Raw genomic sequence first — 56895 nt, forward strand, 5'->3', positions numbered from 1 at the left:
CGCCCACGTGGACTGCCCGGGTCACGCCGACCACGTGGGCGTAGTGTCTCTTCTCTGTCTGGTACTCCACGTGGGCGATGCAGATGGTGATGCCCCTCTCCTTCTCCTCAGGGGCATTGTCGATGGACTCGAAGCTCCTGGGCTCAACCTCGAGTCCACGGGAGTTCAGACACTTGGTGATGGCCGCGGTGAGCATGGTCTTGCCGTGGTCCACGTGACCTATTGTTCCCACGTTCATGTGGGGTTTTACCCTTTCGAATTTCTTCTTTGCCATTGCCTCCTCCTTCTTTCAGTCAGCAGTTGACAAGTTGCAGGACATCGTTTACTTGCAAATAGCAACACATCGTTAACTCTTAGAGCCCTGTTTTGTAGCAGGACATCGTTAACTGTCCTTTGACAACTGAATAGTTGTAGTCACAAGATTTCTCTTCCCCTTTTGAGAACTCAATCTCCAAACACTTTGGATGGAGGTTGAGCAAATGAATAATGAGGAAGAGATTCGCCAGGAAGCTATTTGCCGTTATCTTCAAGGAGAACCACCTGCTCCCATATGCGAGGAACTCAATCGATCGAAACCTTGGCTATTTAAATGGCTCAATCGCTACTACTCAGGAGGCGACACCTGGTATAGGGGGGAAATCTAGGGCTCCCAAGAAAGTTGCCAACAAAACCGATGAGAAGCTTGAACAGCTTGTGGTTGCTGTGAGAAAGAAGCTCGAGCAGACCAAATATGCTCAGATTGGAACTTTAGCTATCGCTTGGGAACTCAAGAAACTGGGGTTAGAAGAAATTCCCAAACCTTGGACAGTAAACCGCATTCTTTCCCGGCACAACTTGACCAAGAAGAAGGAATCCTATGAAAGAAGTGGAAAACCCTATCCCGAAGAGGTTTCTATCTTCCAGGTGAACTACAGGAGGCGGATCTTTTAGGACCCCGGTACCTTACAGGTGGCACTCGCTTCTATTCCCTCAATGTGATGGATGTGGGAAGTCACAGGGTTGCTTTGAATCCTTGCTTGAATAAAAATGACTTCGCCCTAGCAGAAGGTCTCATCTCCTCCTGGAAAAGACTTGGAATTCCCAAAACTCTAAAGCTCGATAATCAACAGGCATTTCGGGGTTCCAACCGGTATCCCAGAAGCTTCGGTTTGATAATAAGGCTTTGCCTTTCTTTAGACGTCGAGGTGATCTTCATTCCCTTCTCTGAACCCTGGCGCAATCCCTTCATCGAGAAGTTTCAAGACACTTGGAGAAAGACTTTCTTTAGGAGTCAGCATTTCCATTCCTAAAGAAACACCGAAGAAAGGGAAAATTCACTTTATCCGCTTCATAAGAAGGGATCTAATGCTCAATGTATTGTCCGAGAAATTTCGGCTAAGACCAAGTCTTCTCCATCAATATGTGACTGCAACTATCTATGTCAAGGAGCAAAAATTGAGGAATCTACTGGGAAGATGATCTCGTTCAAGAATTTAATTATCATCTTCCTTAAGTAAACGATGTTATGCTACATACATTCTCTAAGATTGAGTAAACGATGTTATGCTATTTAACAAGTAGTTATTAGTTCGTAGTTGGGAGCTAATATTTTCATTGTTCCCAAACTACCAACTCCCCACTCCCAACTAATAAACTGTATATAAGGGTAGCGGTGGCAGGATTCGAACCATGCTCCGTCGCTTTCGCTCCTTGGTCGGAAAACCTCACGGTTTCCCGCCAATACCACCCTTCCATACGATAGATTCTGGGGGAAATCCTTCCCCCAGAAAATATATCCCCCTTGGTCGCAGGTTCTCAGATCGTTGGTAATATTCTCCCTCGATTTGAGAAACATTCAATGCTAATTCTGTAGCGGTGGCAGGATTCGAACCTGCGACTCCACGGGTATGAGCCGTGTGCTCTAACCACTGAGCTACACCGCCATGCTTCCGATGACTTTTACTGTAGTCAAACTCTTTCTTAATCAAAAGTCAAGATTTGAAGCTTGCACAAGAGCCGAGGACGGGATTTGAACCCGTGACCTCGTGCTTACCACGCACGTGCTCTACCTACTGAGCTACCTCGGCATTTTACTCATATTTTGTTGTTCGCTGTCGGTTGTTCGCTTTTAAATATCTTCTACCAACAACTAACCTACCAACAACCAATTAGCGGTGGGGAGACTTTTGACTCATCCCTCTTCACTAATTTTTACGGTGGGGGGGAGAGGATTCGAACCTCTGAAGGCTGCGCCGGCAGATTTACAGTCTGCTCCCTTTGTCCACTCGGGAACCCCCCCTACCCCTTGAAAATTCTTTTTAAAAGACAAGAGAATCCCCTTTTTGCAGTAATGATAGTACTTTAAATTGTATCCCATGTCAATCTCAACAAAACCAAAAACGGTGAGGTAGAGTGGATAATTATATCAAAAAGTCGAGGAGTAAAATGCTTTTGAATAGTCCATTTGAACTATAAAAAATGAGTCATATGGAGCATATACAAGGATGACAAAAAGAGGTATAAAAGTGCTATGGTTAAAATAATCCGATTCCCGATTGTTATGAAAGGTTCTTTCGCTATTCCAAAGCTTTGGTGGGATGTATGTGTTAAGAAAATGCCTTCTCATCTTCTCAATTCTAATCATTGTTCTAATTCTTCTCCTTGCGAGTACAAATGGAAGTTCCTTAGCCACTACACCTTCAGAAAATCTATTCGAGAGCATACGAGAAGCCATCAATCAGAAGATCCAGGGATTAAAGGGTAGAGAAGTTCCTGAAATTGCATTATACCCCGAAGCAAGGCGCTTACTTTACCGGGAGAATATCGATACTGAAAAACAAGAAAAAAACACTTTTATAGCATATTATGCCAGAGAAGAAATAGGGAAGGTTTCCCAATTTTACTCCTCCGAGATGAAAAAGTTAGGTTGGAAGGAGATAGAATCGGGAACCATTGACGCTGCGGGAGAAATAGGTTATCTCCTAACATTTGCAAAGGACAATCGGAGTTGTGGGATTACCCTTATAGGCAAAGGGGATACACAAGCCACCCTCATTCAAATTGCCTTATGGGAGAAGTACAAAGGAGCCCCAGCGGGAACACCCATAAGTCTATTATTGCCATTGACCGGTTTTTTCAAGGCTTTCTCCAGTCTCCCACCTTTGGTTCGCTGGTCGATAATTCTTGCAATCGTAGTCTTGTTGATAATTCTCGCGGTCACTTCTCGGATTTTTAATATAGTTAATGTAATCAGGTGTTTTTTTCTCTACTCAATCTTAGCGGGACTATTCACCAGCGCTTATCTCCTTTTCGCTCGAACCGCTGGGAAAATCGCCCGGTTCCCATCCCCATACACCTCCCCATTGATAACCGCAATTTTCATTATCATTGTTGTGTGCTGTTTCCAACCAGTTAAAAATAGAGTGCAAAAACTAATCGATAAAATCGTCTACAGGCACGAGCTTCGATACAGGGATTTCCTCCAACAATTCAGCCAAACTTTAAGTTCTCTGATGAGTCTGGAGGATCTTTCAACGAAAATCGTCCAAAAAATAAGAGAGGGCATGGAGCTTCAAAGCGCCACTTTGCTTCTCTACGATATCCAAAATATTAGCCGAGTTCGCTCGCTTGGGGAAAAAGAAGAAAGGACCAGAACATCTCTACAGCAATTTAAGCAATCGGGAAAGAGAAATACTTCGCCTCATCGCCCAGGGAATGAGCAACAAAGAAATTGCCAAGGAGCTTTTCATCAGCGATAAAACGGTCAAGAACCATCTGAGGAATATCTTCAGCAAACTGCACATCAACGACAGGACAACCGCAGCCGTGATCGCCATACGTGAAGGCTTGGCAGAATAATTATCCTTCCTCTAACCTCCCCACGAGGATAGACTCCCGTATAGCCTAGACATAATTCACGCTTAATAATTCGAGATCACTCTATTTATGTCTAGGGCACACTCCCGCGTGCCTAGTCCATTTGGGCTATCAAAAATGAGTCAATTGTGCTATTTACCTGGGAAGATGCTCGCCTAACATATTAATTAGAAAAGCTTGTGAGCTTTAAGAGGGACCCTGGGAGTGAGGATTTGCCCCTCCCTTGCTCTCGGGGTCCTAAAAATGAACAATTTCTGATAATCACTAAATACTTATTTGGTCAGGAGGCTTCCATGAGCGAAGGCGAACTTGCTAGCATTGTTAAGGTGTCACATATGACTATCAATAGGTTGATGAAAGAACTCCGGGCTTTGAATTTAGTCACTATGGAGCGGATAGGAAATGCAAATGTATGGGCAGTAAATAGGGAAAGTTATGCTTATCAGGTACTTTCTGAAATAGTAAAAAAGATTGCTGAGACTCCTCTCGAACATCTAAAGAAGACCATACTTAAAAATATTCCCAAGACGCTAGTAAAGGAAGTTATCCTCTTTGGATCCATTGCATCGGGAGGAGAGGAGATAAGCAGTGATATCGACTTATTTATTTTAGTGAAATCCAAACAAGATAAAACCAAACTAGAGCCTTTTATCGACAAACTTTCTAACCAATGTCTCATACTTTACGGTAACAGATTAGCGCCGTATATCCTAACCGAACTTGAATTGAAAAAGAAGGAGAATTTACCTCTAATATCGGAGGTCAGAAAGGGCATTCAAATCTATTCATCAAAAGGGGCATCTGTTGGCAAAGCTAAAGACGAGACGCATTGAGAGAAGTTTATACGTAAACTATCTTAAGAGAGCCGAAGAATGCCTAACCGCCTCAAAAGCGCCCTCTTTTAGCTGCGATTCTTTGGAGCCGGCGACCCGATTCGAACGGGTGACCTGCTGATTACAAATCAGCTGCTCTCCCACTGAGCTACGCCGGCAATTATTCTAAGTTTAGCATAAAGGCAAATCTTTGACCAAGTAAAGCCTTTTACCAAGTAAAGCGTTACTTGGTAATTCCGCTAACTCCCTAGTTCAATTCTTAACTTACTTTCTTAAGACTCCACTTGCCTCGCTCTTGCTTCTCAAAGCGAGGATTCTTGCGGTAACCATCAGAACACAGAACTCCCCAAACCAAATGGTTCAAGGCTTTCCCATCCTTGCTAGGATAATCAGATTTAAGAGCCTCTACAAGCTCTTTTGCTGTGACCGGATGAGCCGCTTCCTGCATGATTTTCTGAATCTTATCGCCATGCTTTCCCTCTTCTGAAAGCGGGCTTTCTTCTTCTTAGTCTGTTTGGTCGCCATCTTTGCACCTATACCAAGATTCTATATGTAGTAGATCATCCACATTCTAACACAATACGTGGTGCCTTTCAAATACCAGTATCAGTTTATTACGAACACATGTTCGTTTCAATGATAAAATTGCTTTATTGGTTGCCAAAAATGAAAGCAAAGAAGCGAGGTCAGAGGAGAAATCCTCTCTTTGCTATTAAAATGGCCTGCTGCTACTTGACTTATCTTAAGGCAAACCCTAAAACTAGACGGTTGGTCAATTTGGTGCAACCTAGAGCAATTTATCCACGGGCGAGAACTTAGAATGGGCTTCCTTTAGGTTTCTTCCCACCATGTAAACATAAATCATTGTGCTCTCTAAATTCCGATGACCCAATAAGCTCTGTAGTGAAAATAAGTCTCTGGCCACGATTAAGTGGATGTTTCTCTCTTTGAGCCTTTCTCCATCCTTAGTGATGAATAAAGCTTCCTTATTTACCACCTGCAAAAGAGCTTTAACTTGATGGTCTTCAAGCACATAGGGAAACTGTAAGGGCAGTCTCGGTTTTCTCATGTAATCGATGGGATTTCTTTTGATGATGTTTAAGAGAAAATAATCTTTTATCTTTGTTGAATCTACCTCTTCTATTGGGGTATCCTTTGAGTCAATGCCTTGACTCGAAGTTTGTTTCAGGAATTCTTGGAAGGAAGAGATAACATAGTAACTTTACATTATTTTGCGTCTTAAATGTAGTTCTACTTTCCGCTTCACACGCTGTAGGGCATTATCGATGGATTTTACGTGTCTATCGAGTTCCTCAGCGATTTCCTGATAGGATTTCCCATCAATATATAATCTCAAGACTTCCGCTTCGAGGCCACTTAATATCTCACCGAAGCTAGAACGGATACTTTTGAGTTCTTCGCCGCTGATCACCAATTCCACGGGGTCGGTTACTTCGGAGCCAGAGAGGGTTTCCACCAAAGTTCGATCCGATTCATCCTCGTAATACATGGGCTTATTTAGAGAGATGTATGAATTCAATGGGATGTGCTTCTGTCTTGTGGCCGTTTTAATGGCCGTAATCATTTGGCGGGTGATACAAAGTTCAGCGAAGGCTCTAAAGGAGGACTGCTTATCGGGACGGAAATCTCTTATGGCTTTGTATAATCCAATCATGCCTTCTTGAATTAAATCTTCTTTGTCTGCGCCTATGAGGAAATAGGACCTTGCCTTTATCCGAACGAAGTTTTTGTATTTATCGAGTAGAAATTCGAGTGCCGAATCATTTCCCTCTCTAGCAGATATAACGAGTTCATAATCATCTAAGCCCTGAAAAACCGAAGAATCACGCTTATGATGTCCCGGATGGGCTTGCAATTACATCGCCTCCAAGGAAGGTTAATCCAAACAGATGTGGGACCCCCTTTCCATGAATTTGCAAAAAAGAAATCTAAACCGATTATATATTAGGTGCTTAACAGCGTCAAGGAAACCTGGTCTTCCGCTAACTAGCCACTCTCAAATAGATTCCTGGAGAGTTGACGCGTCTACTAGTCTACTAATTTATATACCCAATTGCTTCACAAAGATGTCATTTATGGCTCATTCTTTGTCTTCTGGCCTCGTACATCAAAAGAGCCCCGGCTACGGCGACATTGAGGGAGGAAATTTTCCCATACATTGGAATACTCACAAAACGGGATTTCTTCCCTCAACGACTTCGCTCATATATATCGATCACTCTCTGAAAGCTGAACTTCCATTTATATCCCTTGGGCGTGTCCACGTCGCGTACCTCTATGCCCATTCCATTTAACCTCTCTCGAATGTTATCCGCGGTCTTCCAATCCTTTCTCTCTCGAGCTCGCTTTCGCACATCCAAAATTGTGTTGAGGATTTTGGTGAAATCCTCCTTCAATCCTGCCCTGGTTTCTTTCGTATCGGGCCCTTGGGATAGTTCGAAGTAGAGATCAAGGAGGTCGTTTAGCATCATCTCCGGGAGCAACTTAAGCAACTCTTGAATCCTGGGAAGTTTAATATTCGATTCCTGGACGATGGATAAACCAAATTCCAATCCCAATACCTCTCCGAGCTCGATGAAGATTTTTCTGATTTCGATCAGCAAATCCCTTGCTTCGACGCTGGGATTGGCTTTGAAATTCTGCAGCAAGATATGGGCGTCTTTTGCCAGTTCGAATAAGATAGCCAACGCCGCGGCGGTGTTAGAATCGTCGTCCATTGCCTCCTCGAATTTTGCCCTGGTCTCGGAAACAATTCGAGATACATCTTCGCCGGTCTTTATTTGCGATGTCGATGAGACCGAGCACATCTCAAGGGCATCGTCGATATCCCCGAGGAGATTCTCTAACCTCTCAAAGGCCTCGGTGGACTCGGAAAGCCGATCGAAGGTAAAATCGATTGGGCTCCTATAATGGTGCTCAAGAAAAAGCAGACGTAGTGCATTGGGATTGTATTTCCTTTCCAAAATTTCCCTTACCAGTATCACATTGCCCAAGGACTTGGCCATCTTCTCCTTTTCGATGCTTAAAAATCCATTATGCAACCAATGTCTCACAAAGGGTTTTGTACCCGCATAGGCTTCGGATTGAGCGATTTCATTCTCGTGGTGAGGGAAGATTAAATCCTGACCTCCCGCGTGGATATCGAAGCCCATGCCCAGATATTTGAGGGACATGGCTGAGCACTCGATGTGCCAACCGGGTCTCCCATCTCCCCACGGACTGGGCCAGGAAGGTTCACCGGGCTTAGCCTTTTTCCAGAGAGCGAAATCCATGGGATGACGTTTGCGTGGATCGATTTCAACCCGTTCCCCAGCTCTCATCTCCTCCAGAGTGCGGTGAGAAAGCTTCCCGTAATCTTCAAATTTGGTGACTTCAAAGAAGACATCTCCATCAACGACATAGGCGTATCCCTTTTGTATGAGCTTTTCGATCATCTCCAGCATCTCCGGTATATGCTCGGTGGCTTTGGGTTGAACATCTATCGGCTCCACACCCAGACTCTCCATGTCATCGAGATAAGCCCGTGTATACTTCCTTGATATCTCCTCGGCGGTGGTATTCTCCTCCCGGGCCTTGTTGATGATTTTATCATCAATATCGGTGATATTCTGGACGTAAATGACCTCGTATCCCTTATGCCTCAAATACCTTCTTATCACATCGAAGGCTACATAGCAGCGCGCATTTCCGATGTGGATGTAGTTATAAACCGTGGGTCCGCAGACGTACATCCCAATTTTGCCCTCTTCACGAGGGACAAGCTCTTCCTTTTTACCGGTCAAGGTATTATAAACCCTCAGGCTCATCCTTCCTTGCCTCTTCGATTTTGTGTTCTAGTCTATCCAGACGACGGTGAATGGCATTAAACATCTCCGCCACGGGATCTGGGAGCCTTTCATGGTGTAGATCGATGGTGGGAACCTTCTTCCCCTCCCGAACGACTATGCGACCGGGAACGCCTACCACGGTGCAGTTTGGAGGGACTGGATGGATCACCACAGCTCCCGCTCCCACAATAGAATTATCTCCCACATTTACGGCACCCAGAACGGTTGCACCGGCGGCGATGACCACGTTATCACCTATGGTGGGGTGACGCTTCCCTCTTTCCTTTCCGGTTCCCCCCAAAGTTACACCTTGATAAAGGGTGACATTATCTCCAATCTCGGTGGTCTCTCCTATGACCACTCCCATGCCATGGTCTATGAAAAATCCTCGCCCAATCTGCGCCCCGGGGTGAATTTCAATGGCCGTTAAAAAACGACTTATGTGGGAGAGTAGGCGAGCGAGCAATCTTAGTCTCCTCCTATGTAACCAATGGGCTATGCGGTGAAAACAAATGGCATGAAACCCCGGATAAGCCAGGATAACCTCAAGGGCGCTCGTGGCGGCGGGGTCTCTATCAAGAGCCGCCTGAACATCCCCTTTTAAAGCATCAAACATCGTACACCCCCGCACTTAAATTTGTTCCACCAGGGCCACGGCATAAGCGGCGATTCCTTCCCTGCGCCCGGTAAAGCCCAAACCTTCGGTGGTGGTGGCTTTGACGTTTACCCGATCCCTCTCTATATCCAAAGTATGAGCGATCTTTCCCTTCATCTCATCGCGAAAGGGAGCAATTTTTGGCTCCTCGAGGGCCACGACCACATCTAAATTAACCACTTTGTACCTTCGTTCGGTCAAGATTTTTTTGACCTCAGAGAGCAGAGTGAGGCTGGAGATATCCCTATACCTCTCCTCCGTATCCGGGAAATGTAGTCCCATATCTCCCTCGGAGATGGCTCCCAAGATGGCATCGATGATTGCATGGATAACAACATCGGCATCGGAATATCCTTCGAGTCCCAAGGGAAAGGGGATGTGCACCCCTCCCAAAACTAAGGGGCGGTTAGAGGTAAATTTATGAGCATCAAAGCCAATACCAACCCTCACTTTTGAAGGGGAAAGGGATGAGTCTAGAGTCAAGATCGATTTCTCCCTCCAGACTTCTCCCTTATCCCTCACCCCTCACTTTCATTTTGTCTTTTCCTCAGGATAGCTTCGGCTATCAGTAAATCTTCGGGGGTTGTTATTTTAATATTTTCGTAAGAACCCATGATCATTCTAATGCGGTACCCCATTCTCTCGAGGAGAATTGCATCATCAGTACCGTAAAAATTATCGGACTTCGCCTGTTTGTGGGCTTCGAATAGCGACTTTAATTTAAAAACCTGAGGAGTTTGAGCACACCAAAGTTTCGCTCGGGGACGAGTTCGGGCTATCCTTTCATCCTGCACCTCTTTGATGGTATCCGTAGCGGGGACTCCGACCACCACACCATCCCAACCCTTTAACGCGGAAATTGCCTTCTCTATGATTTGAGGGGTTACAAGGGGGCGCGCTCCATCATGGATCATCACCGTTGTGGTTCCTTTAGGCAGGGCTTGAAGACCATTGTACACGGAGTCCTGTCTTTTGGGTCCCCCAGCAACCACCTCTAATACCTTGGAGAGACCGTATTTTTCTATGATTTCGTCCCGACAAAATTCTATGTCCTCGGGATTTGCCACCACTATGACCTGATGTATGGGGGTACAATCTTCAAAGACCTGGAGGGTATGGGCTAAAATTGGCTTGCCACCCAGGAGAATATATTGTTTACCACCCCCAAGTCCCATCCTCTCCCCCCTCCCCGCAGCGGCGATCACGGCAACATTTATGACCTTAAGCACTGGTGGCCTCCACATCTTTGAGCTTGGTGAAGATCATCCTCCCCGCCGGAGTTTGAAGGACACTCGTCACCAAAACCTCGACATCCTCGCCAACGAACTTCTTCCCTCCATCCACTACGACCATGGTTCCATCATCCAGGTACCCAACGCCCTGTCCGGCTTCCTTCCCTTCCCTTAAAATACGCACGCTCATTTCTTCACCCGGTAAGACCACTGGTTTAAGGGCATTTGCAAGTTCATTGATGTTAAGGACCCTTACCCCTTGTAATTCAGCGACTTTATTTAAATTGTAATCGTTGGTGAGGATTACACCATCCAATTCCTTGGCAAGACGAACCAACCTGGCATCGACATCTAAAAGTTCTGGGTAGTCCTGCTCCAAAATGTGGATTTCCACTCTTGGCTCCCGCTGAAGTGCACCTAAAATATCAAGTCCCCTACGTCCCCGATTTCTCTTGAGGCTATCTTCAGAATCAGCAATCTTCTGTAGCTCCTTCAATATGAAGCGAGGCACATTTAGCCGCCCCTCAATGAAACCGGTCCCACAAATATCGGCAATCCGTCCATCGATGATGACGCTGGTATCCAAGATCTTTTCTTCGGGGAAATATGTTGCCTTTGGTATCTTAACCTGGGAAAAGATCCGAAGCGCTCCTCGAAAATCCTCCTTTTTGCGGAGTGAGAGGCGTATCCCCAAATAGCCCAAGACGACGAAGACCAGAACGGTTAAGAAGATGTGCAATAATTTCAGTTCCGATGGGAGATACTTCAAAGGCCATGAAATTAGGGTTGCCAGAACCAGCCCAACTATTAAACCTAATGCACCGATTATCAGATCCAAACTGGGAATCTTCTGGACATTGGCTTCAATCCAATTTATCGCTTTAACCAGCCATCTGCCAGCGATTCCACCCAAAACATATCCGATCCCAGAACCAATTATTATGTATGATATGATTCCGATGAGCTCGGGGATGGGTACCTTGATCACATTCACCAACTGATAACCAGCAATAGCTCCTGTGATGATGAAAAGGATACGAATGATGCGAATGAGCATCGTCAACAACTCCTATCTTTTGTGAACTTGAATGAGCGATCAAATTGTCCTCCTTGAAAAACCTTCCAATTTGCCCTCTGTGCAAATCTTAGCACAGGTAGAAGGAGAGGGTCAAAATCTCCAAAACCTTGGTTTCCTTGACAAGCAAATTACATAAAAATTATAATGTGGATGATTTTTAAGCGCCATAAGGGGGAGAGAAGAATAATGCCACCACAAACTTCCTGTAAGAAATTTCAACGCACCGTCTCCGAGTATCTGGTAAGACACAAAAGCATTCTTGATGTAATGTCCAAATTCCAAGAAGCCAGTGCTCATGTAAACAGAGCTATGGCCAAAGCGGTCACCAACTGTGGGTGTTTAAAGATCAAAGCTGAAAAACAACCCGTCCCCCCAAATGTCAACTTCTCCGAAGTTTCAAAATATGTAAAAACACATATAGAAGGGAACTTGTGTCCCAATTGCCGTGAGGTAGTGGAGGCGGAGTTGGGAAACGCCATGTTCTACATCGCAGCTTTTTGTACCCTTCTCGATCTCGACCTGGAAAAGATCCTCTCAAAGGAAAACGATCGAATCTCAACGTTGGGTGTGTACAGCTTGACTTGATTTCCCAAAAAGCCTCTTTAACCCCAACCTTATCACCAGAATTAGTGCCTCCAGGATGACCTTCCTTGAAAGTTTGGATTTTCCTTTCTGTCTGTCTACATAGGTTATGGGTATTTCCTCGATTGCAAACCTCTTCTCATAACCTCTATTGAGAAGCTCAATTAAAAAAGCGTATCCATCTAAGGTAATCGTATCCAATTCCAGACTTTTCAGAATCTCTCGGCGATATCCTCTAAAGCCACTGGTGCAGTCCTTGAAAGGAAGTCTTAAGAGAAAGCGAGCGAATCTATTTCCCCACGTACTCAGCAATCTTCGAAAGAATCCCCAATCGGCTACGATCTTCCCACCATCCACATAGCGAGAGCCAATGACCATGGAGCAATTCTTCATTCTCCGAAGTAGCCTGGGAATATCTTTCGGGTCATGTGAAAAGTCAGCATCCATGGAAAAAATATATTTGAACTCCCGTTTCAGACCATAATTAAATCCATCCTTGCAGGCGACTCCATATCCCCTTTCCCCTCTCCGGCGAAGGACTTGCACCTGTGGAAATTTCTCGGACAAGACAAAGGCGATTTCGCCCGTACCATCGGGGGAATCGTCGTCCACAAATAAGATATTGAAATCTTCATCAACCGCAATTATCGCCTTAACCAGCTTTTCTATATTTTCGCACTCGTTATAAGTGGGTATTACTATCAGTACCTCGGACAAGACCATCTTACCTCAGCTTTTTTAGAGCCTCGCGGTTAGCCTCTATGGTTCTTTGGATGTCTTCATCCGTATGAGCCGTGGAGATGAAGCAGGCTTCGAACTGAGAGGGTGCAAGATAGATGCCAGACTTAAGCATCTCTCGGAAATAGCGGGCATATTTTTCAGTATCCGAACTGGCAGCGGTCTCGAAGTTTAAAACCTCTTTATCCGTGAAGAACATGCACAAAAGCGATCCAACCCTCGTGAAATGGGCTTTTATCCCCAATTCCCTGGCATTTTCCCGCAAGCCCTCGGAGAGCATGGCTCCCTTCCTCTCCAAGTCCTGATAAATCTGGCCATCGGAAAGTATTTTGAGCGTCATAAGTCCAGCGGTCATGGCTATGGGATTCCCGGAAAGGGTACCAGCCTGATATACCGAGCCCACGGGAGCCACACATTCCATGATTTCTCGCCTTCCACCAAAGGCACCCACCGGGAAGCCTCCCCCGATTATCTTGCCCAGACAGGTCAAATCAGGGATGACACTGTAAAGCTCTTGAGCACCGCCATAGGAAACCCTAAAGCCCGTGATTACCTCGTCAAAAATGAGAATTATCCCATATTCCCGAGTAATTTTCCTCAAACCCTCCAAGAAACCGGGTTGAGGAAGAACCACGCCCATATTACCGGCTATGGGCTCCACTATTATGCAAGCGATCTCCTCATGCTGCTCCCTGACGATCCTCCCAACGCTTTCTAAGTCATTGTAGGATAGAACTATCGTATCCAAAGCCACCTTGGAGGTAACCCCAGGTGTACCTGGGATGGCAAGGGTGGCGACACCTGAACCAGCTTTTACCAAAAGATGGTCAACATGTCCATGGTAACAGCCTTCGAACTTGATGACCTTTTCTCGCCCCGTGTACCCCCGGGCGAGTCTTATGGCACTCATGGTCGCTTCGGTTCCCGAATTTACCATTCGAACCCGCTCGATGGAGGGAACGGCTTCTATGATTTGCTTGGCCAGTTCCACCTCGAGTTCGGTGCACGCACCAAAGCTGGTTCCATTCTCCAAAATATCTTTCACCGCCGAGATTACCTTGGGATGAGCGTGACCAAGGATGAGGGGACCCCAAGAGCAGACATAATCGATGTACTCATTTCCATCCACATCGTAGATTTTCGATCCTTTGCCCTTGGTTATGAAGAGAGGCTCCATGCCCACAGCCTTAAAGGCTCTAACGGGACTGTTTACTCCACCCGGAATATATTCTTTAGCTCGGGAAAATAACTCATGTGATTTAGACATGTCCATGTTCTTTTACTCCCGTTTTCCGCCAATCTTTTGACTCGCAGCCGAAGGCTGGTAAATGCAATAGGGTTCCTCCTGCAGATAATCACCGGTTAAAGCATAAGCCCTGGCCCTGCATCCACCACAAATCCTCTTATACTCGCAAATTCCACACTTCCCTTCGAGCTTCCGAAAATCCCTTAAATTCCTGAAGATTTGAGATTCAAACCAGATTTCTTTAAAGGGTCTTTCCCGAACATTTCCACAATCAAGTTCCAGGTAACCGCAGGGCTGAACTTTACCCAGGTGAGAAATGAAACAGAAGGAGATTCCACCCAGGCAACCTCTGGTCATGGCCTCAAGACCTTGGGTCTCGAAGCTTACCTTTTCTTTTTCCTTCCGAGCCCTCTGCCGAATGATGCGGTAGTAGTGAGGAGCACAGGTGGCTTTGAGATGTAGTGGTACCTTCTTCTGTCTTTCGTAGAGCCAGTTGAGCACCCTTTCATAATCCTTGGGAGGAATCTCCTCTTCCGCCAATTCCCTTCCCCTGCCCGTGGGAACCAGTAAAAAAATATGAAGTGCTACGGCACCCAACTTCACGGCAAGATTCAAGATATTCTCAAGATCATTCAGATTACGTTTGGTGATCGTGGGAGCGATTTGAAAATCCACTTCCGCTTCCTTAAGATGCTCTATCCCCTCCAGGGCAGCTTCGAAGGATCCAGGCACTCGGCGAAACTCATCGTGTATTTCAGGAGTGGAACTCTCCAAGCTTATTGCGACCCTTTGAATGCCGGACTCCCTTATTCTTCTGGCGATATCCTTCGTGATCAGGGTACCGTTTGTACCCATCACCATGCGTAAACCCTTCTGCACACCATGGCAAACAATGTCAAAAATGTCCTCCCTGAGTAGCGGCTCTCCGCCGGTCAAAATGATAATTGGTTGACTGAATTCACATATCTCATCGATGAACCGGAGGGCTTCCTGAGTGGAAAATTCATTGGGAAGGGGTTTGTCCACAGCCGAAGCTCGGCAATGAACACACTTTAAGTTACAGGCACCTGTTACCTCCCAGGCGATCATCCTCAGTGGCTGCGCAGCAGTATTTATTTTAGCCACCTGGCTACATCCTTCGCATGGTAAGTCAAAATTATATCGGCGCCGGCTCTCTTGATCCCTGTGAGTATCTCCATGACAATCCTCTTCTCGTCCACCCAACCCTTCATGGCAGCGGCTTTGACCATGGAATACTCCCCACTTACATTATAAGCCGCCACTGGATAATTGAACTCCTGTTTGACTCTATAGATTATATCCAAATACGCGAGGGCGGGTTTAACCATCACGATATCAGCACCTTCTTCGATATCCAGCATGACCTCGCGAAGCGCTTCCAAGGCATTGGGTGGATCCATCTGGTAGGATCTTCGATCACCAAATTGAGGAGCGGACTCCACCGCCTCTCGGAAGGGACCATAAAAACTCGATGCATATTTCGCAGCATAGGACATAATGGGTACATTTTCGTAGCCATTTTCATCCAATGTATTTCTAATGGCGGATACGCGTCCGTCCATCATATCCGAGGGGGCAACCATATCCGCACCCGCTTCCACATGGGATAAAGCGGTCTTGGCTAGCAACTCTAAAGTTAAATCATTCACGATTTCCCCATCTTTTACCATTCCACAGTGTCCATGGCTTGTATATTCGCAAAGACAAACATCGGTTATGACCAGAAGATCTGATGTAACTTCTTTGATGGCTCGCACCGACTGCTGGATAATTCCATCTTCAGCATAAGCTTCGGAAGCTACTTCATCCTTCTTCTTGGGTATCCCAAAAAGGATAATGCCGGGGGTGCCCAGCTCTTCTATTTCTCTAACCTCGTCTTTCAATCTATCGATGGACCAGTGGAAATTTCCGGGCATACTTAAAATTTCTCTTTTAATTCCCTTGCCGTGAACGACGAAAAGGGGGTAGATGAGATCATCGACGCTTATCTTAGTCTCCCTGATGAGGCGCCTGAAGTTCTCAAACCTCCTTAAGCGTCTGGGACGATAAGTTGGGAAATACATCTTTTACCTCAACTCCCTGACTACTCAAATTCCTCCCCGCCCTTCGCTTCCTCTTTTGCTTGGGATTTCTCCTCCGCTAAGGGTCTGGGAGCAAAATGATCGACGAGTCTTCTGAAATCTTTCCAGGCTAAAAATAAAACACAGACTAAGACCACGGGATAAAGAATGGAGATAATCCAATTTGCCCACTGCAGGATTTGGATGTACAGCGGTTGTTGCATCATTAAAATTCCACCTCCTCTTGTTTAAGCTCACAGCCCGACAATTCCCTCTTCAATGCTTCGGTGGTTAAATGATTGAACGATTTGAACCACATTTTACAAGAGCTGGAAAAATACATCAAGCAATTGAATCTCAAATTCAAGTTTAGGAGGAATCAGCAAATTCATAAAGGGTGTTTGGCTTTTGGGAGGGTATTTCAAGAGTATTATCCGAACTAAAGTTCGTTATCCATTAGACGAAATGCTCACTTCGGAGCGCTTCAAAATATTTCTTTGCAGCAATAGTCCATAACTGTGGGTCGCATCCATATTTTTGAATACGATCTGCGTCCACTACCAATATCTCTGGATATGTGTCTAGATAACTCATAACCCGTAAACTTACCTCCTCAACATGTGGCAAATCAAATTTTCTGGCTCCTTTATGAATAACTGCGTTTTCACCTGGCCAAATTGTTTCAGCACAATTCTGGACTCACCTTTGGGAAATAACTCTTATTCAACTTGTGGAGATGGCGGGATTCGAACCCGCGACCTCTTCCGTGCGAAGGAAGCGCTCTCCCCCTGAGCTACATCCCCCTGGCACCTTCGCGCCTTCCTACCTGTACGGGTGAGGACACTCGTGACGCTATTTTACCAGATGTTGTAAGCCTATCAAACTCTCATATAAAATTATATGTTTTATCGGACCCTTTGGCAAAACCATTCTGTAATTCAAGGAAACTAAAGTTTTTACCCCTTTTTACTGATAATCTATACAAATAGTGAAGATAATTCACTAATGGTGAATACAGAAAGTAGGTTCAAGAGCAATGCTAATCCGACTGTTCACACTCCTCAGAAAAGATCGTGGCGCTACCGCAGTAGAGTATGGAATAATGGTCGCCTTAATTGCCGTCGTAATCATCGCCACCGTAGCCCTTCTGAGAAATCAACTTGTGGCGGTGTTTGATAGAGTCGTTGCAGCACTATCCGGCGTATAATGCAAAGAAAAATTCGACCCAAAACTTGAGACTCCGCCCACCTCACCTGGGCGGAGTCTCACTCCCCAAAATGTTTGAAAAGGAAGTGAGCCAAATGATAAGATGGAAAATTCTAGAAGAAAAGGGTACAAGTTCCGTTGAATTTGCATTGATACTTCCAATTCTCATACTCATTCTTTTCAGCATTCTGGAATTTGGAATAGCTTACAATAACTACCTTGCGATCACCCACGCGGCGAGGGAGGGAGCGAGACTCGCCGCCGTTGGAAAATATAGCGAAGAAGTGGTAAGGGAAAGGGCGTATCTCGTGAATCCCACATCCATAACCATCAACTACCCCAACGGAAACAGACACGGTGAACCAGTGGAAGTCGTGGTCAGGTACGATTTCCCACTGGATATACCCTTGTGGGGATAGGAGACGATTCCCCTGATGAGTAAGGCACAAATGCGCATTGAGCTCTAGGGAAGTGGAAGGTGGAAGTTAAAGGATGAAGCACATATTCAATTTGAATGAAAAAGGAGCAGTAACCATATTGGTGGCCTCTACCTTAGCTGCGCTCATCACGGTTGCTGCCCTCGTTGTGGACCTGGGGCTCTTATATCAAGAGCGGAGGCAGCTTCAAACGGCCGTCGATGCGGCAGCTCTAGCAGCAGCCATTGACTTGGCGGAGGGAAAAGATGCAGAACAAGCCGAGGTTTCAGCGGAAAGGTACATCATTGAAAACACCAATGTATTTCCGGAGCAAATAACCATCGATTATCCTGAAGCCAATCGGGTCAGGGTGATCTGTACCACCTCTAGAGACCTCTTGTTGGCAAAGGTTTTTGGGGTTAAAAATGCCCTCGTTAAAGCCACGGCGACAGCCGCCTATGATGTTGCCTCCAGTGTCAGCAACCTGGTTCCAATCATCGTTCCCATGCAATCGGTGACCACCCACATCGGACCGGAAAATGAAGTTCAATTTGAATTGGGAGAGGACAGACCGGTGGAATCATTCTCCAAAACCGCCACTATGGACAAAAATACCATAAAATACACCATTTCTTACATCAACACCACCCATAAATTGGTGGATATCACCATCGAGGATCCCATTCCAAAGGGCGCTACTTATGTAAAAGGCAGTGTTTGTTAGCGGATGTGGTTGTTCCTGCTGCAGCAGTTGCACATGTTCCCAATGCGGGGGCTGCGACTGTGAATGTGGATGCTGTGATCGTTGTAAATGCCGTTGCTGCTATCACAAAGGCACAAATACCATCGCTTGGATATTCCGGGATGTTCCCCCCGGCGAGCAAAGAACCGTCAGTTTTATGGCGACAACTAGTAGCTCCTCCGCGGTGATGAATAATACCGCTTACCTTACCATCAGTGCCTCAAGTGAAACCAAGACAGCTTCCACCGCCGGATCGGCTCAAAAGGGATACTTCTGGCTCTGCGATTTCGATGCCGGGAGCGGTGGAACTCCCGATTTCGATGATTGGATTCGCCATGGTTACCCGGAGGAGGTATCCATCGGATTCGTCGCCAATGGTGAGGGAGTTAGGGCCGCCCTAAAGGATGCCTTGGGCTGGAGAAAAGAATACGATCCAAGCGTCGTCTTACCCCTTTATGACCATACCAAAGGCGGTGGAAGCCCGGGTGAGTACCACATCGTGGGATTCGCTGAATTCGTGGTCACCGATTTCGATTTCAAAGGAAATCCCAAGACCATCACCGGTTATTTCACCAACGGTACGGTGACGACCGGTGCGGGTGGTGAAGAAAAACCGCCTTACGACTTCGGAATTTGCGTCGTTTGGTTGGTTGACTAATGGCAAAGGAGGGAGGGGGAACAACTCACGGAAGGCAAATTCAAGGATTCCTTTACGGCGGAATTATCCTTGAGGATTCCCCATAACATGGTGGCCATATCCATTCCCGTGGGCGAAGTGGTCGGCGTCTCGGACAAAATAAATCCAGGTGATCGCGTAACCGTCATAGCCACTTTCACACCCGGACCAGGAGGTTCCGATGTGACCCGCATCCTTTTGCAGAATGTAGAGGTCCTCGCGACCTCAGCGGAGATTCAGAGAACTTCTAAAAAACCGGAGATAGGCAATGCCTCAAGTCTGGGGAAGAAAACAATCACCCTTGCAGTTCCCCCCGCCAATGCCGAAAAACTGGTCTTCGCCGAGGAAAAAGGTCATGTTTGGATAGCACTAATGCCCACTAGCTGGGACGGACCAATGATGCTCAGCCTGTGGAAACACCGGGGCAGACGATGGAATCTATCTTTAGGTAGAGAGGATGTTCTTAATGATTGCCTTAATCCTGGCCGACCCGGATAAAGATTTCGATAGGGAAATTCGATGGGCCTTGAAGGGTAATAAAGATATTTCCGTACGAGCCTTTGCCACCAAACTCAATCAAATCGAGGCTCTCGTGAAGGAGCACGCTCCCTGTGTGCTGTTGATCGGTCCAGGATGGAAAGGAAAACCCATCGCTGATCTGGCTAAAGATATAAGAGAGAAAACCAACACAACCGTCATTCTCTCGGTCAACGGCTCTAAACCATACAACCAAAAGAAAGCCGCATCTGCCCACATGCAGGGGATCGATTTTCTCACCTTTCCAACTCGAACCGATGAGCTAATCTCCACCATCCAGCGGGCTTATGAAATCCTCAGAGAAACAATTGCTTCCACTGGGAATAAGGGCAAGATTCTCACTATCTTTAGCACCAAGGGTGGCGTGGGCAAAACGGTCATCGCTACAAATCTCGCGGTCTCACTCGCCAGGGATCATGGAACCAGCGTAGTTCTACTCGATCTCGATCTTCAATTTGGTGACATTGGAGTGATGCTTAAACTCAATCCGGAACACACAATCTACGACGCCGCTTGCATGGGTGAGAATCTGGATATCGAGGTATTGAGCGGCTTTCTTGCCTCCCACGATTCCGGAGTTAGAGCACTTCTCGCTCCACTCCAACCCGAATTGGCGGATTTGGTAGACTTAAGGGACCTTCAGACGAGAGTCCAGCAAAAGCTGCAGGAGTTAATCTCTCAGGAAAAAACGACTCTCACCCCTGAAGAAAAGATTCAGCTCGTTGAGAGCATTACCCACGATGTCTTGGGCTATGGTCCCTTGGAAGAATTCCTGGACGACCCAGAGGTCACCGAGATCATGGTCAACGGTCCGGATACCATCTATATCATCGATGAGGCTCACTTAAGACGGATAATCGATAAGATCGTGGCACAGGTGGGAAGAAGGATCGATGAGAGTGCAAACCGTCAATGATCTCATAAACTTTGGTACTATGACCAGGAGAATCGCTCTGTTCTTGGAAGCCTGCGTTAAGTGGTCTCCGGAGGAACAGGATCGGGGAAGACCACGACTCTGAATGTCCTCTCTTCCTTCATCCCTCCGGATGAGCGGATTATTACCATAGAGGATGCGGCAGAGCTCCAACTTCACCAAGAACATGTCATTCGATTGGAATCCCGTCCCCAAAATATCGAAGGAAAAGGGGGAAGTAACCATAAGGGATTTGGTGAGAAATGCCTTGAGAATGAGACCGGATAGAATCGTGGTCGGCGAGGTGAGGGGAGGAGAGGCCCTGGATATGCTGCAAGCCATGAATACCGGTCACGATGGTTCATTGTCCACGGTTCACGCCAACTCGCCCAGGGATGTTTTATCCCGTCTGGAGACCATGGTCTTGATGTCCGTAATGGATCTGCCAGTGCGAGCCGTAAGGGAGCAAATCTCCTCCGCCATCGATTTGATCATCCACCAGGCGCGACTGCGGGATGGAACTAGAAGGATCACCCATATCACCGAGGTTCAGGGGATGGAGGGAGACATAATCACCCTAGAGGATTTATTCCTGTTTGATTTTTCCATGGGCGTCGATGAGAATGGTAGATTTAAGGGAACCATAAAATCCACGGGAATCAGACCGAAATTCATGCAAAAGTTGCAGAATCTTGGGATCACCCTACCCGTGGACGTCTTCCAATTTGAACTCTTTAGTCGAAAGTAGGAGGTTTTGAAGATGCCTTTGGGTACCTTGCAGGGATTAACCACATTATTACTCATATCATTCATGGCATTCTTCCTGGCTTTCCTTTCCCTGCTTGGGATATTCTTCCCACAGACTTCCCTATTGGAGCAGCAATTGAAACCCTTTGAGGAAGCATGGCAAAGGTCTCGTGGGAAGGAGGAACAGAAAAAAGAGCAAACCAAATTCATCTTAAGCAGAATTCCAAGGATAATCGCTCCCCTGACCGCCAAAAGAGGTTCGCTCAAGGACTTACAACTCTTGCTCGATCAGGCGGGGCTTCCCCTTCGGGCGTCGGAGTTCATGTTCTTCCACTTTTTGACCGTCCTCATTTTGGGAAGTCTGGATACACCTTAAGCAAGAGTGTAATCGTTATGTCCCTCATGGTATCCATTGCGGCAATCGCCCCCATCCTCATAATCCAGTACTTGAAAACCAAGAGGGAGGGATTATTCCACGAACAACTCCCGGATACCTTGTCGCTGATAGCCGGGGCGCTTAAAGCGGGCTATAGCTTCCTGCAGGCCGTGGACATGGTTGTGCAGGAAACGAAGCCTCCCCTGTCCACGGAGTTTAAACGGGTGCTAACCGAGGCGAGGTTGGGTCTCCCCTTGGAGGAAGCCTAAATAACATGGCCGAAAGGGTTCAAAGCATCAATTTTGACTGGACCATCATGGCCGTTAAAATCCAGCGAGAAGTTGGGGGAAATCTGGCCGAAGTCTTGGAGATTTTGGCCAATACCATGAGAGAAAGGGATAGGGTAGCCAGGCAGATACGGGTGCTAACCGCGGAGGGAAAGCTTTTGATAGATGCAGGGCTAATGTCCCAGGACGAGTTGAAGGAAGCCCTTTTATGTCAACAAGAGCAACCCGAGAAGCGCCTAGGGGAAATTTTGATCTCCATGGGAATGAAGAAAGACTTGCTCGATCAATTCATAAAAGAACAAATAGAAGATGCCCTCTTTGAAATCTTCGATTGGAAAGAAGGCTCCTATTATTTCGAGACTAACAATGTCCCCGAGGAGGAAGATATCGGGATATATATGAGCGTCGAGGATATCATAGCCGAAGCCACCAAGCGCCAAGAAGAGTGGCAAAAGATAAAAGAGGTGCTTCCCTCCCTTGACACAATGGTACAAATGTCTGAAGCTCCCGTTAAATCGAAAGAGGACATCATCATAAAGCCCGAAGAGTGGAAAATCCTGTACCTACTGGATAAGAAGAGGAGTGTCAAAGATTTTAAAGGATAAATCTCATTTGACATCCCTTTCACTCTGCAGGATTCTGGTCAGAATGATCTCAAATGGACTGCTTGAAATCGTGGCTCCCGAGGCAAAGGGGCAAGCAATGGAATCTTCGGGGGCAAATAAAGCCAAAAAGTATCAATCCACCGAGCCAATAACCGGCAAGTACATTAAAAATTACAGAGGGGAATCTAGGCAAAATATACCTCTTGAGTGGGCAAGCTACTACGCTAGACTGAACGAGATCGCCCATCAATTGACGGCAAAACACTATGGTAAAAAGAATTAAAGGTTACTTTTTGACGCAGGACCAGGCATAGTCCTCAGCGGGAATGAGCCTTAATTCCTGCAACTTCCTGAGCATAGCAATTTCGCTCACCCCGAAGAGATGAGCCAAAAATTTATAATCGTTACCCCAGTTATGAGCCTCCCTTATGACCATGAATGAGGGCATACAAAGCTCAGCGGCGAAAATATCGGCTTCACGGTGAAAATAATCTCTCTTGCTATTCTTCATTGAACAGACTTCCCCACCGTGAAGTTGATGATGGGCAATCTCGTGAGCGATGGTGAAATTTTTACGGCTTTGGGGCATTAATTTATTGAGAACGATGTAATAATCGCCTTTAATGTTCAGAAGAGCTCCGAAGAACCAGGTAGGAAGGGATAACTCTATTATTTCTATGCCCAGAGAGCGTGCGATGTTGTATAGGTCCACGGGTGGATTCCTAAAACTAAATTTCTTCACCAAATCTTCCGCTCGCTGCCTCAAATACCAATGGGCATAGATAATCAATGGTGATCACCTTTCCATCTATTCCTTCCCCTCCGCTCGTCTCTTCGCCTTTATTATGTCGATTACGTGAAGGAGGAGCTCTCTTTCCTCCTCTGAATATTTGGGATCGGACATGAGCATGGCTTCAATATCGTAACTTTGGGAAGGCTGGGGTGTGAAAGTCTCGCCAAGCAAGAAGGAGACTGGCACACCGTAAAAATCCGCGATTCTTTTTAAACGCGAAGCACAAATCCTTCTCCTGCCACTTTCGTACATTGCTAGGATCGATTCTTTGAACTCGCCGCTGGTTAATTTCTCCACATCTTTGCGGCTTAATCTTTTGCTCTCTCGAACATTCCTCAAGCGAAGACCAATTTCATTGTCGTAATACATTTGATGCTCCTCACTATTTGTACAGTTTCTGCTCTATTTTTATCGAGAAATGTCTCTTTGAACTTTAAATTTTTTAGCATACTTTACAAATAGTAAAACCTCTCCTACCCGTGAGATAAGAGAGATCCACTAATATCCTGCTCGCAGTCAAACCGCAAGCAAAATCGGGATGCGAGTTACGAGTTACGAGTGAATTTTTTTAAGTATCGCTTTTATCAATCCTTCAATGGTGTACTCTTCGGCTATTACATCGACCTTTAGACCAAGGTCCTGGGTGGTACTCGCGGTGATCGGTCCAATGCAAGCCACCATCACCTTTTGAAGCATACTTTTAAGGTCGATGCCTTCAAGAAGGCGAACGAAATTTTTGACCGTGGAAGAGCTGGTGAAAGTGATAATATCAATTTCACCTCGAGATAGTATCTGTTTAACTCCACTTACGTGGGAGTCATCGATGACCGTCCGGTACGCCGTTACTACATCCACGCTTGCTCCCAGCTCCCTCAGTCCTTGGGAGAGGATTTCCCGTGCTTTTTCGGCTCGGGGAATGAGGATGCTGGTCCCTTCCACCTCTCCCCCCTTGAACCCTTCTATAATCGATTCGGCGCAATATTCTCGGGGAATATAATCGGTGGTGAGACCCCACCTCTTTAGCTCTCGACCAGTTGCTGGACCGATGGCGGCGATTTTTATCCCTTTAAGTTCCCGCACATCTTTCCCCTTGTGATAGAATCTCTCCATAAAAAAGGAGACTCCATTCACGCTGGTGAAGATGATCCAGTTGTACCTCCGAAGGTCGGCTATAGCATCGTCCAAAGCTTTAAAATCCTCCGGTGGCAAAATTTTAATGGTCGGAAATTCTACGACTTCGGCTCCAAGCTCCTCTAATGCCTGGATAAAATCACCGGCTTGAGCTCTGGACCTGGTGACCAAAATCTTCTTTCCAGAAAGGGGTTTATTCTCAAGATATACCTTCCCCGCCATGTGGCATTCTCACTTCCCAGCAAAACTTTTGTGTTTTCCCAAGTTGTGTAACAAATTTAAAATGCAAAGATCAAAAATCAAAATCACAGATCAAAATCCAAAAATTTTAGAACTTTTTGAATTTTACTTTGTCATTTTGCATTTTGCGTTTTAATTTGCCTTCTCGCTCAGGTGGCGGATTTCTTTCAGAATTTGATCTGCCCCTCGCTCAAGCAATCTTGCGGCCAAAAGAATCCCAAGATCTTGGGCCCGAGAGGGATCACCAATGATGTTATCTTTAACCAACTTGCTGCCATCCAAGCTGGCAACAAGGGCAGTGAGCCTTAATTCACCATTCTGCACTTTCCCTAGGGCAGCGATGGGGACCTGACAACCTCCTCCCAGTCTCCTCATCAGCGCCCTTTCGGCCGAAATTGAAATCCAAGTTTCATGGTGATTGAGCTGCCTTGCAAGCTCAATCATCTCGTGATCATCGATTCTCGCCTCGATGCCAATGGCTCCTTGCCCCACCGCGGAGAGACAAATCTCCGTGGGAATCCTCTCGGTTACCCTCTCTGACCAACCCATGCGATCGATACCGGCTGCGGCCACGATTATCGCGTCGAACTGACCAGATTCTAGTTTCTTAAGTCTGGTATCGAGATTACCTCTAATGTCAACGAGCTTAAGATCAGGTCTGAAATGGAGAAGTTGGGCTTTACGCCTAAGACTGCTGGTAGCGATGACCGCCTCCCTGGGTAAATCCCGTAAGGGTATGTTGTCTCGTGAGATGAGTACATCTCGAGGATCATCACGCTGAAGTACAGCTGCGATAGTGAGTCCCAAGGGGATATCCGTGGGAACATCCTTCATGGAGTGGACGGCTAAATCTATCTCACCGCGCTCAAGGGCAAGTTCAATCTCTTTGACGAAAAGACCCTTCCCCCCTATCTTTGCCAAAGGCGAATCCAGAATCTTATCTCCTCTGGTCTTTATCCTTTTAATACAAATTTCACGAGATACCAGGTCTTTAAGATTTTGAGCAACTAAATTTGTTTGCAAGAGCGCCAGTTGGCTTCCTCTGCTACCGATAACAATTTTTGAACGCTTACCCATGTAATCCTTTCCGCCCCTCGCCCTTCGTCCCTCGTCCCTCGCCCTTCGTCCCTCGTCCCTCACCCTTCGACCTTCCCCTCTCCATTGCCTCAAGATCGAAAAGATGACGGAGGGATTCTATATACAGATATCCATCTTTGCGCCGAGAGCACTCCTTGATGCGGACGATGGGTTCATGGAGAAGCTTATTGATGATCACCCCGGTGAGTGCATTGATTATATTTTTCTCCCTCTCGGATAGCTCTCCCAACTTATTCAAAGCCTTCTCCGTCTCCCCCTCTCTTATCAATTCAGCCCTCTTCCTTAAAGCGGCTATGGTTGGAACAACCTCAAGGGAACTGAGCCAGGCCATGAATTCTTCTACTTCCCTATCGATGATTAACTCAGCCTTCCTGGCCTCCCTAGCTCGCTCGGCTAGATTGGCGTCGGCCACGGATTGGAGATCATCTATGTCGAAGAGAAACACGTTGTAAATCTTGTTGACTTCAGGATCGATATCCCTGGGGACGGCTATATCGATCAAAAAGATGGGTTTAAATCTCCTTCTGCGCATCGCCTCGGCCACGGTTTTCTTCTTAACGATGTAATGAGGGGCTCCGGTGGAACTTATCACTATATCCGTATCCACCATGTAATCGGGAAACTCATCGAATTTTACCGCCTTTCCGTGAAATCGGTTTGCTAATTCCACCGCTCGCTCATAGGTGCGGTTGGAAACGAGTACGGATGTCACCCCATTGGCCACGAGGTGCTTCGCCGTAAGCTCACTCATCTCACCAGCACCTATTATCATCACGGTGCGACCAGCCAAATCCTCAAAGACTTTTTTAGCCAATTCTACAGCCACATAGCTTACGGAAACAGCACTCTCTCCGATCCCGGTCTCCGTTCGCACTCTTTTGCCAACCTTAAAGGCGTGTCTGAAGAGCCTGTTGAAAATGACGCTGGTGGCGTGGGCTTCGAAAGCGTGAGCGTATGCCCCTTTGACCTGACCCAAGATTTGGGCTTCTCCCACAACCATGGAATCCAAGCTGGTAACCACCTCAAAAAGGTGGTGAATGACATCAATTGAGTGACGAAAGTACAGATGATTGCGGAACTTTTTTGGATCCAAATTGTGATACTGACTCAGGAATTTTATCAGATCCTCTTTCCCTCTATCGGGATCGTCGGAGACCGCATAGATCTCCGTTCGATTGCAGGTGGAAAGGATTACCCCTTCGCTGATATGGTCGTATTTTAGCAAGCATTGGAGGGATTCCTCCAGTTTGGATTCCGGAAATGTCAATTTTTCCCTGATCTCTACGGGAGCAGTCTTGTGAGAGAGTCCCATCACGATAATATGCATCACTTAACCCGCTCCTTAAGTATCGCCAAATCAAATCCCTTTTATAATTTTACCCCGCTTGCTGGGCTTGGGCCAGCACCTGTGGCTCTAACCGCTCTAACCTCTAAACCCATGAAGGTAACTGACGTAGGGAACTATGGCAAACCTTATGGACATCACGCATAAAAATCCAATGATCGCCAATATAGCCGCTCTCTTGCCCATCCAGCCCGCCGCGGCTCTGAGTAACAGATAAAAAGCATAAATCGACCAAGAAACCGCGGAAGCGACAACGATGGGATCCCAAATTGTACCCCACACCTGGCGAGCCTGGATTGCCCCGGTGGCCACGCAAAGAGTGAAGAAGAGAAAACCAGCGAGTACAGCTCGATAGCCCACATCATCCAAAACTTCTAAAGAGGGCAGACGCCGGAATAGAATATTCGGTCTCCTCCCCTTCATCTGCCATTCCTGCAAGAGATAGAGCAGTCCGCACCCGGCGGCGACGGTGAAGGCAGCGGAAGCGATGAAAATGAGCATGAAATGTACATCCACCAAGGAACTTCGCAATATTGAAAGGCGAGGTCCAGGCGGCTGATAATGACTCCAGGCTTTAACCAAAAACACGCAATTGATGGCGGTAATGAATATCCCCAAAACCTTGGACTTGGAGAAATATTCCACGAAAAGATAGGCCATGATCACGAGCCAGGCCACGGCGGAGAGGGACTCATAAGCCGTTGCTCCGGGAAGATGACCCGAAGCCAATCCTCGAAAAATCAAAGATGCCGTGTGCACCACCCATCCACCGATGGTCATTCCAGTAGCCAGACTACCGGCTATATGTCTTCTAGAAGCGAAGAAGTTAGCATACATTGCAAAAGCCAGAGCATATATAGCGAGAGCGAGCCAAAAAAGAAAAACGCTGATCCTCTCCATGCCAACCTCCTACTTCTTTTTCTCAGCAACCTCCCGAAGAAGTTTCAACTCCCTGGAGAGATGGGCTAATCTTCTTTCGATGGTTAAAACGTAAAGGAAAAGGACGATCCAAACGGCAAAATAGGCTGCGATCAAATAGCGCATTTCTCATCAACCCCCAAGCTCACTTTTGATGTCCTCGATTTCATCCTTTATCTTCTCCAGACGATACCTCTCCTGCAAGAGACAGAAATAAAACAGGGTGAAAGCGACTAGGCACACGATCAATGCGGTGATCATGGGGGGCTCTAGCTCAATGCTGGTGGGCTTGATGACCAACGGATGGATTGTTCGCCACCATCTAATGGACATGAAAGATATGGGAACGCTGATGAAAGCGGCGATTCCATATACGGCTGCGAATCTCGCCCGACGCATTTCCTCCTCAACGGATCTTCTGAGCAGCAAATATCCCGCATAAAGTAACCACATGATGAGTGAAGTGGTAAGACGAGGTTCCCAAGTCCACCAAACCCCCCAAGCGGGCTTGGCCCATATTGGACCGGTGATGAGGACTAAAGCATCTATAACCAATCCAACCTCAGCGGAGCAGAGAGCTATGGTATCCCACCTCCTGTCCCTCCTCCAAAGGAATACGATGCTGCAAAGGAAGACCACGAGGAAAGCAAGATAAGGGATCCAGGCCGTGGATACGTGGAAATAAAATATCTTCTGGAGGATGCCCATCTTCCTTTCAATGGGTGCATAAATGAAAACCATATAAATGGCCAAAAGAATGGCAATGAAGGTAACTCCAGAGAGAATTTGAGCTTTTCTTTCCATGTTCACTCCTCTAAAACGTATTCAAAGGTCAAGAATCCCACAAGCAAAAAAATGATATCATAAATTGCCAGCATTCTCAGCCAGATGAGAATATCAATCGAGAACTTTGAAGCGGTCATGATTAAACCCGTTAATTTCACGGCGGCGATTAAAATCGGAATTATCACCGGGAAAAAGAGTATGGGCAACATGAGGTCCCTTGCCTTAGTATTGATGGAAATTGCCGAAAGCAAGGTGCCCACGGATGTGATCCCCACATTGCTCAAGATTATCACTAGAATCAGCAGCCAAAGGTTGGCTAAGGGAATCATTTTTATGAAGAATACAAAGAATATGGGAAGAGCCAACATTTGAACGACGAAAATAAAGACCAGGCTGGAGAGAACCTTACCGAAATAAATCACCGCTCTATCCGTGGGGCAAAGCATCAAACCATCCAGGCATCCTTCATCCTTCTCGTGGACGAAGATTCTGTTAAGCCCCAGCATAGCGGCGAATAGAAAGGCCGCCCACAAAATGCCCGCCGCGATCTCCATTCCCTCAAAAATCTCTCCAAAAGCAAAGTGAAAGATGACCATGATAAGGATGACGAAGACGAGCATGGAATTGAGCATCTCTTTCGTTCTAATCTCTGCAGCGATATCCTTTCTGACGATGGTTAGAATCTGTCGAATATAGTTCATTCGCTCACATACCTGGTGTAGATTTCCCTTAAATTTGCGATGTCAAGAGCACGTTTCTCCCCCTGAAAAACCATCCTTCCTTCACTCAAGATAAGGATTGAGGTGGCATGCTCCAGACCCTTTTCCAAATTATGGGTGGCCATTATGAAAGTACGGTCTTCTCTCTTCAAATCCTCCAAGAGGTCATCGAGGATATCGGTGGCATGAGGATCGAGACCGCTGTGGGGCTCATCGAGAAGGAGGATGGACGGATTGTGGAGCAGAACCCTGGCGATGGAGAGTCTCTGTTGCATCCCTCTAGAGAATGTTCGAACGACATCGAACTTTCGATGTCCCAACTCGACCTTCTCCAAAAGTTGAGAAATCCTCGCCTCCAAACCCCTAATGTCAAACATCCTACCGTAGAAAAGCAAATTTTCGTAGGCGGTTAAATCACCGTAAAGGAGTGGATTGTGCGAAATCAAACCCATTCTTTCCCGAATGGCTATCGAATCCCTCCGGAGATCAAAACCATCTATCTTAACCGAACCCGAGGAGGGTAAAACAAGGGTGGCTAAAATTTTGATCAGCGTCGTCTTTCCCGCTCCATTTGGACCGATGATCGTCAGAAATTCGCCCTTCTCCAATTCGAAGTTTATGTCCTGTAATACCTTCCTCCGACCGAAAATTTTTGAAAGACCTTCAGCCCTTATTAGCGGAGAATCTTGCATCTCTCTCTCCTAGAATTAAGGTATATTATTAACAAGATGGGTTAACACTACTCCCTTAAATGTATGTGTAAACCAAACTCGTTAACAGTCCAACTAAGGTTTTTGGACGGGCCAGAAGGCCAGGGCAGTGCCAATAAAAAGAAGAATACATCCAATCCAGAGCCAGGATACCAAGGGATTTATCATTACGTGCAGAAGGACTGAATGATCTCTACCAATCCTCTCCAAGGCTACAAAGATGTCTCTGAGCAAATTATCTTCGATGGCAACCCTTGCGATTGAAGTTTCCTCAATATAGTGGTAGACGATTCGAGGGGTGAGGACACCTTTTCTCTTTCCGCCTTCGTAAAGAGTCAGTCGCGCCCCCACGGTTTCCTTGTCCACTTCCCTCTCAAATGATATCTCCTCGTAACTTAACTTTATGTCTTTCACCTCGAAGGTTTCATTTTTTGCCAGCGACGTTTTAGTATCTATCTTATAAAAAGTGGTACCGATGAGCCCCACTACCATTATAACGATGGCCAGATGGGCGATTAATCCTCCGTATCTAGCCCTATTGGTGGAAACGAGATACCAAAGGGATACCAGAAGCCCTTTCTTCGTTTGCCTTCGCCGAGCCCTGACCTCTCGAATGAAGGTTTGTACCACTCCCACCGCGGCGAAAGCACAAATGAAAAAGGCGACACTCCCCTCCAAAGACCTGTCCCATGACAGATAGATGGCTATGGCGACGATCGCGCCAAGGATAATGGGGTAAAAGATATCTCTCTTGACCTTGGAAAAGGATGTCTGACGCCACCCCAATATGGGACAAATGCCCATCAGGAGTAGGTAAATGAGCCCCAGAGGTATGGCCAATCTGCCGTAAAATTTGGGACCGGGGGAAATCTGCTCTCCAATGACCAGCGATGAAAAAATGGGAAACATAGTCCCGATCAAAATCACAAGGGCACAGAAGACCATGACCAGATTATTGAGATGAAAACCGTATTCCCTAGAGAGGAGGTTGACCTCCCCTTCGCCTCTGAAATCTTTATATGTGTAAATCAGTATCCCGAAGGATATCAGGAAGACAAGAATCATAAACCACAGAAAATAAGGACCGACGGGGGATACGCCAAAGGCATGCACGGAGGAGATGATCCCACTGCGCGTAAGGAAGGTGGCCAGGATGCAAAGCAAAAATGTGGCGATGGTAAGTGTAACCGTCCACATCCTCAAGATCTTTCGCTTTCGATATGCAACGCAGGAATGGAGCAGTGCGGTACCGGTAAACCAGGGAAATAGGGATGCGTTCTCAACGGGGTCCCAGGCCCAGTAACCTCCCCAACCGAGTACCTCGTAGGCCCAAAGGCCGCCCAAAAATATTCCAACGCTTAGGAAAGTCCAGGCGAAAAGGGCCCATCTCCTACACCCCTCAAGCCAATCGATACCCCGTTCTCTGGTTAGCAGAGCCGCCATTGCCATGGCAAAGGGCAATGTGAAGCCAGCAAAACCCACAAAAAGAGTAGGGGGATGGAAGATCATCTGAAAGTGCTGAAGAAGAGGATTCAAACCTCGTCCCTCATGCATGAGGAAGGGAGCCTCCGTAAAGGGACTCACGGGAATGGCCAATAGAAGAATGAAGAAAGCCTGTACCAATAGCAAAATGGATAATGCATAGAGGTCAAAAACATTTCTTTTACCCCAGACTATGAAGATCAGGGTGAAAAGGGATATGAGCCACAGCCAGAGGAGCAGAGAACCCTCTTGCCCAGCCCAGAAAGCGGCGATCGTGTAGGATAAGGGAAGAAGTGTACTCGTATGGTTGGCGACATAGGCAATGGAGAAATTCCTGTTCACTAAGGCAACTAAAAGCACAAGGGAAGCTACGGTTATGAAAACGAAAGTTAAAATAGCGGCAGTTCGCCCAGCCTCAACATATTTTTTACGCCTTGTTTTGATCCCATATAAAAGAATACAAACCGCCGAAATGGAGACCAAAAGTGAAAGCCAGATTGCAACCTTTCCCAGTATGGCCATCTTTTCCCCTCATCATTTGGTGATATACTTGGAGGGACACCTGGCAAGAAGATTCTTCGCCCTTATCCCGACATCTCGTTCATAAATTCCTTCGGCGATGACCTCAGCATCCTCCTTGAAAGTGGAGGGTAAAATGCCTTTATAAAGAACAAGAATTTCTTCCTTTCCATCGAATATCTTAAACCTATAACCACCTTCTTTCTCCTCGAAGGAGCCCTTCACAACTTTACCGATGACCCTGACCGGTTTGCCGTGCAAAGACTCATCCATCTTTATCTCGCTAACCGTTCTATAATACAAGAAGGAGCCTCCCACCGTGGAATAGACCAGATAGCCCAGAAGGATGAGTACGATGACTACCGTTATGAGTATGCGGGTTCTTCTCTCCATATTCTCCTCCTCGATTGGCAAATAACAGCTTAATTCTACCAAAATTTTCAATCAAGAGACAAATAAATTCAACTTATTTTGGTGGGAGCATTGGTGGGAGCACACTCCCCACCTCTTCCCCGAATGATTTCTATGCCATGGGGAATAGCAGGTAAGATGACATCTAAGCATTCCTTGACCGCCTTTGGACTTCCCGGAAGATTGATGATTAAAGTTTGCTTTCTTATTCCACTGACCGCCCTGGATAGCATGGCATGAGGAGTGACTTTCAGACTTTCATGACGCATGGCTTCGGCAAACCCCGGAACTTCCCTGTCGATGACGGCTTTTGTGGCCTCAGGTGTTACATCCCGGGGGGAGAGTCCCGTACCACCCGTGGTGAGTACGATATCTGCATCGATCTCATCCGCAAAATACCTCAACCTTTGTGAAATGATGTCAAATTCATCGGGGACTATCTCCTGATGGACGATTTCCGCTCCCAAAGAAGTCATTTTCTCGACAATAACTCTTCCGCTTAAATCCTCACGTTCTCCTCGAAAACCCTTATCACTTACGGTTAAAATGGCAACCTTTATGTTCATTTCAGCTCACCTGTATAACGGATTTGAAAATCCTTATTTCGTCTCCGATTTTTATTTTGCCGCCTTTAAGTACCTTTGCAAATATCCCCTCCTTGGGCATGATGCACTCCTTCACACGATAATAGATAGCACATTTGGTATGGCATGTTTTCCCGTGTTGGGTAACTTCCAGTGTTATCCCCTCTCCAATTTTTAAGCGAGCTCCCACGGGAAGTGATAAAAGATCGACACCTCGTGTGGTTATATTCTCCGCAAAATCGCCGGGACCGACATCGAATCCGAGCTTTTGCATCCTCTTTATGCTCTCCTCAGCGAGCAAACTCACTTGGCGATGCCATCCGCCGGCATGAGCATCGCCTTCCAATCCATGAGAAGCCAATATTTTGCAATGCCCAACTCTTTTCTTGCGAACGCTCTTTTTGGCGCTGATATTAACCGAAACTACCACCCCGACCCGTTGTTCGTTGTTAGTTGTTGGTCGTTGGTTTAATTTCCTTGAACCTTGAACCTTGAACGCTTCATACCTCTCCCTCTCTAATGAAGGTGCCCGATTTACCACCCGTTTTCTTCACCAGCCTTATATCCGTCAGGGTGATCGCTCTGTCAACAGCTTTGCACATATCGTAAATGGTCAGTGCAGCGGCGGAAACGGCGACGAGAGCTTCCATCTCCACACCGGTTCTATCGCGAGTCTTGACCACGGCTTCGACCTCCACGGTAGAATCCTCATCATTCATGGAAAAGTCGATATCCACGGCGGTAATTTGAAGAGGATGACACATGGGAATGAGTTCCGACGTTCTCTTGGCAGCCATGATCCCCGCCACCTGGGCCACAGCTAGAACATCGCCCTTCCTTATGCCACCGGTTTTGATCAGCTTCAAAGTCTTTGGGGACATCTTAACCCGCCCCCTGGCTATGGCCTCTCGGACGGTGGGCTCCTTTTCACTTACATCGACCATCCTGGCTCTCCCATGCTCATCTATGTGCGTAAATTCCTTCATTTCATCCTCCAATCTGAGACATCCTACGCTTTAAACTCGCCTTTCGGATCGACATCCTATCCTTGGGCTTGTTAATAAGAGCTTCTCTTATTAACTCCATTATCCTTTGCTCAGATCCCTCACAAAGAACTTTCTTCACATTTATCTCTTCCTCAGAGAAGAGACAGGTTCTCAATCTGCCATCGGCAGTCAGGCGAAGGCGATTGCATTTGGAACAAAAATGACCGCTAACGGGACTGATGAAACCCAAGGTTCCCTGAGCTCCTTTAAATGTATAGTATCTGGCAGGGCCCGCCCCCAAGGGAGAAGACACCTCCTCTAATCCCCCAAAATTCTTGAGCTTTTCCATCATTTCCGCACAGGATACGAATCTATCCTCATAATTTAGCTCCTGGTTAAAGGGCATATATTCGATGAATCTTACATGAACCGGATACTCAAGGATGAGTTCAGCGAATTTTTTAAGATTTTCGTTTAGACCTCGCAAAACGACTACATTAATCTTTACCGGATCCAATCCCACTTCGAGAGCGGCATTCATCCCTTCCAATGCTTTCCTGACATCGCCTCCCCGAGTTAGACGGCGATAGACCTCCGGTTCCAAAGAATCCAGGCTGATATTGATGCGCTTTAGCCCCGCATCGACAAGAGCCTTAGCATAATCTTTGAGCAGGATGCCATTGGTGGTCAAGGACATGTCCTTGAGATCCGAAATTTGAGAGAGACGGTGCACCAAGTCTACGACACCCCTGCGCACAAGGGGTTCTCCACCGGTGAGTCTTATCCTAGAAATACCCACCTTTACGGCACACTTGGCAAAAAGTTCAATTTCTTCGTAGGTGAGGATTTCGCTGTGGGGTTTTGGCTTAATTCCTTCCTTGGGCATACAGTAAACGCACCGCAAGTTACATCTATCGGTTATTGATACCCTCAAATAATCTATTTTTCGCTTATAAGAATCGATTAGCTCAGGCATATGACCCCACTTTCTGCCGCAGATACAGGTTGCAGGTCGCATGGCATGCCTTTCCTGCCACCTGCGACATGCTACCTGCGACGAGTTAGTGATCTTCCGGCATATCTATCAGATGAACCCTCACCCTCTCTCCCGCCTTCATTAAAGGTGCATCCTTTGGAATTAAGGCTAAACCGTTTGCCAAAGACATGGTCTTCAAAATCCCGGATCCTTGAGGACCCGCGCTGGTGGCATAGTACTCACCATTCTTGCGCTCCACACGAACCCTTACGTAGTGCATCCTCCCGGGTTTCTTTTTGATATCCTGAGTTAGAACAGCCTCAATCTCGGGGCGGAAGAGCTTTGTTCTGCCCATCATCTTAAGGAGGGCGGGACGCACATATTCCTCAAAGCAAATCATCGAGGCTCCCGGGTTTCCGGGCAATCCAAAGACTGGTTTGCCTTTAAACATCCAAAAAGCTAGAGGCATGCCCGGTCTTTGAGCTACCCTCCAGAACTTGAGCTCCGCACCAAGATCCTCGAGTACATCTTTGACTATATCGTGCTCCCCCACGGATACTCCGGCGGTTGTTACGATCACATCGCAATGAAGAGCTTCTCTTAGCTTGGCACCGATGCTCTCCACGGTATCTCTAGCAATGCCCAACCTCACGGGTCTGGCTCCGCAGGCAATCACCTGAGCAGCCGTGGAATAACTATTGCTATCCCTTATCTTACCCATGGGAAGTGGCTCATCTATCTCCACCAGTTCATCTCCAGTACACAAAATCGCCACACTTGGGTGGGGCAGGACCATTACTTTGCTTTTACCCAAAGAGGCCAGGATTCCAATCTGGGAAGGACCGATCACCGTACCCGATCTTATGACCGTTTCCCCCTTTCTTACATCCTCTCCGGCAAGGCGAATATCTTGACCTTCTTTGACCTCTTGTAGAATATATACCCACTCCCCGGAAGTTTGAGTATCCTCCACTCTAATCACCGCGTCTGCACCTTTGGGTATGAGTGCTCCAGTCATAACCTTCACTGCAACGCCAGGGGTTACAACAATCTTGGTCACCCCTCCCGCTGGCTGATAGTCGACGATTTTGAGCCTCACGGGATTTTCCTTTGAAGCTCCTTTGGTATCACTGGCTTTAACGGCAAAACCATCCATTGCTGAGTTATCAAAAGGTGGAATATCCATATCCGATACCACATCTTGGGCAAGGACGGAACCCAAGCTATCCAGGATATCCAATTCACATGGGGAAAGTGTTTTAACCTCATTTAAAACAATGGACTTTGCCTCTTCCGGACTTATCAATTCCATTACCCCCCTTTTAAACCCGTTGTTCGATGTTCGGCCTAAATCCACAGAAAATTTAAAATGGAATTTTGAATTTATTTTCTTATCACATGCACCGCTGTTGCCTTGAAACTAGCTACAACGGTTTGACCTTCTTTGATATCTAGCTCGTCTACAGATTGTTTGGTCACGAAGGAGACCAGGGGAAATCCACAATCCAAACGCACTTTGACGATCGCTCCCTGAGGTATAACCTTTTTTACAACACTCAAGAATCTGTTTCTAGCACTTGAAATCATATCTCGCCCCTCGTCCCTCGTCCCTTGAAGAGTCACCTCCTCCGGTCGAATACATAGAAGGACTCTTTCACCCACTGAAGACTCGCAAAGGACTTCCACTCTTCCCCCAGTAACCACAACATCAGCTAGACCATTTCTCTGCGAAACAACTGTTCCCGAAAGAATGGTCTCAACCCCAACGAAGCCCGCAACTCTTTCATTTACAGGATAATTGAAGATTTCCTCAGGCGTTCCAATCTGGAGAATCTCACCTTTATCCATGACCGCCATTCGGTCAGCGAGCATCAGCGCCTCCGTTCGATCGTGGGTCACGTAAACCGTGGTCAATTTCATCCCCCTTATGACCCTCTCCAAATCCTCGCGGAGTGCTTCCTTAGTGGGAGGATCAAGAGAGGCGAAGGGCTCATCCAGGAAGAGGACTTGAGGCTCAAAAACTAAAGCTCGAGCAAGGGATACTCTCTGCGCTTCTCCCCCGGAAAGCCTCAAGGCATGGCGATCGGATAGATGGTGAATGTTGAACTTCATCAAAAGTCGATTGACCCTTTCCTCGATCTTCATTTTTGGATACTTCCTTACCCTCAAGCCATAGGCCACGTTTTCGAAGACGGTCCCGTTGAAGAGGAGGGGTTCCTGGAAGACCATGACCATTCTTCTCCTTAAGAACAGCTTATCAGTGGAAGGTTCGATAACCATTCCCCGGAAAATGATCTCCCCGTGAGATGGTCTTTCCAACAAATTCAATATCCTAAGCAGCGTGCTCTTCCCGGCACCATTGGGACCAATGATGGCAAAAATCTCCCCCCGATAAATCTTTAAGTTCTCGATGGACAGGACTCGCTTGCCATCATACTCATGTATTAGGTTTCTTACCTCCAGGTACGGATGATCCATGGAGCAGCTCCCTTTTGCTGGATATCTGTGAGAATCAGGTTTACGATGAAGGCCAGGACCAAAAGAATCACACTTAAGGCTATGGCGATATCAAAATGTCCCATCCTAGTCTCCATTACCGTTGCCGTGGTCAGGACCCTTGTTTGACCCTTTATATTGCCTCCCACCATCATCACCGCTCCCACTTCGGAGATAACTCCGCCAAAACCAGCCATGATCGCAGCCAAAGTGGGAAGGCGAGCCTCCTTGATGAGAGTCATGAGCATCTGCACGCGAGATGCTCCCAGGGATAAAGCCTGTAATCTCAACTTCGGATCGAGCTGCTGGATGGCGGCGATCGTCAGGCCAGCCACAATTGGTGCGGCGATGAGTACTTGGGCGATGACCATAGCTGTTGGGGTATAGAGTATTCCAAAAAATCCCAGTGGTCCACTCCGCCAGAGAAACATGCACACGAAGAGACCGGCCACCACGGGTGGAAGACCCATGCCCGTGTTAATGGCGGCAACCAAAATTCTCCTCCCTGGGAATGATGTGAGGGCGAGTGACATTCCCAACGGGATGCCCAGAAGCATGGAGATCAAAACCGCACCACCTGAGATCTTTAGGGAAAGGAGAGCGATTTGTATAACCTCTCGATCTCCGGTGATCAGGAGTAGAACCGCTTTTTTTATGCCTTCCCAGATTAGTTCCATCTCACGCCTCCATTTCAACTATTTAGTCTTTGCTCGCCACTCTCGCGAGTTTGGAGTAAATAAGGGTTGCCTATATTTTTCCTTACCGAAATCTCCAATGATCCTTTGGGTCTCAACCGAGGTTATCCATTTAATAAACTTCGTGGCTAAATTGTAGTTTACCTTGGGAAATCTCTTTGGATTTACGGCGATCACCCCATAGGGATTGAATAGAACCCTGTCGCCTTCGACCAGAATGGTGAGGTTTATGCTTTCCTTAAGCGAAAGATAGGTTCCCCTGTCCGCAAGGGTATAAGCTCCCTTTTCGTCGGCAACTCGGAGGGTTTCAGCCATGCCCTGGCCCGTCGAGATATAGCAATCGCTGGGAGGTCGAATTTTAGCCTTTTCCCAGAGTTTTTTCTCTTTCTTGTGAGTTCCAGAGTCATCGCCTCGAGAAACAAAGAGAGCTTTCTCAAGAACGATCCGTCTTAGGGCACCAGGGGCATCCATGCCTTTAATTCCAGCGGGATCGGGAGCCGGTCCAACGATGACAAAATCGTTGTACATGACATCTCTCCGGTTTACCCCATATCCTTGGGCGACGAACTTCTCCTCGGCTTCACGGGAATGTACCAATAAGACATCGGCCTCACCCCTCTCGCCCATGGCAATGGCTTCACCGGTTCCCACGGCAATGGTTTTGACCCTTGCATTGTACTTCTTCTCAAAAATGGGGAGAATTTCGTCTAAAAGTCCGGTGTCATGGGTGCTAGTGGTAGTGGCCAGGATTAAAACCCGTTTCTCCGATTTACATCCCAATAATAGGAAGAAGATTAGCATCAAAATAATTAGCATCCCTGATTTTTTAAACTTCACATCAATCCTTCGCAAACTCGTCACCCATCCGCCTATCAACCTATCCACCCATCGACCTAAAAGCATCCAAGCTCGCAGCCGTAAATTTTGATCCCTAGATGGTTTGCAACTCGGCCCACCTCCAGGGGAGAGACTTTCAACTTTTCAGCCAGCTTACGGGCCTGGGGACAGGAAATTTTGCCCTCCTTTGCCTCCGCTTTCACTGCCTTGAGAATCTCTCCAGATACACCGCACATAGCTCTACGATACCTCCAAAGTCATTATTGGTTATTGGGTGATTGGGTGATTGGGAAATCTTTTCTCAACCATTAACCCATCCGCCTATAACCTAAAAAAGCACCGCCTCCACGCATATGGATACGGTGCCTTAAATTTCAAACACTCTCCTTTCCAAACACGGGAGGCCCAGACGTTTCCATCTAAACCCTATCGGTCATCCCCCATAGGCTAAAGCCCTTAGGAAAAATGACTCGGAGATAGCATATATAATTTACCTATATAATATTCGCTAAAATTTCTCTTTTTCCTGCTTAAAATCGCAAATTTATTTCTCTTCTTCGCTCTCCTCTTTTTCCTCGACTTTTTCTTTACTCTTGGCCTTTTCTGTTTCCTCTTCGCCCTTACTTTCAGATGCTCTTCTGAGTTCACGTAGACCCGATCCTATGGCCTTACCGAGTTCTGGCAACTTGCGGGGGCCAAAGATTATTAAAACGATTACCAGAATGATTATGAGCTCCGTTGGTCCGAGCCCGAAAACATAAGCGGTCCATAACAAACCATCTAACATTTACACCACGCCTTTTATTCAAATTTTCTTTAGTTTATCATAATTATACCCACAAGCCAATCTCATTAGAAATTCAACCCTAAATCTATAAAATTCCTGCAAAATCGATGGTCTTTTGGATCTCTATCTTGAGGGACTCGCCAGTAGCTCCCTCTCGATGAGATCGGCTAAACCCTTTACATCATTCATGTCGAAGTGTGGAACCTCCTTATAAAGCTCGGGAACTGGGGGGCTCAGGGGCTCGGTTTCTACCACGGCGAGTAGTTCTTGGGAAGAACATAGGAGTTCACCTTGGTGAGATCGGTAGACCTCTATCTTGGGTTTATCTTCCCTCTTATACCCCTCGGTGATGATGAGATCCGCATCCCCCGCAAACTTCCCCGAGATCTCGTCCAAGGAAAGTTCCCGATCCACCTTCTTTATCACGGCCACCTTGTGAAGAGAGGAAATGACCACGGTATCCGCTCCAGCCCGAGCATGTCGCCAGGAATCCTTCCCCGGATGATCGATGTCGAAATCGTGGACATCATGCTTTATGGTAGCTATTTTATATCCCCGCCTTTTAAGCTCGGGAATGAGTTTTTCAATCAAGGTGGTCTTACCGCTATGCGATTTACCAACCACTGAGATTATTGGAACCACCTAATTCAGAGAGAAGTCTAGGGGATAAGTCTAGAGGGAAAACAACATTCTTTTCCTCTCTAGACTCTAGACTCATCCCTTATCCCTCCTACATTATTATTCTCTCGGGATGGGAATAGATTTTCATCTTTCCCGCTCTGACATAGCCAATTATGGTTACTCCCAGCTTCTCGCCGATTTCCACGGATAAATCGGTGGGGGAACTACGGGAGACAACTAAGGGTATCCTTGCCTTTGCTGCCTTTAACAACATCTCTGAGGAGATTCTTCCCGTGCTGAACATCATTTTGTCCTCAGTTTGAATTTGATTCAGGAAGCACTCCCCCAAAATCTTGTCAAAGGTATTATGTCGACCGATATCCTCACTGAAGGAAAGGATGCCATCTTTATCACACAAAGCCGAGCAATGGATACCTCCTGATTGGCGATAAAGTTCCGCCCCGCCAAGCATATCCTTCATCAGATTTAAGATGGTGTCCTTGGATACCTTGAGCCTTGATTCTATTTTCACCGTTTTAATATCGGATAAGCTGGTAAAGGTGAATCCTCTTCCGCAACCGGAGGTTAAAAACCTTTTATGGAACAATTTTTCCAGCAATGTCTTCTTTTTGGTTTCCACCCAGACTATACCCTTATTTTGATCAACCGTGGTTTGTTTCAAATCTCCTATATCCTTTAGAATTCCCTCGGCATATAGGAAACCTACAGCTAGTTCCCTCAATTTACCGGGCGTAGCCATAACCGTGACTAATTGCTCGTCATTGAGGAAAATGGTTATCGGCTTCTCCGCGGGAAGTGCCGCCTGCGACTTTTTGACCTTGGTCATCGATCTCCCTCAAATCGTCTGGATTTCGCCTTCCTACAGATGCGCCTGGCCAATTCCAAATCCTGGAAGGTATTTACATTAAAAAAGGATAGGAATTGCGGATCGAATCTTTTCACCTGCTCTACATGTATATATTTTACCCGAACATCATCGAAAAAAGAAATGATTCTAAAATCTTTCTGGCCAAGCCTTTCTTGGATGGGAGCAATACAATTAGTGGAATAAATGGCATGAAGTGGTTCCAACCCTTTAGGAGAATAGGGTATTATAATATCTACCCCATTCGTTTCTTTCTCCAAAAACCTCATCAATCCCAAATTCAGGAACGGCATATCACAGGCGACTACAAAATTATAGAAGCTTTGAGATGACCGCAGACCGGCCAGGATACCACCGAGGGGACCTTGATAGGGAATTTCATCCTGAATTATCTGAAAATCCCGGCTAAAATTCCCAATGTGGTAAGCTTGGGGAGTGTTGGTGACAACGATGATTTCCCCGCATACGCAGGATAATTTGTCCAAAACATGCTCGAAGAGAGCCTTTGAACCTATTTTTAGAAACGATTTATCCTTTCCGATTCTTGAACTTCTTCCCCCTCCCAGGATAATCCCAGTGATCCCCACCACTCTCCTTGTATACATATTTAACCCTGGGCATAATTCGTTCACAGAGTTATTGTCATTTTGCACTTTGCACTTTGAATTTTGAATTTAAGATGAGCTTAATTGAGATTTATGTCTAGCATATATGCATATTATAAAGACCTTGAACGCTGGACTTCTGGAAGTTTCTTTACATCTATTTTACCAGGTGTTAGGCATAAGGGACAACGACCATTGACTAATCCTTGGGGATAATGTATTGGGCTACGGGCGTATAACCCTGCTCTTTGGCAAAGGTATCCAAATGGACCCCAGCGACATCTTCAATCTCAAGAATCACCTTTCGTTGTAACTCTCGTTCGTCGGAGGTCTTTATGTACCTCTTGCACATCTCACATACATCCGCGCGATGTCCCCTGTCGCCTTCGGAATAAAAATATTGAAGGGATTCATGATCGCTATTTCCGCAGAAGGGACACTTAACTCTCAAGAAGCACCACTGAGTTCGACAGAGAGAACATTGCAAAAGTCTTAAACCATCTTCCTCTCGAAACTTTGCAATCAGAGGTTTGCGCCCGCAAATGGGACAAAAACCCTGCCGCCAAAGGGCATAATCGATTTTATCCCGAACCTCCCTGGCATGCCTTTCATAAAAGGGAATGAGCGCATTTTGAACTAAAAAGAATAGGATATCCATGTTTAGCTTTACCTTCTTTGAAAATTCCATCAAATATGGGATATTCGTTTGCTTCAAGTTCCTAATGAAATCGCTCATTTTTTCGGGCTTAAGCTCTTCAGAGGAAAGGAGTTTGCTAAACTTTCCCTTAAACTTGCTTTTAGCCTTGATGACCTCGCACAATTCTTCCAGTAATTGTCGGAATAGGGTGGAGTCAATGATGATGTCTTCATCCCTGAAAAGGAATCTCCCCTCCTTAAGTCTCGCTCTAATCCCCCCTTCACCGAGATAAACCTGGGGCTCAATTAGTGATATATATTTCCGCTGAACCTCGAATATTGCCTGGTAAAAATGGACCAAACCGCTTAAGCCAGGATTTCGTTTTTTATAGTACTCTATCTCTCTTCCCATCTCGTTTGGGGAAATATCCCCTTGCTTCAAATGGATTTGAATTTGACTCATCTCCTTCCCTAAAATCTTTATACAAATATGAATTCTAGCTTGGGTTTTCGAATCCTTTAAATAACACCAAAGCCTCTGTGGAAGCTCGGAGTTTGGAATTTAAAAAAATGGGCACCCATCCACAAAGAACGGGTGTCCATTTTTCTGAATCAAAAATTAGGTACTTTCCTTCCCTTTGACCTCCTCATACCACCTCGCCCAATGATACTTCGCTTCCTCCTCGCTCACCGTGCCATCGCCGAACATATATCTCCAAGCACCTCGATAAGGTTGAAAGATACCAAGTCCCAAGTAGATGTGTCCAAGGAGGACTACACCGAGGATGATCGTCCCCAACTCATGGAGAGGAAAGCACCACTGCACCAGTCCTTTGGGGAAATTGGCGGGGAAAGCCATTGCAATCCCGGTCAAAATGAGGAGGATGGAACTACCGATGATGACCCAGTCAGCGAACTTTTGCCCCGATTTTAATCTGCCCTGTGGAGGCATCTTCGTCTTTGCACGGAATAGATAAATGGGAAATCTCAGCAACCAGGCGGTGTCATTTTCTTCCCAGGTGAATATGTCCTTGAGGAAATGCACAAATCCCCGCCAGTTGAATATGATCATAAGAATGGGGATGCCAATGAAGAAAACACCACAAACCCTATGGGCGAACCTGGATCCATTGAGTCCCCCAAAGACCGCAGCTAAACCATTTAATCGAGGCAAATAAAGCGCGAGCCCCGTATAGAAAAGCAGTAAACAAGAGATGGTGTGTGTCCAGTGAAGAAATCTAGCAGCTGCGCTTTGCCTTATGACTCTTCTCCTACGTCTCACTACTCCTCACCCCCCTCCTCACTTCCTCTTCGGGTTTATATCCTATGTTGAGCAGAAAACTGAGCGCGAATGCGGCGACAGCGGCTCCACCTAAGATCGGACCCAGTGGTTTGAGGATGTCCTGCCATAAGACCGCAGAGATTGGAACCTTGGGCTCCTCCGGGAGATCATAAGTTTTCGCTTTTTCAGCCAGGACATACATCACGCCCAATCCACCCAATTCAGTTTCGCCATAAAGACGTGCATCGAGATTGCCATCTGCTTTGAGAGCACTCACTCTCTCCAAGCCCAGGGAGACCATTTCCTCTCTCTCACCGAATTGAATGGCTCCAGGAGGACAGGTCTGGGCACAAGCAGGGGTAAGGCCATTTGACACCCGGTCATAGCACATCCTACACTTCTTAACGGTATTTGTATCCGTGTCATATTGGGGAATCTCAAATGGGCAGTTCTGTACACAATACTTGCAACCAGTGCACTTATCCTGATCGATGACCACCGCTCCGAGCTCGGTCTCGTGTGCCGCCCCCGTAGGACATACTTTAACGCAGGTAGCGTCAGTACAGTGCATGCATTGCATCTTTCTAAATAGCCATTTTACTTCCCCGTTCTCGCTGATCTCCTTGAATTTGAGCTTTGTCCAAGTTTTGGGTGAAAGTTCGGGTGGATTTTCATAGGTTCCTTGACAAGTGGTCTTCTCCGCGGGAAGCTGATTCCACTGCTTGCAAGCTACCTGGCAAGCGCGACAGGCAGTGCACTTTGTGACGTCTATGAGCATCGCCTTTGCCATCTTACTTCACCTTCCTTATATCGCAGAGAAATGCCTTGGATTCCTGGATCATGGTGTTGGCATCACCGATGTGTGGAGTGAGCTGGTTGGCAGCGTAGTTCAGTTTTTTGGGGCCCCCGGTGGTATAACCAACGTATCCATAGCACCAAGGCAGACCAACTTGATGAATCTTCTTACCATCGACAGTGAGTGGTTTGAATCTCGGAGTGACGATGGCTACGGCTTCGACTTCGCCTCGTGCCGTAACCACTTTCACCCAGTCACCGTTTTCAATTCCCTTCTCCTCGGCGAGTTCTTCACTCATCTCCACGAACATCTCAGGCATGAGTTCCGCCAACCAAGGTTGGTTACGGGTCATGATACCCGTCTGCCAGTGTTCTGTTATCCTGTAGGTAGTAGCGACGAGTGGATATTCACCCGAAGTTCCAACCTTGTCCTCCGGATTAACCTTGTGCCAGAGGAAAATCGCCGGATTAATCTGCTCAGCTGACATGAGGTTTTTAACGGGACTCTCGAGAGGCTCATAGTGTTCTGGGAAGGGCCCCTCTTTGCAAGGAGCGAAGAGCTTGAAGACGCCCTCGTTTAGCATGATGGCGGGCAGATTCCCACCAACTGCGGTCGGCGCCTTCGCCGCAGGGAAGTCCGGGACATCGTTACCCGTCCACATTCCGGGTAGACCCGTTTTTGGATCGACTTTGTTGGGATCCCACCATATCTCCGGGATATTCGGATTCCAGGGCTTGCCCTCGAGGTCGCAGGAAGCGCGGTTGTAAACAATGCGCCTATTGAGCGGCCAGGCAAATGCCCACTCAAGGTTATTGCCGATACCCTCGGTCTCCGGAGTGCGTCTCTGCATGAGGTTCGTTCCATCCTCGGCAAATGACCCGGAGAAGAGCCAGTTTCCGCAGGCGGTCGTACCGTCAGCCGCGAGAACGGTGAAGTTCTTCACCAACTTGCTCCTGTCCGGCCAGACGTAGCCATTGCAGGCCCTGGCGACCTCCTCCGCGCTGGGCGGATCGCCGTAATCCCAGTTGAGATTGGTTATGGCCTCGGCATTGGGGCCACCCTCAGTCTCATAGAGCCTCTTGAGCTCCTTGAAGATGAGATCGATGATCTCCAGATCGCTCTTGCAATCGCCCAGAGGCTCGGCGCCCTTCCAGCGCCACTGTATCCAGCGCCCAGAGTTGGTAATGGAACCGTCCTTCTCCACGGAATCGGCGGCTGGGAGTCTGAAGACCTCGGTTTGAATATCGGTGGGATCAACACCCGGTCTCTTCCAGAAAGCATTGGTCTCGGTCTCCCACAGGTTAAGGTCGACCAACCATTCCAGCTTATCCAAGGCTTTACATTCGATGTTCGAGTTCGGTCCCCCGACCGCTGGATTCTGACCGAGGATGATGAAACCCTTGATCACGCCATCGTACATCGCCTCGAACAGGGCTATGTGGGAGTAGCCGCCTCCCTTGTGACCCTTTCCGATCTTGGGCAACCAATCGAAGCGGAAGTCATTCTCCGGCTGGGCCGCATCTCCCCACCACTCCTTGAGCAAACTCACGATGTACTTCTCGCCATTTCTCCACCAGGAAGTGGAGCCGGGAAGAACGTTTTTAGTCGCTCTGTCGACCGTGAACTTATCCGCGTAACCCCTGAAGGTATCCCCAACCTTCGCAACCGGTAGATACCCAGGCAGAATATGGAAGAGCAGAGCATGATCGGTTGAACCCTGAACATTTGGCTCTCCTCGCAGAGCATTCACTCCGCCACCGGGTCTCCCGATATTCCCAAGAAGCAATTGGAGCATGGCAAAGGCACGGATGTTTTCCGTTCCCACAGTGTGCTGAGTCCAACCCATGGCATATAGGATGGTTCCAGTTTTCTCGGGATCACCCGTCTTCGAAAATTCCTTGCATACATCGAGGAATTTCTCCTTGGGACAGCCGGTGATCTTCTCCACCATCTCCGGTGTGTACCGGGAGGCGTGTTCTTTAAGGAGCTGGAAGACACAATTGGAATCGGTGAGGGTCATATCCCTTAAGGGCTCGGTGACGGTTACCCTCTTCCCTTCTTTGACTTCCGTCACCTCTTTTGTTTGATAGCCCCAAGTCGCCTCGTCGTACTTCCTCTTGGTCTCATCGTAGCCCGAGAATAGCCCATCTTTGAAGTCGAATTCAGGTTTTATCAAAAGTGAAGCATTTGTGTACTCCTTGACGTATTCTTCGTGATAGAGCTCATTCTCGATGACATAGTTGACCATCCCCATGATGAAGGCAATATCCGTGCCGGCCCGAATTGGGGCATAAATATGAGCTTTGGAGGCTGATCGAGTAAATCGGGGGTCAACCACGATGAGCTTGGCTCCTCTTTCCTCCATGGCCTTGGTGACCCACTTGAAAGCCATGGGGTGGCATTCTGCGGCATTTCCGCCCATAATCATGATGCAATCACTGTTCTTAATGTCTATCCAGTGATTGGTCATTGCACCTCTTCCGTACGTTGGACCCAACGCTGCCACGGTGGCGGAGTGTCATATGCGGGCTTGGTGCTCGATGTAAACGAGACCGAGTGTCCTCATTAATTTGATCCACAGGTAACACTCCTCATTGTTTACAGCCGCTCCGCCCAGCGCAGCGATGGATTCGCAACGATTCACCGTGACTCCATCCTCTGTAGAAATGAAGTACTTATCCCGGGTGTCTTTGATTCTCCTGGCAATCTGAGAGATTGCCCAGTCCCAAGTCTTATCCTCCCATTCAGAAGAACCCGGAGCGCGATATAGAACTTTTTTATTTCTCAAACCCGCCGTGTCCGCAGCAACCTGGAACATGGATGCACCTTTAGGACAAAGACTTCCAAGATTGGTGGGATGATCGGGATCGCCTTCGATATTGATGGGGTGCCCATGTTCGGAACTTACAATGGCCCCACAGCCACAAGAACAATAAGGACAAATAGTGGGCGCTTCTTTCGCACCCTTAATTCGCAGTTCCTCTACTTCCTCGGCGATCGCCGATATATCGAAGCCAAAGCGAAGCAGCGTGGTAGAAGCAAGAGATGCACCGGTAAGTTTGAAAAAACCCCTCCGTGAAAATTTCACCTTTTACACTCACTCCTTTCACCAAAGATTTCTCCCAAATGAATTAAACATATCACCTCCAACTCCTAAAAAAATTTTAGAGGTCTTTAAGGTTACCTTAATAGACCTCCTGAAATTTAGGAACGGAAACATATAAAACAAAGATTTTCAATTTTCCGATACCCTCTCTTGGAGCGAAAATTATCACCATTCATAACTCAATTTTTATTTCTTCAATTACCAGCTATTCCCTTATATACAACAAAAAATGAAAATTCCTTCTTTTTTCCCATAATTTTTGAAAAATCTTTTATACTCCCAATTCAGTCTTCACTTTGATCAGTCGGATTATATCACTCCTTGTGACAAGTCCCACCAAGCTGCCATTCTCATCCACCACTAAAAGATGGCCTATTTCCTCCCTGGCCATCTGCATTAAGGCATTGACGGCTTCCTCCCGATAACTTATTATGCAACTCTCCTTTGGAGGGACCACTATTTCCCTCGCGGTTACCCTTGACCAATCCCCTTGAGGGATTTCTTTAATATCGTGTAAGGTGATTACCCCCAAAAGCTGATCATTCTCCACCACGGGAAACCGACCATATCGGTATTTCAAGAAGTACTCATTGACCAACTTATCAAGGGTTATTGAAGGATCAATGATTTGGACATCCTTGCTCATGATCTCGGCGACCTTAATCCCTGATAACGATCTTTGGAGAATAAGCTGTCGATAACTTGTCTGAGCGGCGTGGTTAAGGAACCATCCGATCAAAACCAGCCAGAGAGCACTGATATCGCCCAGAACGAAAACCATCATGAACCCAAAGAAAATGAGGGAGAAGGCTATTCCCTGCCCGGCCTGAGAGGCAATCTTCATGGACCGTTGCATATCTTTCATCCAATACCAGAGTCCGGCTCTTAAAACTCTTCCTCCATCCAAGGGAAATCCGGGCAAAAGATTGAATACCGCCAGGGCTAAATTGATCTGCCAGAGCAATAAAAAGGAGGCGCCAACCATCTCCAAACCCAAACCCCTAGCCCCCACCCAAATCAAACCGAAGGAAAAGGATAAGAAAAAGCTGGAGAGCGGACCGGCGATGGCCATTTTGAACTCAACCTCTGGATTTTCCGGCTCTTTGGACATCTGGGCAACTCCGCCGAAGATAAACAGGGTAATTTTCTTTATGGGAATACCGCTTTTTTTAGCTATGTAGGAATGGGATAGTTCGTGAAATAAAACCGAAGCAAAGAGCAAAAGGGTGGTGATCGTTGCATTAATTATGCTTACAACCAGTGGAAGATTGAATGGTTTTAATTGGAAACGAAGGGTTAAGTCGATGATGAGTAGGGCAAAAATAAAAAACCACGTAAAGTTCAACTCTATGGGAATACCGAATATCCTTCCAAGACGGACCGATCCAAAGGGAATCAACGTTCTTTCTCCTTATCGCCCAGACCAACTCCCCTAACTCCAGAATAAATCAAGTACAAACCCAATACAACCAATCAAATTTCTCCTGCATTTTCTGCAATATCTTCTCCGCCCCTCGCTTTGGTGTCTCTCTATCGGACTCGATGATCATCTCTGGGGCAAGGGGCTCTTCATAGGGAACTTGAGCTCCCGGCACTGTGGTGGCCTCTTCACTTTTGGCAGCCCGGTAAATCCCCTTAGGATCTCTTCTCATGCACTCCTCAAGGGGACACTTCACGTAAACCTCCATGAAATTTTGGATCTCCTTCCTTGCCTTATCTCTAAACTTCCGCTTATTCGCCGTGGCATCAAAGATCACATTCATCCCATGGTCCACAAGCATCTTACCCAAACAAACCAAAGCATTATAGAAAAATTCCCTCTCTTTCTCAGTGTAAGTGGAAAGGGGGAGGAGCTTAGTTCTCAGATCATCAGACTCCAAAATCTCCACATCTATATTCCGTTCCTTGAGCAACTTTTTGACCGTTTGAGCGAGGCTGGACTTGCCCGAAGCTGGAAGACCCGTTATCCAAAGGGCAAAACCCCTCTTATCCTCCATGATATCTCCCCACATTGTTCACGGTTCACCGTTCACGGAATATTCATACGTTAGACATAATTCGTCTCAAGGAAGAAGGCTCTTACTTCGCCAAAAAAAGGTTCTCTTGGGTTTAAATTCTAATTTCAAAATCCTAAGCACCTGCCTGCCGGCAGGCAGGCTAAACAATATCAAATTACCAAAATTAAAATGACCAAAACAAAAACCAAATCTAGAAGAATATTAGTTTTGAATTTCGAAAATTTGGATTTTGAATTTGTTTAAGGATTTAGATTTTCGAATTTAGGATTTTTAAAGTCTTACTTCTTGGAATTATGCCTAGGGCACGGAATATTCTTTAATACGGTCAACGGTGAACGGTAGACGATGAACTTTTAACATCTGGTGGCTCAAAGTAAGAATTGACGTTATGGATATCAAATTTTTCAAAATCGAGAACATTGATGATGAAATTGAAGAGCTTCTTTCGAACATCATCCGTAAGATTTGGATACCAAATGGGACTAGCTATGACTAAAGCACGCCAGGCATAAAAGGGCTGGCAAACCAGGAGAATTTCTTCGTCACCCGTCTTTTCAAGGTAGTTGTGCACGAATTTTAGGAAAAGTATTCGAAAAGCTCCTTTGAGCTCGCCATATTTCTGAAGGGAATAAAAGATATAATTGATGCTCATGGCGGTGAAATCATCCGCTGGTTCTCCCCATTCGCCACGGCTCCTATCCAAAACCCAGAAATCCAATCCGCTTTGGAATAAGACATTCCAAGGATGGAAATCGCCGTGAACCCGAGAGAGACGATATCCCTTATCCTTAATCCTCCATCTCCAATCGATGCATTTTACCTCCACCTTCTGGAAAAAGTCCTCGGCGATGAAATGCCAATCCCCGGGGTAGCTATCGATGAGTCCCATGATGCATTCCCCATGTCCCACCAAATCTCTGATCCTTCGGGTATAAAGCTGGGGATCATCCTTCTTCAGAGCGTGAATTTCCACGAGATAATCGCTCAACGCCTGGGCGCGCATGACGTCTTCCTCGCCGATCATCTCCCGCTCTTTGATGCGTTCCAGATCGTGGAAATATTCTTTTCCCTCTACGTACTCATCGAGCAGGAAGAATTCCACTGCCTCACCCAACGAGATGAGAGAGCTCGTTCTGGTAAAAGCTCCCACATCCAAAGAGGAGATATGCTTGGGAAGTTTATTATAGGTTGAATGGGCCAGGAGGAGAGAGCAAGCCCTGTCGGAGAAATGATCGTGTCCAAATCCCTCCGCCTTCATGGTTTCAAGAACCGCTCTTTTTCTTCGGCCATCCATCTCAAATTCGATTAAAATCGGACTCCCATAACCGAATCCCTTCAATTCGTCCTTCTCTTTGAGATCTGTTAAGCCCCCAAATGGAAAGGATGTTAATCTCCTTTCCATAAAGACAGCGGAGGTAGTCTTGAAGATTTGCCACCTTTAACATCGAACGCCTCCTTAAATCCTAAGCCATGGGTCAGGGGACATGAGTTATGGACGTCTCTACCTTTTACCCATGACCCTTGACCTGTGACCTGCAATGCCTATTCAAATCTAGCTCCCCTCAAAGCCGTGCTGCAGATGCATTTCCTCTCCTTGGGTAACTTTGGAATCATGGCAAAGAGCAGCTTTCGAACCCTCTCATTATTCTCCTGAAAAACCCTGAATACCTCTTCCGCCGTGACCGGTTCAACCTCAGGCATCCCCTCCAACCCCACATCATAATCGGTGATGAGCACAATGGCCACATAGCATAGCTCTAATTCCCTGGCCAGATGGACCTCTGGGTATTGAGTCATATTGATGGCTTCCCACCCCTGTGAGGAAAACCACTTGCTCTCCGAACGAGTGCTGAACCGAGGTCCTTGGATGATCACCACCGTGCCCCGTTCATGAACACTTATCCCAAGCTCTTTAGCGGTCTCATAGGCGATCTTCCTCAACACCGGACAGTAGGGGTCGGCTGCACTCACATGGGTGGATATGGGACCATTATAGAAGGTGTCCCTTCTACCCCTCGTTCTATCCACATATTGATCACAAATGACAAAATCCCCCCTCTTTACGTGGGGCTGCAAGCTTCCCGAAGCACATGGGGCGATGATTTGGGTCACACCCAATTGCTTCATGGCATAAATATTCGCCCGATAGTTTATCATGTGAGGAGGATATTGGTGGTGTCTTCCATGGCGAGGAAGGAAGGCGACTTTCCTTCCTCCGATCTCCCCGATAGCAATCCTATCACTGGGGAGCCCGTAAGGAGTCTCAATGGCGTATTCCCTTACACCCTCTAAGAATGAATAAAATCCTGAACCCCCGAATACCCCTATTTCTGCCTTGGGTTGAACCATAAATAATCATCCTCCTTTAGTTCACCGTTCACAGTTCACAGTTCACCGAAAATATTTTTTTAAAAATTGCGAACGTATACGGTGAACGAACAACGGTGAACGGTGCTACCATTACTTGCTTTCGACTTTCTGAAATTTCGTGCCGCCACAGTGCTTGCACTTCCTGGGTTTGCAACGTCCCTCTTTAATGGCACCACATCCCAAACATTTCCAAATGGCCATTCCCCTCACCCCTATAATTCGTTGGTTAGGCTAAGAAATAGCCTTTAACCATTGCCGACGGATCAGGCGCTGGCAGCTTCCTGTCCAAATTCAAAATTTAAAATGCAAAGTGCAAAATGACAATCCAAAATTTAAAATGGTTTAAAAAACTAATTTTGCATTTTGATATGTCATTTTTATTTTTGATTTTTACATTTTACATTCGTTTTGATACGCTTTGTTAACGGAGCTCGACAGACTTTTCAAAGGATATTCAACCTCGATAATCTTTTCTTCCTCCCCATCCCTACGATACCCCACTTTTACTCGAGGTAAATTTCTGGCCTTACTGTACCTTGCGGCCAAAATAGCTGCTTTCTTAATGGTCTGTTCCCCAACGTCTTTGCCCCTGACCAGAGTCCGCGGACCGGGGTATCCCCTAACTTGAAAAATCCAATCCTCAGGTTGGGTAAGCTCCAAAAAGAGTTCATTCTCCCTTTGATTTCTGGCCACAACTATTTTTATCCCTTCCAGGGAGCGGAAGTGCCTCCCCAATTTGAGCAAATCCAACTCCTTTATGGTGGGATTCTTCTTCTCCGCCAGCAAATCTCTTAGCCGTTGAGAAAAAATGGGATCGGTAAGTAGACATCCTCCCGCAGAAGTGGGAAAATCTTTAAAACCATATCTTTCCGCCAACTCCAGCTGGGGTTTGCGTGATCGTCCCTGGATGGATAGGAGACTTTCTCTATCCACCAACCCCTTCTCCTCGGGTACCGTTAAAGGAAGCAACTTAGCCGAGAGAGGTCGCAAAAGGTACCCCCGGTAACCCGATTCCTTCTCCACAATCCTTAAAGCCGTTCTATTCTGCGATTTTGGGCGTTCTCCAAGGACTTCTCCGCTTACGATGAAGGATGCTCCAATTTGTTCCATAAATTCCCCGGCTTTCTTGACCATGAAGGCGTGACAATCGATGCATGGATTCATATATTTTCCATATCCGTACTTAGGTCTTTTAACTATTTCCAAATGTTCATGGGTGATATCGAAAATATGAAGGGGTATCGAGAGCTGTTTGGCGGCTTCCTTGGCTCTTTTGGCGGAAAAGAAAGGTGTAACAAAACTCACCCCGACAACTTGGATACCCTGCTCCTGGATTACCTTCACCGCAAGCATGCTGTCCAATCCACCCGAAAGCAGAGCCACAGCTTTTATCTCTGTTGGTTGTTGGTTGTTGGTTGTTGGTGTAAAGGACCCATTCTTTGCCATGCAAACACCCTGAATAGTTCATGGTGGACGGTAGACGGTGAACGTCATTAGTATTCGGCTAAAATTGTTTGACCCCCGTAGACCTGTTCACCGCATCTTACCTTAAAGTCCAAATTTTCCTTCCCTGTCCGGGGAGGCAAAATTATGAGATCAACCTGCGAACCACGCTCGATGAAGGAAAGCTTTTGCCCGATTTTTAAGAATTCTCCCTCTCTAACGAAACAAGTGATCTTATTGACGAATCTGTCCGCTATCTCCACGACGATGACGGAAATATCCTTGCCTTCCAGGACTAGGACGTTGCGCTCGTTGAAAAAGTGAAATTTTTTAGCGAATAAATCTACCACTCTCCGAAAAAATACAAGGTTAATATATTCCCACAAATCGACCATGGGTAAATTTACCCTGGCTGGGATGTAGAGGACCTTTTTCACCATTCCGGCAATGGGTGAATAATTGAAATGCACATCTAAGGGAGACATATAGATGCCCACCAGCCAACCATTTTTGATTTCTTCATCCATCCCCAGTTTCGTGATCTCCCCTAATTTGATCCACTGGTCCAATTTCCTCGAATGAACCTCACCTCCTGTTATCTTTTCTATATATAATACCCTTCCATCGGCAGGGGAGACGATTACGCCTTCCTTCCCAGGTGGGGTCCTCAAAGGGTCTCTATAGAACCACACCTTCCTCAAATAGAAGTAAGCTCCGAAGATTAAGATTACGAAAAAAAGAACAGACGAAATAATCCAATTCGAAACGTACAATTAGAAATCACTCCGCCCATAACCATTTAACCTGTTCACCATTCCCTCCATGCCTTCCAAAGGCAATAGGGTAACTTCGGTATGTAATAACCCAAAAACCCGGCGCAAATTTTGAGTGGACTTTCCCAAGATGCGTCTCCGTGTTCCTTCTCCGGAAGGGATCTAGATTCGAAAATACCAGTTCTATAAGCGTTGTCTAAAGCTGAGTAGGTTCTCAATAGACCATTCCGTTCGAAATAGCTCTTTACTTGATCCGAAGGGGTACTTAAAAACAGCTCTTTGGGTACACGATATAGCTCCATCAGCTCATCGTAAATCTCATCCAAAGATCTATCATATCCATGTACCGCGATTTGAAATCTAAGCTCATTATATCGGGCGATGTCGGACTCGAAATTCCTTTGGGAATCGACTATGGTCTTTATCGCTTTAACCAGCGTCCTGATCCTCCCTAAATCCCAAATGGGGTCAAATATCCTAATCTCTATGGTGCCCAATCTTTTAGCCAAAATTATATCCTGAAATCTATACTCCCAATCCGATCTCAAGCAACCTATGGCAAAAGATTTGGCAATTCTAAAGGATTGACCGAAATATTTTCCCCCGGCATAGGGAGAATTGACCGTGAGGAGGGCGAGCAGAGGGAGAAAATGGACGAGATTTTTGTGAACACGCTGTTGGTCCTTCACACCACCGATGTGAATTTGCAAGGCACAGGTGTTGGTAGGAGCTTCGTAGCTTATGAGGTGACCCAGAGGAATTATTAAGCCCTGGCACATGTCCATCAAATCTTTTCTGCGAGAGGCAAGGTCTTCAATGAGGGAGTCGACATCCTGATGCATGGAGGTGCTGATCTCTATTCCGCTCATCAGACCCTGTCTTATATCCCTTCCCCGAGCAAAATTGGAGGCTGTATGAAAGTAGTAGAATCGGGGATCTTTCCAGAGCAGCCTAGCCAGATAGTAAAGGGATCTAAGGGTTGGTTTTTCCGGCTCTACAATGAAAACTTCTTCTTCGATACCGAAGATCGCATTTTTCATGATCTCACCTCACGGTCAACACTTTAAACTCGTCCACCTAATTCAGCTCTTCCTCTGTTAATATCTTGACTCCTTCCCTCCTCAGCAGGGAAGCGGTCACACCATTTCCCTTCCTTAAATTATTGGTGAAAGTACCATCGTAAATTCGCCCAAAGCCGCAAGAGGGACTTCTCGCCTTAAGGATAGCCGCCCTTGCCCCAACCAATTTTGCCAATTTAAGAACCTCGTGAGCTCCTTTTATGCACTGAGTGGTCACATCCACACCCTCTTTGGTGAAAACACCAGTTCTTCCACCGAGAACATCCTCTCCACTTCCATCCCGAATTTCCATGGGTAAGCGCGGTGTAGGAAGTCCCCCCAACTGTTCAGGGCAAACGGGGATGGCCCTGCCTTGACTGACTAGTCTTTGCACCTTCCCCAGAAGCTTGTTTTTCCCATCGTATCTACAATTTATGCCCACCAAACAGGCACTCACTATGTATCGTCCCTCGTCCCTCGTCCCTCGATTCCCCTCACACCCTTTTGTGGAAGATATCTTTCTGTGAACGGTGAGCCGTGAACCATGAACCTCCATCATGCCTCCCAATACACCCGGCTCAGCCCTTCAATCTTAGAGAGCCCTTTTGTGACCTCTTCAGAATGCACACCCGAAGGCATTTCGACAATCAATTTAATGGTGCAAGTCTTCCGCTCTTCATCGCACTCCAAATCCACATCCTTTATATTCACACCCAACTCGCCCAGAGTGGAGCCAACCTTTCCCAACTGTCCGGGTCGATCCTCCGAGATCATGGTCAAAACTCGCCGACCCTTTAAGATTCGCAACTCAACTTCCTTAAAGACGGAGAGAACGATGAGTGTCAAAACGGTGGCCGCCAAAGCTGGAACATAAAAACCAATCCCCACAGCCAATCCTATTGCCGCCACTCCCCAGACGCTTGCAGCCGTCGTTAAGCCCCGTACAATGCTCCCTTGTTGAATAATGGCACCCGCTCCCAAGAAGCCGATGCCCACGACGACCGCCGCGGCGATTCGACTTGTGTCCACATATGGCTTTCCGGAGAAGGGATAAACGGATACCAGCATGAACAAGGTTGAGGCCATACAAACCAAAACGTGGGTGCGCAAACCAGCTGGCTTCTCAGCTCTTTCC

The 56895-nt window shown here is 46.8% G+C and carries 65 protein-coding genes, 5 tRNA genes, 4 pseudogenes and 1 riboswitch (1 of these 75 only partly in view); of the genes and pseudogenes, 17 read left to right on the forward strand and 57 right to left on the reverse strand.

Translation table 11 applies throughout. The features are described 5' to 3' along the window. On the reverse strand, positions 1-274 hold a 274-nt coding region (locus tag QMD66_00010), incomplete at its 3' end, for a GTP-binding protein (GenBank protein ID MDI6821263.1). A gap of 212 nt (positions 275-486) precedes the next feature. Here QMD66_00010 and QMD66_00015 point away from each other — a divergent pair. After that, a complete protein-coding gene (locus tag QMD66_00015; protein MDI6821264.1) occupies positions 487-930 on the forward strand; it encodes a hypothetical protein in 444 nt (147 codons plus the stop codon). Between the two features lie 919 nt (positions 931-1849). On the opposite strand, the gene QMD66_00020 is transcribed toward QMD66_00015, so the two are convergent. The 3 genes from QMD66_00020 to QMD66_00030 all read right to left on the reverse strand — a co-directional run bounded on the left by QMD66_00020 (position 1850) and on the right by QMD66_00030 (position 2278). Then, a tRNA-Met gene (locus QMD66_00020) sits at positions 1850-1922 on the reverse strand. A 71-nt stretch (positions 1923-1993) separates the two neighbouring features. Further along, positions 1994-2066, reverse strand: a tRNA-Thr gene (locus tag QMD66_00025). A 130-nt stretch (positions 2067-2196) separates the two neighbouring features. Next, positions 2197-2278: transfer RNA gene (locus QMD66_00030), tRNA-Tyr, on the reverse strand. A 304-nt stretch (positions 2279-2582) separates the two neighbouring features. Between QMD66_00030 and QMD66_00035 the strand changes: the two genes are divergently transcribed. The 3 genes from QMD66_00035 (at position 2583) to QMD66_00045 (ending at position 4688) form a co-directional block, all read left to right on the forward strand. After that, positions 2583-3737, forward strand: a complete 1155-nt coding sequence (locus tag QMD66_00035; protein ID MDI6821265.1) for a hypothetical protein — start codon at positions 2583-2585, stop codon at positions 3735-3737. After that, positions 3694-3837 (forward strand): LuxR C-terminal-related transcriptional regulator, encoded by a 144-nt coding sequence (locus tag QMD66_00040; GenBank protein ID MDI6821266.1) that lies wholly within the window; start codon positions 3694-3696, stop codon positions 3835-3837. Before QMD66_00035 ends, QMD66_00040 begins: the two co-directional genes overlap by 44 nt. 311 nt (positions 3838-4148) lie before the next feature. Further along, the gene (locus tag QMD66_00045; protein ID MDI6821267.1) at positions 4149-4688 is read left to right on the forward strand and encodes a nucleotidyltransferase domain-containing protein; all 540 of its coding nucleotides are present in this window, start codon (positions 4149-4151) and stop codon (positions 4686-4688) included. Positions 4689-4771: 83 nt separating this feature from the next. Here the strand turns inward: QMD66_00045 and QMD66_00050 are convergent. The 9 genes and pseudogenes from QMD66_00050 to QMD66_00090 form a co-directional block, all read right to left on the reverse strand. Beyond that, a tRNA-Thr gene (locus tag QMD66_00050) sits at positions 4772-4846 on the reverse strand. 629 nt (positions 4847-5475) lie between these two features. After that, positions 5476-5757, reverse strand: coding sequence for a hypothetical protein (locus tag QMD66_00055; protein ID MDI6821268.1), 282 nt, complete (start codon positions 5755-5757; stop codon positions 5476-5478). A gap of 153 nt (positions 5758-5910) precedes the next feature. Further along, on the reverse strand, positions 5911-6564 hold the full coding sequence (gene sigH, locus QMD66_00060; protein ID MDI6821269.1) for an RNA polymerase sporulation sigma factor SigH: 654 nt from the start codon (positions 6562-6564) through the stop codon (positions 5911-5913). 214 nt (positions 6565-6778) lie between these two features. After that, a pseudogene (locus QMD66_00065) lies at positions 6779-6880 on the reverse strand (23S rRNA (guanosine(2251)-2'-O)-methyltransferase RlmB). 18 nt (positions 6881-6898) lie between these two features. Continuing rightward, the gene (gene cysS, locus QMD66_00070; GenBank protein ID MDI6821270.1) at positions 6899-8515 is read right to left on the reverse strand and encodes a cysteine--tRNA ligase; all 1617 of its coding nucleotides are present in this window, start codon (positions 8513-8515) and stop codon (positions 6899-6901) included. After that, on the reverse strand, positions 8496-9152 hold the full coding sequence (cysE, locus tag QMD66_00075; GenBank protein ID MDI6821271.1) for a serine O-acetyltransferase: 657 nt from the start codon (positions 9150-9152) through the stop codon (positions 8496-8498). Before cysE ends, cysS begins: the two co-directional genes overlap by 20 nt. 15 nt (positions 9153-9167) lie before the next feature. Continuing rightward, positions 9168-9641: a 2-C-methyl-D-erythritol 2,4-cyclodiphosphate synthase gene (gene ispF, locus QMD66_00080; protein MDI6821272.1), complete on the reverse strand. Its 474-nt coding sequence runs from the start codon at positions 9639-9641 to the stop codon at positions 9168-9170. A gap of 68 nt (positions 9642-9709) precedes the next feature. Next, positions 9710-10420: a 2-C-methyl-D-erythritol 4-phosphate cytidylyltransferase gene (ispD, locus tag QMD66_00085; protein ID MDI6821273.1), complete on the reverse strand. Its 711-nt coding sequence runs from the start codon at positions 10418-10420 to the stop codon at positions 9710-9712. Further along, positions 10413-11480, reverse strand: coding sequence for a TRAM domain-containing protein (locus tag QMD66_00090; protein ID MDI6821274.1), 1068 nt, complete (start codon positions 11478-11480; stop codon positions 10413-10415). Before QMD66_00090 ends, ispD begins: the two co-directional genes overlap by 8 nt. A gap of 207 nt (positions 11481-11687) precedes the next feature. Between QMD66_00090 and QMD66_00095 the strand changes: the two genes are divergently transcribed. After that, a complete protein-coding gene (locus QMD66_00095) occupies positions 11688-12086 on the forward strand; it encodes a DUF1573 domain-containing protein (protein MDI6821275.1) in 399 nt (132 codons plus the stop codon). On the opposite strand, the gene QMD66_00100 is transcribed toward QMD66_00095, so the two are convergent. The 6 genes from QMD66_00100 to QMD66_00125 form a co-directional block, all read right to left on the reverse strand. Beyond that, positions 12057-12806 (reverse strand): polyprenol monophosphomannose synthase, encoded by a 750-nt coding sequence (locus QMD66_00100; protein MDI6821276.1) that lies wholly within the window; start codon positions 12804-12806, stop codon positions 12057-12059. The genes QMD66_00095 and QMD66_00100 overlap by 30 nt on opposite strands. Before the next feature lies 1 nt (position 12807). Next, entirely contained in the window at positions 12808-14094 is a 1287-nt protein-coding gene (hemL, locus tag QMD66_00105) for a glutamate-1-semialdehyde 2,1-aminomutase (protein MDI6821277.1), read from the reverse strand. Between the two features lie 6 nt (positions 14095-14100). Beyond that, positions 14101-15183, reverse strand: a complete 1083-nt coding sequence (gene ahbD, locus QMD66_00110) for a heme b synthase (protein ID MDI6821278.1) — start codon at positions 15181-15183, stop codon at positions 14101-14103. Further along, positions 15180-16151, reverse strand: coding sequence for a porphobilinogen synthase (hemB, locus tag QMD66_00115; GenBank protein MDI6821279.1), 972 nt, complete (start codon positions 16149-16151; stop codon positions 15180-15182). The genes ahbD and hemB overlap by 4 nt, the downstream gene beginning before the upstream one ends. A 20-nt stretch (positions 16152-16171) precedes the next feature. After that, complete coding sequence (locus QMD66_00120; GenBank protein MDI6821280.1) at positions 16172-16375, reverse strand: hypothetical protein; 204 nt, start codon at positions 16373-16375, stop codon at positions 16172-16174. Positions 16376-16879: 504 nt separating this feature from the next. Beyond that, positions 16880-16951, reverse strand: a tRNA-Ala gene (locus tag QMD66_00125). A gap of 233 nt (positions 16952-17184) precedes the next feature. Here QMD66_00125 and QMD66_00130 point away from each other — a divergent pair. The 12 genes and pseudogenes from QMD66_00130 (at position 17185) to QMD66_00185 (ending at position 22936) form a co-directional block, all read left to right on the forward strand. Next, positions 17185-17355, forward strand: coding sequence for a Flp family type IVb pilin (locus QMD66_00130; protein ID MDI6821281.1), 171 nt, complete (start codon positions 17185-17187; stop codon positions 17353-17355). 94 nt (positions 17356-17449) lie between these two features. Then, entirely contained in the window at positions 17450-17773 is a 324-nt protein-coding gene (locus QMD66_00135; protein MDI6821282.1) for a TadE/TadG family type IV pilus assembly protein, read from the forward strand. 73 nt (positions 17774-17846) lie between these two features. Next, complete coding sequence (locus QMD66_00140) at positions 17847-18494, forward strand: Tad domain-containing protein (GenBank protein ID MDI6821283.1); 648 nt, start codon at positions 17847-17849, stop codon at positions 18492-18494. After that, positions 18488-18700 (forward strand): hypothetical protein, encoded by a 213-nt coding sequence (locus tag QMD66_00145; GenBank protein MDI6821284.1) that lies wholly within the window; start codon positions 18488-18490, stop codon positions 18698-18700. Before QMD66_00140 ends, QMD66_00145 begins: the two co-directional genes overlap by 7 nt. Then, complete coding sequence (locus QMD66_00150) at positions 18670-19170, forward strand: hypothetical protein (protein ID MDI6821285.1); 501 nt, start codon at positions 18670-18672, stop codon at positions 19168-19170. Before QMD66_00145 ends, QMD66_00150 begins: the two co-directional genes overlap by 31 nt. 24 nt (positions 19171-19194) lie before the next feature. Beyond that, positions 19195-19686: pseudogene (gene cpaB, locus QMD66_00155) on the forward strand (Flp pilus assembly protein CpaB). A 256-nt stretch (positions 19687-19942) separates the two neighbouring features. After that, a pseudogene (locus tag QMD66_00160) lies at positions 19943-20227 on the forward strand (P-loop NTPase). 108 nt (positions 20228-20335) lie between these two features. After that, positions 20336-21386 (forward strand): annotated as a pseudogene (locus QMD66_00165) (ATPase, T2SS/T4P/T4SS family). Between the two features lie 12 nt (positions 21387-21398). Beyond that, positions 21399-21761, forward strand: coding sequence for a hypothetical protein (locus tag QMD66_00170; protein MDI6821286.1), 363 nt, complete (start codon positions 21399-21401; stop codon positions 21759-21761). A gap of 17 nt (positions 21762-21778) precedes the next feature. After that, a complete protein-coding gene (locus QMD66_00175; protein ID MDI6821287.1) occupies positions 21779-22030 on the forward strand; it encodes a type II secretion system F family protein in 252 nt (83 codons plus the stop codon). A 5-nt stretch (positions 22031-22035) separates the two neighbouring features. Continuing rightward, on the forward strand, positions 22036-22653 hold the full coding sequence (locus QMD66_00180; GenBank protein ID MDI6821288.1) for a DUF4388 domain-containing protein: 618 nt from the start codon (positions 22036-22038) through the stop codon (positions 22651-22653). Then, positions 22631-22936: a hypothetical protein gene (locus tag QMD66_00185; GenBank protein ID MDI6821289.1), complete on the forward strand. Its 306-nt coding sequence runs from the start codon at positions 22631-22633 to the stop codon at positions 22934-22936. Before QMD66_00180 ends, QMD66_00185 begins: the two co-directional genes overlap by 23 nt. A 3-nt stretch (positions 22937-22939) precedes the next feature. Here the strand turns inward: QMD66_00185 and QMD66_00190 are convergent, their stop codons facing one another. From QMD66_00190 to QMD66_00375, 38 genes are all read right to left on the reverse strand, one after another. Next, positions 22940-23443, reverse strand: coding sequence for an ImmA/IrrE family metallo-endopeptidase (locus QMD66_00190; protein ID MDI6821290.1), 504 nt, complete (start codon positions 23441-23443; stop codon positions 22940-22942). 18 nt (positions 23444-23461) lie between these two features. Continuing rightward, the gene (locus QMD66_00195) at positions 23462-23815 is read right to left on the reverse strand and encodes a helix-turn-helix transcriptional regulator (protein MDI6821291.1); all 354 of its coding nucleotides are present in this window, start codon (positions 23813-23815) and stop codon (positions 23462-23464) included. A 183-nt stretch (positions 23816-23998) separates the two neighbouring features. After that, complete coding sequence (locus QMD66_00200) at positions 23999-24799, reverse strand: uroporphyrinogen-III synthase (GenBank protein ID MDI6821292.1); 801 nt, start codon at positions 24797-24799, stop codon at positions 23999-24001. Between the two features lie 150 nt (positions 24800-24949). Then, complete coding sequence (gene hemC, locus QMD66_00205) at positions 24950-25894, reverse strand: hydroxymethylbilane synthase (GenBank protein MDI6821293.1); 945 nt, start codon at positions 25892-25894, stop codon at positions 24950-24952. After that, entirely contained in the window at positions 25887-27242 is a 1356-nt protein-coding gene (gene hemA / locus QMD66_00210) for a glutamyl-tRNA reductase (GenBank protein ID MDI6821294.1), read from the reverse strand. The genes hemC and hemA overlap by 8 nt, the downstream gene beginning before the upstream one ends. 96 nt (positions 27243-27338) lie before the next feature. Continuing rightward, positions 27339-28160 (reverse strand): cytochrome c biogenesis protein CcsA, encoded by an 822-nt coding sequence (gene ccsA / locus QMD66_00215; protein ID MDI6821295.1) that lies wholly within the window; start codon positions 28158-28160, stop codon positions 27339-27341. Positions 28161-28169: 9 nt separating this feature from the next. After that, entirely contained in the window at positions 28170-28304 is a 135-nt protein-coding gene (locus tag QMD66_00220) for a CcmD family protein (GenBank protein ID MDI6821296.1), read from the reverse strand. Between the two features lie 6 nt (positions 28305-28310). Further along, complete coding sequence (locus tag QMD66_00225) at positions 28311-28982, reverse strand: cytochrome c biogenesis protein (GenBank protein MDI6821297.1); 672 nt, start codon at positions 28980-28982, stop codon at positions 28311-28313. 2 nt (positions 28983-28984) lie between these two features. Beyond that, complete coding sequence (locus QMD66_00230) at positions 28985-29665, reverse strand: heme exporter protein CcmB (protein MDI6821298.1); 681 nt, start codon at positions 29663-29665, stop codon at positions 28985-28987. Further along, on the reverse strand, positions 29662-30375 hold the full coding sequence (gene ccmA / locus QMD66_00235; GenBank protein ID MDI6821299.1) for a heme ABC exporter ATP-binding protein CcmA: 714 nt from the start codon (positions 30373-30375) through the stop codon (positions 29662-29664). The genes QMD66_00230 and ccmA overlap by 4 nt, the downstream gene beginning before the upstream one ends. A gap of 93 nt (positions 30376-30468) precedes the next feature. Further along, complete coding sequence (locus QMD66_00240) at positions 30469-32397, reverse strand: cytochrome c-type biogenesis CcmF C-terminal domain-containing protein (protein MDI6821300.1); 1929 nt, start codon at positions 32395-32397, stop codon at positions 30469-30471. 12 nt (positions 32398-32409) lie between these two features. Beyond that, complete coding sequence (locus tag QMD66_00245; protein ID MDI6821301.1) at positions 32410-32787, reverse strand: cytochrome c maturation protein CcmE; 378 nt, start codon at positions 32785-32787, stop codon at positions 32410-32412. A gap of 68 nt (positions 32788-32855) precedes the next feature. Then, entirely contained in the window at positions 32856-33371 is a 516-nt protein-coding gene (gene mog / locus QMD66_00250; GenBank protein ID MDI6821302.1) for a molybdopterin adenylyltransferase, read from the reverse strand. Between the two features lies 1 nt (position 33372). After that, positions 33373-33819 (reverse strand): MOSC domain-containing protein, encoded by a 447-nt coding sequence (locus QMD66_00255; protein ID MDI6821303.1) that lies wholly within the window; start codon positions 33817-33819, stop codon positions 33373-33375. Positions 33820-33889: 70 nt separating this feature from the next. Further along, positions 33890-34375, reverse strand: coding sequence for a cyclic pyranopterin monophosphate synthase MoaC (gene moaC, locus QMD66_00260; GenBank protein MDI6821304.1), 486 nt, complete (start codon positions 34373-34375; stop codon positions 33890-33892). Position 34376: 1 nt separating this feature from the next. Further along, complete coding sequence (gene moaA, locus QMD66_00265; GenBank protein ID MDI6821305.1) at positions 34377-35393, reverse strand: GTP 3',8-cyclase MoaA; 1017 nt, start codon at positions 35391-35393, stop codon at positions 34377-34379. Positions 35394-35436: 43 nt separating this feature from the next. Then, complete coding sequence (locus QMD66_00270) at positions 35437-36663, reverse strand: molybdopterin molybdotransferase MoeA (protein MDI6821306.1); 1227 nt, start codon at positions 36661-36663, stop codon at positions 35437-35439. A gap of 71 nt (positions 36664-36734) precedes the next feature. After that, entirely contained in the window at positions 36735-37829 is a 1095-nt protein-coding gene (locus QMD66_00275; GenBank protein MDI6821307.1) for an ABC transporter ATP-binding protein, read from the reverse strand. Then, positions 37805-38524 (reverse strand): ABC transporter permease, encoded by a 720-nt coding sequence (locus tag QMD66_00280; protein MDI6821308.1) that lies wholly within the window; start codon positions 38522-38524, stop codon positions 37805-37807. The genes QMD66_00275 and QMD66_00280 overlap by 25 nt, the downstream gene beginning before the upstream one ends. 18 nt (positions 38525-38542) lie before the next feature. Beyond that, positions 38543-39445 (reverse strand): substrate-binding domain-containing protein, encoded by a 903-nt coding sequence (locus QMD66_00285; GenBank protein MDI6821309.1) that lies wholly within the window; start codon positions 39443-39445, stop codon positions 38543-38545. After that, the gene (locus tag QMD66_00290; protein MDI6821310.1) at positions 39436-39615 is read right to left on the reverse strand and encodes a hypothetical protein; all 180 of its coding nucleotides are present in this window, start codon (positions 39613-39615) and stop codon (positions 39436-39438) included. Before QMD66_00290 ends, QMD66_00285 begins: the two co-directional genes overlap by 10 nt. Before the next feature lie 131 nt (positions 39616-39746). Continuing rightward, a riboswitch (molybdenum cofactor riboswitch) is annotated at positions 39747-39867 on the reverse strand. Between the two features lie 56 nt (positions 39868-39923). Beyond that, positions 39924-40166: a twin-arginine translocase TatA/TatE family subunit gene (gene tatA / locus QMD66_00295; GenBank protein MDI6821311.1), complete on the reverse strand. Its 243-nt coding sequence runs from the start codon at positions 40164-40166 to the stop codon at positions 39924-39926. A gap of 123 nt (positions 40167-40289) precedes the next feature. Then, positions 40290-40790, reverse strand: coding sequence for a molybdopterin-guanine dinucleotide biosynthesis protein B (gene mobB / locus QMD66_00300; protein MDI6821312.1), 501 nt, complete (start codon positions 40788-40790; stop codon positions 40290-40292). Positions 40791-40896: 106 nt separating this feature from the next. Further along, a complete protein-coding gene (gene fdhD, locus QMD66_00305; GenBank protein ID MDI6821313.1) occupies positions 40897-41634 on the reverse strand; it encodes a formate dehydrogenase accessory sulfurtransferase FdhD in 738 nt (245 codons plus the stop codon). Then, entirely contained in the window at positions 41631-42263 is a 633-nt protein-coding gene (locus tag QMD66_00310) for a molybdenum cofactor guanylyltransferase (protein MDI6821314.1), read from the reverse strand. Before QMD66_00310 ends, fdhD begins: the two co-directional genes overlap by 4 nt. 214 nt (positions 42264-42477) lie before the next feature. Further along, positions 42478-43377 (reverse strand): formate dehydrogenase accessory protein FdhE, encoded by a 900-nt coding sequence (locus tag QMD66_00315; GenBank protein MDI6821315.1) that lies wholly within the window; start codon positions 43375-43377, stop codon positions 42478-42480. Between the two features lie 156 nt (positions 43378-43533). Next, positions 43534-44196, reverse strand: coding sequence for a cytochrome b/b6 domain-containing protein (locus tag QMD66_00320; protein MDI6821316.1), 663 nt, complete (start codon positions 44194-44196; stop codon positions 43534-43536). After that, positions 44186-44986, reverse strand: a complete 801-nt coding sequence (locus tag QMD66_00325; GenBank protein ID MDI6821317.1) for a 4Fe-4S dicluster domain-containing protein — start codon at positions 44984-44986, stop codon at positions 44186-44188. Before QMD66_00325 ends, QMD66_00320 begins: the two co-directional genes overlap by 11 nt. A gap of 1 nt (position 44987) precedes the next feature. Continuing rightward, a complete protein-coding gene (gene fdnG, locus QMD66_00330; protein MDI6821318.1) occupies positions 44988-48080 on the reverse strand; it encodes a formate dehydrogenase-N subunit alpha in 3093 nt (1030 codons plus the stop codon). Between the two features lie 289 nt (positions 48081-48369). Beyond that, on the reverse strand, positions 48370-49497 hold the full coding sequence (locus QMD66_00335; GenBank protein ID MDI6821319.1) for a site-2 protease family protein: 1128 nt from the start codon (positions 49495-49497) through the stop codon (positions 48370-48372). Between the two features lie 49 nt (positions 49498-49546). Further along, positions 49547-50095 (reverse strand): adenylyl-sulfate kinase, encoded by a 549-nt coding sequence (locus QMD66_00340; protein ID MDI6821320.1) that lies wholly within the window; start codon positions 50093-50095, stop codon positions 49547-49549. 346 nt (positions 50096-50441) lie between these two features. Next, positions 50442-51455 (reverse strand): aminoglycoside phosphotransferase family protein, encoded by a 1014-nt coding sequence (locus QMD66_00345; GenBank protein MDI6821321.1) that lies wholly within the window; start codon positions 51453-51455, stop codon positions 50442-50444. 203 nt (positions 51456-51658) lie between these two features. After that, a complete protein-coding gene (locus QMD66_00350) occupies positions 51659-52465 on the reverse strand; it encodes an S-methyl-5'-thioadenosine phosphorylase (protein ID MDI6821322.1) in 807 nt (268 codons plus the stop codon). Positions 52466-52876: 411 nt separating this feature from the next. Further along, complete coding sequence (locus QMD66_00355) at positions 52877-53932, reverse strand: tRNA 4-thiouridine(8) synthase ThiI (protein ID MDI6821323.1); 1056 nt, start codon at positions 53930-53932, stop codon at positions 52877-52879. 47 nt (positions 53933-53979) lie between these two features. Next, entirely contained in the window at positions 53980-54702 is a 723-nt protein-coding gene (locus tag QMD66_00360; protein MDI6821324.1) for a phosphatidylserine decarboxylase, read from the reverse strand. A 35-nt stretch (positions 54703-54737) separates the two neighbouring features. After that, positions 54738-55742: a hypothetical protein gene (locus tag QMD66_00365; protein ID MDI6821325.1), complete on the reverse strand. Its 1005-nt coding sequence runs from the start codon at positions 55740-55742 to the stop codon at positions 54738-54740. A 37-nt stretch (positions 55743-55779) separates the two neighbouring features. Next, positions 55780-56316 carry a DUF523 domain-containing protein gene (locus tag QMD66_00370; protein ID MDI6821326.1) on the reverse strand — a complete coding sequence of 179 codons (537 nt, stop codon included), beginning with the start codon at positions 56314-56316 and terminating at the stop codon, positions 55780-55782. Then, on the reverse strand, positions 56316-56895 hold the 3' portion of the coding sequence (locus QMD66_00375; protein MDI6821327.1) for an MgtC/SapB family protein. Its footprint extends 86 nt past the window's final position; only the last 580 of its 666 coding nucleotides appear in the window; the start codon falls outside the window, past its right edge — the gene reads right to left on this strand; its stop codon occupies positions 56316-56318. The genes QMD66_00370 and QMD66_00375 overlap by 1 nt, the downstream gene beginning before the upstream one ends.

The sequence above is a fragment of the Actinomycetota bacterium genome (assembly GCA_030018275.1).
Lineage (GTDB): Bacteria > Actinomycetota > Aquicultoria > Subteraquimicrobiales > Subteraquimicrobiaceae > Subteraquimicrobium.

Bases quoted from the DNA above. Each gene is read 5' to 3' on its own strand.
- QMD66_00225 (MDI6821297.1), bottom strand. From the start codon at position 28,982: ATGGAAAGAAAAGCTCAAATTCTCTCTGGAGTTACCTTCATTGCCATT.
- QMD66_00350 (MDI6821322.1), bottom strand. From the start codon at position 52,465: ATGGTTCAACCCAAGGCAGAAATAGGGGTATTCGGGGGTTCAGGATTT.
- QMD66_00245 (MDI6821301.1), bottom strand. From the start codon at position 32,787: ATGGAGAGAAGAACCCGCATACTCATAACGGTAGTCATCGTACTCATC.
- QMD66_00175 (MDI6821287.1), top strand. From the start codon at position 21,779: ATGTCCCTCATGGTATCCATTGCGGCAATCGCCCCCATCCTCATAATC.
- hemB (MDI6821279.1), bottom strand. From the start codon at position 16,151: ATGTATTTCCCAACTTATCGTCCCAGACGCTTAAGGAGGTTTGAGAAC.
- QMD66_00325 (MDI6821317.1), bottom strand. From the start codon at position 44,986: ATGGCAAAGGCGATGCTCATAGACGTCACAAAGTGCACTGCCTGTCGC.
- QMD66_00220 (MDI6821296.1), bottom strand. From the start codon at position 28,304: ATGCGCTATTTGATCGCAGCCTATTTTGCCGTTTGGATCGTCCTTTTC.
- QMD66_00370 (MDI6821326.1), bottom strand. From the start codon at position 56,316: ATGGAGGTTCATGGTTCACGGCTCACCGTTCACAGAAAGATATCTTCC.
- QMD66_00090 (MDI6821274.1), bottom strand. From the start codon at position 11,480: ATGCTCATTCGCATCATTCGTATCCTTTTCATCATCACAGGAGCTATT.
- QMD66_00095 (MDI6821275.1), top strand. From the start codon at position 11,688: ATGCCACCACAAACTTCCTGTAAGAAATTTCAACGCACCGTCTCCGAG.
- fdhD (MDI6821313.1), bottom strand. From the start codon at position 41,634: ATGACCAAGGTCAAAAAGTCGCAGGCGGCACTTCCCGCGGAGAAGCCG.
- ccsA (MDI6821295.1), bottom strand. From the start codon at position 28,160: ATGGAGAGGATCAGCGTTTTTCTTTTTTGGCTCGCTCTCGCTATATAT.
- QMD66_00355 (MDI6821323.1), bottom strand. From the start codon at position 53,932: ATGGCAAAGAATGGGTCCTTTACACCAACAACCAACAACCAACAACCA.
- QMD66_00120 (MDI6821280.1), bottom strand. From the start codon at position 16,375: ATGATGCAACAACCGCTGTACATCCAAATCCTGCAGTGGGCAAATTGG.
- hemC (MDI6821293.1), bottom strand. From the start codon at position 25,894: ATGGGTAAGCGTTCAAAAATTGTTATCGGTAGCAGAGGAAGCCAACTG.
- QMD66_00135 (MDI6821282.1), top strand. From the start codon at position 17,450: ATGATAAGATGGAAAATTCTAGAAGAAAAGGGTACAAGTTCCGTTGAA.
- QMD66_00040 (MDI6821266.1), top strand. From the start codon at position 3,694: ATGAGCAACAAAGAAATTGCCAAGGAGCTTTTCATCAGCGATAAAACG.
- QMD66_00195 (MDI6821291.1), bottom strand. From the start codon at position 23,815: ATGTATTACGACAATGAAATTGGTCTTCGCTTGAGGAATGTTCGAGAG.
- QMD66_00140 (MDI6821283.1), top strand. From the start codon at position 17,847: ATGAAGCACATATTCAATTTGAATGAAAAAGGAGCAGTAACCATATTG.
- QMD66_00365 (MDI6821325.1), bottom strand. From the start codon at position 55,742: ATGAAAAATGCGATCTTCGGTATCGAAGAAGAAGTTTTCATTGTAGAG.
- QMD66_00290 (MDI6821310.1), bottom strand. From the start codon at position 39,615: ATGTGCGGTGTATCTGGAGAGATTCTCAAGGCAGTGAAAGCGGAGGCA.
- QMD66_00275 (MDI6821307.1), bottom strand. From the start codon at position 37,829: ATGGATCATCCGTACCTGGAGGTAAGAAACCTAATACATGAGTATGAT.
- QMD66_00280 (MDI6821308.1), bottom strand. From the start codon at position 38,524: ATGGAACTAATCTGGGAAGGCATAAAAAAAGCGGTTCTACTCCTGATC.
- tatA (MDI6821311.1), bottom strand. From the start codon at position 40,166: ATGTTAGATGGTTTGTTATGGACCGCTTATGTTTTCGGGCTCGGACCA.
- QMD66_00100 (MDI6821276.1), bottom strand. From the start codon at position 12,806: ATGGTCTTGTCCGAGGTACTGATAGTAATACCCACTTATAACGAGTGC.
- QMD66_00130 (MDI6821281.1), top strand. From the start codon at position 17,185: ATGCTAATCCGACTGTTCACACTCCTCAGAAAAGATCGTGGCGCTACC.
- hemA (MDI6821294.1), bottom strand. From the start codon at position 27,242: ATGCATATTATCGTGATGGGACTCTCTCACAAGACTGCTCCCGTAGAG.
- QMD66_00045 (MDI6821267.1), top strand. From the start codon at position 4,149: ATGAGCGAAGGCGAACTTGCTAGCATTGTTAAGGTGTCACATATGACT.
- mog (MDI6821302.1), bottom strand. From the start codon at position 33,371: ATGAACATAAAGGTTGCCATTTTAACCGTAAGTGATAAGGGTTTTCGA.
- QMD66_00150 (MDI6821285.1), top strand. From the start codon at position 18,670: ATGGCGACAACTAGTAGCTCCTCCGCGGTGATGAATAATACCGCTTAC.
- moaA (MDI6821305.1), bottom strand. From the start codon at position 35,393: ATGCGACCTGCAACCTGTATCTGCGGCAGAAAGTGGGGTCATATGCCT.
- QMD66_00200 (MDI6821292.1), bottom strand. From the start codon at position 24,799: ATGGCGGGGAAGGTATATCTTGAGAATAAACCCCTTTCTGGAAAGAAG.
- QMD66_00170 (MDI6821286.1), top strand. From the start codon at position 21,399: ATGCCTTTGGGTACCTTGCAGGGATTAACCACATTATTACTCATATCA.
- ccmA (MDI6821299.1), bottom strand. From the start codon at position 30,375: ATGCAAGATTCTCCGCTAATAAGGGCTGAAGGTCTTTCAAAAATTTTC.
- QMD66_00055 (MDI6821268.1), bottom strand. From the start codon at position 5,757: ATGAGAAAACCGAGACTGCCCTTACAGTTTCCCTATGTGCTTGAAGAC.
- cysE (MDI6821271.1), bottom strand. From the start codon at position 9,152: ATGTTTGATGCTTTAAAAGGGGATGTTCAGGCGGCTCTTGATAGAGAC.
- QMD66_00240 (MDI6821300.1), bottom strand. From the start codon at position 32,397: ATGGCCATACTGGGAAAGGTTGCAATCTGGCTTTCACTTTTGGTCTCC.
- QMD66_00230 (MDI6821298.1), bottom strand. From the start codon at position 29,665: ATGAACTATATTCGACAGATTCTAACCATCGTCAGAAAGGATATCGCT.
- QMD66_00285 (MDI6821309.1), bottom strand. From the start codon at position 39,445: ATGCTTTTAGGTCGATGGGTGGATAGGTTGATAGGCGGATGGGTGACG.
- QMD66_00340 (MDI6821320.1), bottom strand. From the start codon at position 50,095: ATGGAGGATAAGAGGGGTTTTGCCCTTTGGATAACGGGTCTTCCAGCT.
- moaC (MDI6821304.1), bottom strand. From the start codon at position 34,375: ATGAAGGAATTTACGCACATAGATGAGCATGGGAGAGCCAGGATGGTC.
- QMD66_00015 (MDI6821264.1), top strand. From the start codon at position 487: ATGAGGAAGAGATTCGCCAGGAAGCTATTTGCCGTTATCTTCAAGGAG.
- QMD66_00270 (MDI6821306.1), bottom strand. From the start codon at position 36,663: ATGGAATTGATAAGTCCGGAAGAGGCAAAGTCCATTGTTTTAAATGAG.
- QMD66_00315 (MDI6821315.1), bottom strand. From the start codon at position 43,377: ATGAGTCAAATTCAAATCCATTTGAAGCAAGGGGATATTTCCCCAAAC.
- cysS (MDI6821270.1), bottom strand. From the start codon at position 8,515: ATGAGCCTGAGGGTTTATAATACCTTGACCGGTAAAAAGGAAGAGCTT.
- QMD66_00180 (MDI6821288.1), top strand. From the start codon at position 22,036: ATGGCCGAAAGGGTTCAAAGCATCAATTTTGACTGGACCATCATGGCC.
- hemL (MDI6821277.1), bottom strand. From the start codon at position 14,094: ATGGACATGTCTAAATCACATGAGTTATTTTCCCGAGCTAAAGAATAT.